Raw genomic sequence first — 48,061 nt, forward strand, 5'->3', positions numbered from 1 at the left:
GAAGGCGATCGCCTCGGGGATCCTGTCGCTGCTGGCGCTGGTGCTGCTGCCCGCGGTGGCGCTGGTGGTCGGCATCGTGTTCTACGGGGCAGGCGAGGCGGTCAGCCCGACCGGGGACGCGGTGCCCTTCGGCGATTCGCTGCTGGCGATGCTGTTCGCCGTGCTGTACCTGGCGATCCACCTGATGTGGGTGGCCGGGGTGGCGATGTTCCTGTCGGTGAGCACGGACGCGCCGCTGGGCGCGGTCGGCGGTGCGGTGCTGGTGGCGATCCTGTCGCAGATCCTCGACCAGATCACCGCGCTGGGCGACCTGCGGGACGTCCTGCCCACGCACTACGCCTTCGCGTGGTCGGACCTGATCTCCACCGACATCGACTGGACGGCGATGACCGAGGGCGCGTTCTCGGCGGTGTGCTACGCGGCGGTCTTCGGCCTGCTCACCGCGCGCCGCTTCGCCCGCAAGGATGTGACCTCCTGACGGGCGGGCAACCCGTGGAATGATCTCCGCCGTGGACGACGTCGACTACTACGAACTCCTCGGGGTTTCCCGGGACGCCTCCACGGCGGAGATCAAGTCGGCGTACCGGGCGCTGGCCAAGGTGCTGCACCCGGACGCGGGCGGCACGTCCGGCACGTTCCGGATGCTCACCACCGCGTACGAGACGCTGTCGCGGCCGGACCGGCGCGCCGCCTACGACTCGGCGGCGCCCGACCCGGCCCCGGTCCCCCGGCCCGCGCGCCGCCGGATGTTCCGCGACGAGCCCGCGTGGGTGCCGCCCGCGTGCCGGGTGTCGCCCGCGGCGCTGCCGTGGTGGCACCTGACCAAGCACCAGCCGCGCATCGGCTACGTGCGCACGCCCGGGCACGCGCCTGCGGCGTTGGCGGTCGCGGCGGTGTGCGTGCTGGCGGTGCCGCCGCTGGTGGTCCCGTTCCCGACGTTCTTGCTGGTGATCTGGCTGGCGCTGGCCGCTGCGGCGGTGGCGGCCGCCGTGCGCCTGGCGCGGGCCTACGCCGCTGCGGTGCGCGGGCACCGGGCCGCGCTGGCGGAGTTCGGCGAGCGCACGGTGTTCGGCGTGGCCGACCACGAGCCCGCGGGCGAGCGGCTGACCGCCGACCTGCTGCGCCGCTACCTCGCCCCGCTCCCCGGCGCCCGCGTCTTCCACGGCCTGTCCTGCCCCGACTCGGTGTTCGCCGACGTCGAGCACGCGGTGCTGTGCGGCAACCGGCTGGTGCTCATCGAGTCCAAGCTGTGGCTGCCGGGCCACTACGAGTTCGACGACGACGCGAACCTCTGGCGCAACGACCACCCGTTCCGCGGCGGCGAAACCACCCTCCCCGCCACCGTCGCCGCCTTCGCCGACCTCCTCCCCGGCGTCGAGATCCGCGGCGCCCTCATCATCTACCCCAACCGCCGCGGCCCCCTGACCACCGACGAAACCCCCGCCCTGGGCGTCGCCCCCGTCGACGCCGACACCTTCGTCCACACCTTCGGCGCCTGGCTGGCCGCCGACTGCGGCCACGTCGACCACCACACCCTCCGCACCCTCCGCGCCCGCGTGGTCACCACCTCCGACGCCGCCTGAGCCGGCTACCCTGGGACGCACGCCTTCCCAGGGGAGCGCCCATGTCCGACATCGGCAGGCGATTGCGCCGAATCCGGCACGCCCGCGGCAAGTCGCTGGCGGTGGTTGCGGGTTTGGCGGGCATCTCGCCGTCCTACCTGTCGCGCATCGAAACCGGCAGCCGCGCCATCGACCGCCGCTCCCTGATCACGGCCCTGGCAAACGCGCTGGAGGTCTCCCCCACCGACCTGCTCCACGAGCCAGACCCAGCCCAGTCGAACGTGGCGGTGGACGCGGTGCGGCGTGCGCTGCTGGTGGCGACGGCTGGTGCGGCGGGCGGTCCCCCGCTGCCGCTTCCCGTTCTGACGGCCCGGTTGTCGGCGTTGCTGGATGCCCAGCAGCAGTGCAGGCACGACGTGGTGGGCCGGGCGCTTCCCGGCCTGATCGTGGACGTGCACCGGACGCCTGAGGCTCTGCATCTGGTTCCGTTGCTGCACGTCCAAGGGACTCAGGCGTGGCTGCGCGACGTGGGCGCGCCGCTCGACCTCGGGTGGTTGGCAGCCACCACCGCCCAACGGGCAGCCGAGGAGGTGGACGACCCGACGACTTCGGGCCTGGCCGCGTTCGGCACCGCGCACGGCCTGCTGGCGGCCGGGTCGTACGACCTGGCGGCCGACGTCCTCCGAGCGGCGAATCGGCGCACGTCGACCCCGGAGTTGTTGCAGCTAACCGGAATGCTGACCCTCACCGACTCCCTCCTGGCCGCAGCCCGCGGCGATCGGAGCGGCAGCGCCGCAGCCCTCGACCACGCCACCGCCCTGGCCAACCGCATCGGCGAGGCCAACGCCCTCTGGTTCGGCTTCGGCCGCTCCAACATCGCCGTCTGGCGGATGGCCGTAGCCCTGGAATCCGGCGACCACGCGCGCGCCGCCACCATCTCAGCCGACGTCGACCCCGATGCCATCCCGTCTCCCCAACGCAAGGCGGCCTACTGGTCCGACCGCGCCCGCGCCCTCGCCCACCTCCGCGGCCACCTCCCCGCCGCCGTGACCGCCCTCCGCCGAGCCGAATCCATCAGCCCCACCCGAGTCCACCACCACCCCTTCACCCGAGCCCTCCTCACCGACCTCCTCTCCCGCCCCCTCCCCAACACCACCACCCAAGAACTCCACGCCCTAGCCCGCCGCGCAGGCTTGATCAGCACAAACCCAACCAGGTGACATTGCCACGGAGTCAAACCGCTGGTCCACGGCGCTCCCTACGGTCCCCGGCCATGACCACCACACGCAGGCGCCGGTCGCCGCGAGCACGGGATCGCATGATCGGAGCCCGGCTGCGGGCGTACCGCGGCCAGTTCACCTCGCTGTCCCTGGAACAGGCTGCCGACCTGGCGCAGATGTCCCTTGCGACGCTCAGCCGCACCGAGACGGGGCGCAGGCGCATCACCGTGGAGGACGTCGCCACGCTGCTTGCGGTGTACCGGGTGCCGCGAGAGCTGCGCGAGCAGCTGATCGACGTGGTGCGCACGGGTTTCCAGCCAGGGATCTGGCAGAGCGTGCCCGCGCCGGGCTGCCCGATCGACGCCGACGGCATCACCAGCCTGGAGGCGGGGGCGCACCGCTTGACCGACTGGTGCCCGAGCGCCATCCCACCGCTGTTGCAGACGCCGGATTACGCTGCCGCGCTCCTTCGGGCCGCCGGCGCGGCCGAGGACGAGATCGAGTGTCACGTCGAGCACCGGATTCGGCGGCAGGAGGTGCTCAGGACGACCGAGTACACCGCGTTCATCCACGCTCCGGCGCTCGCCACTGCCGGAGATGCGCAGCTCGCGCACCTGTTGGCTGTGGCCGAGCGGGGTGTCGGGGTCCGGTTCGTGCCTGCGACTGTGCTGGCCGCTGGGCACCCGTGGCTGCTGATGGAGTTCCCCGACGATCCGCCGATCGTCTACATCGGTCTTCGCAAGGTGGGGGTCTACCTGCACGAGCCGGAGGCTGACGACTACTACCGGCTGCGGGACTGGCTGGCGGGGACAGCGTGGTCGACGGGCGACACCTGTGGGCTGATCGCTCAGGCCAGGTCGGTTAGGCCGGCGGTGGTGGCGCGGGTGGACAGGGTTGTTCGGGCGGGTTCGGGGAGGGTGTTAATTGCGGAGGAGAGGCGGGAGAGGCCGGGGGTGTCGAGGTGGGAGAGCAGCTCGAAGATGTCGGTGGCCAACGGCTCTTCCGCATCCACCAGCGCTGACACGACATCGGCGAGTTTGGCGTCGGGGATCAGGGCGAAGATTTCGGGGAAGCGGGTGTCGTCGTCGCTGTAGATGGCGATGTGGAGCATGGCGGGGGCGGGGAGGTCGGCGATCAGGGCGCGCAGGGCCGGGGTCGGGAGGGTGCTGATGAAGCCGCCCATGGTCGGGTAGTCCGCGCGGCGGATGAGTTCGGCGGCGACGGCGCGCATGCGGGTGATGGGGAGGGCGGTGAGGATCGGGGCTATGCGGCGGGGATCGAGTTCGGCGGCGACGTCGGCGAGGAAGGTCGGGGTGACGCGGGTAGCGAGGTCGACGGCGCGGTCGGGTTCGAGGGCGGCGGCGACGCGGGCGGAGAGCAGGGGGCCGAAGGCGCGCTGGGCGATGGCGGCGGTGATCGCGGCCGGGACGAGCTTGCTGGCCGCGGCGATGCGGGCGAAGACGGCGGCGTTGGTGTCGAACAGCACGTCGGTCGCGCGTTCGCGGACCTGGCGGACGTCGGCGGCCGGGAGGTCGGCGAGGTAGGCGAAGCGGTCGGGGGACGTGCCCAGCAGCCGGGCCAGCTTGACGATCTCCGCGCGGGTGCCGCTCACAGGCCGAGCACCTTGCGCACGAGCGGGCGGATCAGCCGGGGCACCTGGCTCAGGGACTCCTCGGTCGCAGCCGCCAGGTGCTCGGTCTGGCGCACCCGGGCCGCGCGGAGGGCGGCGGCGAGGTCGGCGGCCGCGGCGGCGGGCAGCGCCTCCACCGACGCGGGCAGCCTGCCCCGGAACTGCCTGCGGAGCTCGTCCATCCGGCCACTGTACGACCACCACCGACGGGCCAGTCCGCACGATCACCCCCGCCCACAACCCGCAGCCGCTCCGACCGGCCGTCACCGTCGCTGACCACCGCCGGGACGGGTCAATCCGCACGATCACCCCCGCCCACAACCCGCAGCTACTCAGACCTACCGTCGCCGTCGCTGACCACCGCCGACGAGCCAATCCACACGACCACCCCCGCCCGCAACCCGCAGCTACTCCAACCTGCCGTCACGGCCACTGACCACCACCGACAGGCCGATCCACACGACCACCCCAGCCTGCAAACCCCGCAGCTATTCCGACCTGCCGTCACGGCCACTGACCACCACCGACTGGCCAATCCGCACGATCACCCCCGGCCCGCGACCCGCAGCTGCTCGGACCTGCCGTCACCGTCGCCGACCACCGCCGGACGGGTCAATCCACACGATCACCCCCGCCCGCAACCCGCAGCTACTCCGACCTGCCATCACGGCCACTGACCACCACCAACGAGTCAATCCGCACGATCACACCAGCCCGCAACGTGCTCCGACCTGCTGTCACGGCCACTTACTACCGCCGACGGGCCAGTCCACACGATCACCCGGCCTGCAACCCGGAGCTGCTCCGACCTGCCGTCACGTTCGGTGACCGCCACCGCGCGGCCTGCTCGTCGGAGATCACCGGGAAACCGGGCCAGCCAGTGAACTGCCTGCGGCCTGCGACCTCGTGAGCACGGTCCGAGACGGCCGGGGTAGACCAAGGGCCTTTGGTCCCTGTTGGCTACCGCTCCGTTTACATACCGTGCCGGGCACCTCGATCTGTACGGCCAGTGAACGCGAGTCGACCGCATGCACGTCTTCATCAGCTACGCCCGCCGGGACCAGTCGTCGATCACCCAGCTGCGCGCGGACTTCGAGCGGCTGGGGCACCCCGTGTGGTTCGACCGCGACCTCGACGGCGGTCAGGCCTGGTGGGACCAGGTGCTGCGCCGCGTGCGCGACTGCCGCGCCCTCGTGTTCGCCCTCTCCCCCGACTCCCTGCGCTCGGCGGCCTGCCTGGCCGAGCTGCGGTACGCGATCGCCCTGCGCAGGCCGGTGCTCGCCGTGCGCGTGCGCCCGGTCGACCGCGACGCGCTGCCCGCCGAGCTGCGGGGCGCCGAGGTCGTGGAGTACGTCGACCGCACCCCCGAGTCCGTGATCGCCCTGCTCAAGGCGTTCAACGCGCTGCCGATCGCCAAGCCGCCCTCGGGCAGGCTGCCCGCCCCGCCCGCCATCCCGACCAGCTACCTGCACGCCTACCTGGCCCGCATCGACGCCGAGCACCTCTCCCCCGTCGAGCAGGACGAGCTGTTCGAGCAGCTCAACGCGCGGCTGGCGTCCCCGGAGTTCCCCGCGGTGTGGGACCTGCTGGTGCGGCTGCGCGGCCGGGCCGAGCTGACCCCGCTGGTCTCGGCCAAGCTGGAGCGGGTGCTGGCCCCCGGCTGGCGGCCGGACCCGCGGGGCCGCTTCGACGCCCGGCACTGGGACGGGCAGGTCTGGACGACGCTGGTGCGCCAGGGCGACCGCGAGTTCAACGACCGCAACTCCCCGCCCGCGTCGTCGGCGCACCTGCCGACCGCGCTGGAGGACACCGGCACCGACGAGCTGCCGCTGGCCCACGGCAAGCACGCCGACCCCGAGCCCAAGCGCCGCCGCGGGCTGCCGCTGCTGGTCGCCGCGGGTGTGCTGCTGCTGGCGGGCGGGGTCACCGGTGGTGTTGTATTGGCGGGGGCGGGTCCTGACCAGGAGGCCGCCACCACCATCGCCAGGAACTTCGTGGACGCGGTCAACACCCGCGACGAAGCCGCGATGCAGCGGTTCGTGTGCCGCCGGGATGTCGGCGAGTACGCCCACCTGTACCGGGGGTTCCTCGAAACGGCCAACGTGACGCTGGAGAGCGTCGACGTGTCCGGGCCCGATCCCCGGTTCACCGTCCTCGCCGCGCGCACGACGGGCAACTCGTCGGTAAAGTTGAGCATCCCGCTCGCCGAGGAGGACGGCGAGTGGCGGGTGTGCGACATCAGCAGAGCGCTGTCGGGGCGCTGATCGCGGAGTAGCCATGCACGTGTTCGTCTGCCACGCGGCGCCGGATCGGGACGCCGCGGCCCGGTTGCGCGCCGACTTGGCGCAGGTCGGCAGGCAGGTGGCGCTGGACAGGGGCGAGCCGAACGGGCCGCAGTGGTGGGACACCGTGCTCGCGCGCATCCGCCGGTGCAGCGTCTTCGTGTTCCTCGTCTCACCGGACTCGGTGCGCTCGCCGGGCTGCATGGCCGAGCTGCGCTACGCCGCCGCGCTGGGCAAGCCGCTGGCCGTGGCCCGGCTGCGGCCCGCCGAGCTGCCCCCGGAGCTGGCCGACGCCGCGGTGATCGACCCCGGTGGCGGCACCACCGAGCGCATCCCCCGCCTGCGCGGGGCGCTGGACGCCTTCCCCGACCCCGGCCCGCTGCCCCAGCCGCTGCCGCCGGAGCCGCCGGTGCCGTACCTGGAGGTGTACCGGGCGCAGCTGGAGCAGCCCGAGCTCGACCAGCAGACCCAGCTGTCGATCATGACCGAGCTGCGCTCGCGGCTGCTCGACCCGGCCCAGCGCGCGGGCGCGTGGGCGCTGCTGGTGCGGCTGCGCCAGCGCCCGGACGCGGCCGCGCCGGTGGCGGCGACGCTGGAGAAGGTCCTGGCGCCGGGCTGGCAGCCGGACCCGGAGCGGCGGGTCGAGCGGCGCTACTGGGACGGGCAGGCGTGGACGACGCTGGTGCGCCACGAGGGCCACGAGTTCAACGAGCGCCGCATCCCGCCACCGGAGGCGACCTGGGCGGACGACCGCCCGGCGACGTCGGGCGCGCGGCCTGCCAGGGCACCCCGCAGGCCGGTGCGCAAGCTCAGCCGCGGCTGGCTGATCACCGCGGTGGCGGCGGCCGTGGTGGTCGCCGTCGGCGTGGCCATCACCGTCCTGCTCCCCCGCTTCACCGAGGCCGACGACGACCCGGTGAAGACGGCCCGCAGCTTCGTCGACGCGGTGAACCTCGGTGATGAGGCCCAGCTGCGCGACGTCGTCTGCACCCGCGCCCAGGACCGCGCGGCCGACCTGTTCCTCGACAAGGGCTTCCTCACCCTGGAACGGGTCACCGAATCCACCGACCCGAAGACCTTCACCGTCCTGGCCACCAACCCGGCGGGCGGGGACGCCGAACGCCGCACCTTCCCGATCATCCGCGAGTCGGGCGAATGGCGGGTCTGCACCTGACCCGCGAGCGGCGGGAGCGCAGGAAGACCTGCTTCCCACCTCCGCGTTCGGGCTTGCGGCTCCTCGCTACCTCGACCGGCGGGAGCGGAGGTAGTCGCCGACTACGGCTGGGCCCAGGCCGTCGAGGTCGGGGGTGACCACTCGGCCGGAGGCGCGGCGGGCTACCAGGTCCACGAAGGTGGCGAGGCGGGCGTCGTCGCCCAGTTTGAAGATGGAGAGGGTGGCGCCGAGGCGGGTGAGGCGGTCGACCTCGGAGAGGGTCTTGGCGATCGTTCGGGGGGTTGTGGGGTAGTTGAAGACCGCTTCGCCGTCGGGTTCGAGGTGGGCGGTGGGTTCGCCGTCGGTGACGACCAGGACGACCGGTTGGGCGTCGGGGTTGGCGCGCAGGTGGCGGCCTGCGAGCAGGAGGGCGTGGTGGAGGTTGGTGCCCTGCTCCCACACCCCCTCCAGCGCCGTCAGCGTCCCGATGTCGACCGTCGCGGCGTGCCTGCCGAAGGTGATCAGCTGGAGGTTGTCGCCGCGGAAGCGGGTCTGGACCAGGTGGTGCAGGGCCAGCGCGGTGCGCTTCATCGGCACCCAGCGGTTGTCCTGGACCATCGACCACGACGTGTCCACGCACAGCGCGACCGCGGCACGCGAACGCTGCTCGGTCTCCACAACCTCCACATCGGACACATCGATGCGCACCGGGCTCCCCCGCAGCACGGCGTTGCGGACCGTGCGGGGGACGTCCCAGGGCTCGGTGTCGCCGAACTGCCAGGGCCGGGACGCGCCGGTCGGCTCGCCTGCCGCGCCCGCCGTCCGGGTGTCGCGGGCGCCGCGGCGCGTGCGCAGCGCACCGACCACATCGGACAGCGCGGCCTCGCCCAGCCTGCGCAGCGCCTTCGGCGACAGGCGCAGCGTGCCGTCGGCCGCGCGCTCCAGCAGGCCCTGGGCGCGCAGCTCGCGCTCCAGCTCGGCCAGCCGCCGGGCGTCGACCACGGCGTCGTCGCCGAGCTGGCGGCCCAGCGCCTCCAGGTCGATGTCCTCCAGCCGGGCGCCGGGGTAGCTCTGGGCCAGCTGCTCGGCCAGCGCGTCGATCTCGGCGAGGTCGGCCAGCGCCTGCGCGCCGTCGCCGAGGCCCAGCGGGTCGCGGCCGCGGAAGCGGGCCGAGGAGGTCCAGTCCTCGCCGGGGCGCAGCGCGCGCAGGTTGGCGTCCAGCGTCGCCACCTGCTCGGCCAGCCGCGGGTCGCCGAACGCGCCGGAGAGCAGCTCCTGCAGCTCGGCGCGCTGCTGGGCGCTCATCGAGTTCATCATCCGCTGGGCGGCGGCCGCCCTGGCGGCCAGCGCGTCGACCAGCTCGTCCACCGTCCGCGGGTTCTCCGGGAAGAACTCGCCGTGGCGGCGCATGAACTCCGCGAAGCGCTCGTCGGTGTCGTCGCCGCGCAGATGGGCCAGCAGCAGCTCGTTGAGGTCGGCCATCATCGCCCGGATGCGGTCGACGTCCTGCGGCTGGACCTCGCTGAGCGCCTGCTTCATGCCCTGGAAGCGCGACTCCATCAGCTCCTGGCCGAGCCGGTCGCGGATGCTCTGGTAGTCGGCCCGGGCCTGCTCGGAGCGCCAGTCGTAGCCCGCGAGGTCGCGCACGGCGGCCGCGGTGCCCGGGGGCAGCGCGTCGAGCTGGGCCTCGCGGAAGCGGGCGTCGTCGGCGGGGTCGGGGAACAGCTCCCGGCGCTCGGCGGCCAGCGCGCGGTCCAGCAGCTCGCGGACCTCGCGCAGGGTGCCGTCGAGGTTGTTGCGGCGCTGGATGCGCGAGCGGCGCTCCCACAGCCGCCGGGTCAGCTCGTCCAGGCCTGCCCCGTCCACGCCGCGGCGCAGCAGCTCGTCGAGGGCCGAGCGCGGCGACGAGCCGTCCATGACGTCCGCGCCGAGCCGGTCCAGCGCGGCGCGCAGGTCGACCGGCGGGGCCAGCGGGTCCGGTCCGTCGTCCCAGGGCGCGTACCGGTACCGGGTCACGGCCCGTACACCGCCTCGGCGCCGTCGTCGGACTCCTTGGCGACCTTGCGCGTCAGGTAGAGGTACTCCAGCGCCAGCTCCACCGCGGCGGCGATGCGCCCGGGCGGGTCGGCCGGGGTGACCCCGACGCGGGCGGCGACCTCGTGCAGCACCGGCAGCTCGGGCAGGGCGGCCAGCACCTCGGTGGCCGGGACGCGCTCGCCGGTGGCGACGAGGTTGCCGTCGGCCACGGCGTCGGTCAGCGGGCGCAGGTCGAGCCCGGCGAGCCGGTCGCGGGCGGTCTCGGCCACGGCCCGGCGCAGCAGGTGGGTCAGGTGCTCGGTCTCGCGGCCCTCCTCCCCCGCCTCGAACTCCAGCTTGCCGCGCAGCACCGCGGGCACCGCGGCCAGGTCGATCGGGCGGGCCACCGCCGGGTCCTCGCCGGTCAGCGCGGCCCGGCGCAGCGCGGCGGCGGCCACCGTCTCGGCGGCGGCCACGGCGAAGCGGGCCGAGACCCCCGAGCGCTGGTCGACCGCGCTGGACTCGCGCAGGCCGCGGACGAACCGGGCCAGCGCCTCCAGCAGCGGGTCGCCCACCTCGGCGACCAGGTCCGCCTCCTGCCGGACGAGGTCGACCTCGGCGGCCAGCGAGCGCGGGTAGTGGGTGCGCACCTCGGCGCCGAAGCGGTCCTTGAGCGGGGTGATGATGCGCCCGCGGTTGGTGTAGTCCTCGGGGTTGGCGGTGGCGACCAGCAGCACGTCCAGCGGCAGCCGCAGGGTGTAGCCGCGGACCTGGATGTCGCGCTCCTCCATGACGTTGAGCAGCGCGACCTGGATGCGCTCGGCGAGGTCGGGCAGCTCGTTGATCGCCACGATGCCGCGGTGGGCGCGCGGCACCAGCCCGAAGTGGATCGTCTCGGGGTCGCCCAGGGTGCGCCCCTCGGCCACCCGGACGGGGTCGACGTCGCCGATCAGGTCACCGACGGAGGTGTCCGGGGTGGCCAGCTTCTCGGTGTAGCGCTCGTCGCGGTGGCGCCACTCGACGGGCAGGTCGTCGCCGAGCTCGGCGACCCGGGCGCGGGAGCCGGGGGTGATCGGGTCCAGCGGGTGCTCGCCCAGCTCCGAGCCCGCGATGACCGGCGTCCACTCGTCGAGCAGGCCGACCAGCGTGCGCAGCAGCCGGGTCTTGCCCTGGCCGCGCTCGCCGAGCAGCACGACGTCGTGCCCGGCCAGCAGCGCCCGCTCCAGCTGGGGCAGCACGGTCTGGCCGAAGCCGACGATGCCCGGCCAGGGGTCGCGGCCCGCCCGCAGGGCGGCCAGCAGGTTGTCGCGGATCTCGGCCTTGACGGACTTGGGCTGGTGCCCGTGGGCCCGCAGGTCACCGAGGGTGCGGGGCAGACGCGCGGTAGTCACCCGATCGACGGTACGCAGATTCGTGGGACAACGCGACGTCCAGCGCACTGGAGGTGTTGCTCCAGCTCCCGGTCCGGCTCGGGATAATCGCGGCCATGCGACTGCAATGGCGCCCGGAACCGGCCGACTGGGCCGACGCGGTCCGCACGATGGTCCCGTTCACCCGGTGGTCGCCCTGGTTCGCCGCCGCGCTGGCCGCGCTGTCGGTGGTGCTGATCGCCATCGGGCAGCCGCTGCCCGGGGTGTTCGGGCTGGTATGCGCGGCGCTCATCGCCGCCCTGCCGGGCGTCGGGGCGCGCATGGCGTTCAACCGCAACCCCATCGCGGGCCGCACGGTCACCGCCGAGGTCGACGGCGGGCGCATCCGCATGATGACCGTGGACGGCACGGCCCACAGCGACTTCGCCGTGGCCGAGCTGGCCGGATGGGCCGAGACCGAGCGCAACTTCGTGCTGCGCACCGCCGAGGGCGGCGTGCACCCGGTGCCGGGGCGGGCCTTCGGCAGCACCGCCGACATCGACGCCTTCCGCGACCTGTTGAACGCGGCGCTCGGGCGACCAGCGTAGGCTTTCCCACCGTGTCATCTCCGAGTGCGACATTCGCCGTCTGGGTCTCGGCGTGGCTGCCCGGGTCAGCGGCCTCCGACGACGTGCTCGACGCCCTGGGCCACTGGTCGGAACAGCACGACGTGGTCGCCGTCGACGAAACCACCGCGACCGAGCTGGACCTGCCCGCGCGCGGCCAGGCGGGCGCGCCCGTCGCGTCCCTGCTGACCGCCCTGCGCCGGATGAGCGCCACCAGCGCCCGGCTCGTCCTGCCGGTGCCCGGCGACGTGCGCGGCCTGGGCACCCGCAGCGAGTTCGCGGGCACCGCCCTGCACGCGGGCGAGGCCGTGGTCATCGACGGCACCGGCTACGGCCTGGTGCCCGAGCCGGTCGCCGACGGCGTGCTGCGCTGGACGGTGTTCCCCACCGGGGAGACCGCGGGCGTGGAGCACCAGCCGCTCGGCGAGGCCGAGCACGAGCTGACCGGCGCGATGCGGGTGGCCGCTGGCGTGCTGACCGAGCTGGGGGTGGCCAAGCACCGCGCGGGCGTCCGCGAGGAGATCACCGCCCGCATCGCCCACCGCGCCGCCGCGCCGTGGCCCGAGGGCACCCCGCCGCGGTCGCTGCGCGTGCTCCAGCGGGCCAACGAGGTGGCCACCATCCTCGACCTGGCCGCCGAGGACGCCCCCGGCAAGGCCCTCTCGGCGTCGGCGGCCCGCAAGCGCGCCGAGGCCCTGCGCCCGCTCAACGACGCGGTCCGGCTGGCCCGCCTGGCCGCGGTGCAGGAGGCCGTCCGCGTGTTCTCCGACCACGCGGACCAGTGCTGATCGCAGCCCGCTGGGCTGAGCCGATCGCCGCGGGGCGGGTCACCGTCCTGTTCCGCCGCTGGAAGGCCCCGCGCGTCGTCGCGGGGCGGGTGTACCGCACGACGGTGGGCCGCGTCGCGGTCGACGCCGTGGACGTGGTGCCGCGGATCACGGTCCGGGACGCCCGCGCGGCGGGCTACCGGACCCCCGAGGAGGCCGCCGCCGACCTGCGCGGCGACCCCTCCCTGCCGCTGCACCGCATCCGCATCCACCTGGTCACCGGGCCCGACCCGCGCGCCGAGCTGGCCGCGGCGACCGACCTCACCGACGACGAGCGCGCGGCGGTCACCGCCCGGCTCGACCGGCTGGACGCGGCCAGCGGCCACGGGCCGTGGACCCGGGCCACGCTGCGGCTGATCGCCGAGCGGCCCGCGGTCCGCGCCGCCGACCTCGCCGCCGCCGTCGGCCGCGAGACGCTGCCGTTCAAGGCCGACGTGCGCAAGCTCAAGAACCTCGGGCTCACCCTGTCCCTGGACGTGGGCTACCGGCTCTTACCGCGCGGCGAAAGCCTGCTCAAAACCCTTTAACCCGCAAGGCGGTCCGCTGTGGACCCCGAGCATGATCATCCACCGGATGGCCGATAAGGCCGTGCTATGGGTCATTGGGATGAGCCAGCGGCGCGCCGCTCCCTGATAGTGGTCACACTGAACCACACGCTGTTACCGGAGTCACACCATGACCGCTGAGCTCCTCGACCACCGGCCCGCGCTGCCGCGTCCGCCGGTGCTGGACGGCGCGCACCTGGGCGCGCTGCAGATGGTCGCCCGCGGGGAGATCGGCGGCTACGGCGTGACCGCGGTGCTGCGGCACCGCACCGACGACCTGTCGGCGCTGATGATCGGCGCGCTGTTCACCCTGCGGCGCGACGGCTTCATCGGGCTGTGCGGCAGCGTCGACCCGCACGACGGCTGGGTGACCGCGGAGCTGACCTCGGCGGGCAACCGGCTGCTGGAGATCTGGCTGCGCCGCGGCAGGCGCACGCCCGACGAGGTGGCCCGGCACCGGGACTGGTTCGTGCTGCTGCGCTGCGCGCACCGGGGCGAGCTGGGCCTGACCGAGAAGAACCAGATCACCGGGCGGGGGCTGCCGCCCGACACCGACCTGACCGCCCGCGCCCGCGAGCTCGTCAGCGCGGGTCACCTGGTGGTCGGCTCGCTGAAGCTGCGCGACTGCAGGCTGGTCACGCTCAGCGAGTCCGGACGGCAGCTGCACAACCGGCTCGACCTGTCCGAGCCGAGAGGGTGAGCGGGATGCCCTCGATCGTCCCCGAACCACGCGGAGAGGTTTGCTGGGGAACCAGCGCCGTGTACCGCGGCCGGGCACACCTGGTCCCAACTCACCGCGCAGCTGGGCTGTGCGGCATGCCGGTGGACGCGCGCTGCGGACAGCGCCCCGCCGAGCGAGTGGTGTGCCCCGAGTGCGCAATCGCGTACGTCGCGGCGGTGTTCCCCACGCAGGCGCCGGACCTACGGCACGAGGTCCGGTCGCACGCCTAACCGCCCCCTGGTGGCGGGGCGGTTCCCTGCACCGCCCCGCCACCCTCCCTCTCTCCAGACCAATCCCGGTAATACCGGTCGATTCCGGCGCGTCCGGGCTGCCCGGCCCCGCCAACCGGCCGCCGCCGTCCGGGTGACGGCGGTGTCCGCCGATGGGGTAGTCGATTGGGCCGCCGGCCCCGGACCGCTACCGGGACCTTCGGTCGTTGACACGGCGCGGGCACGGGCGATATCCACCTGAGGTGATCAACGGGAAGGGCACGCTCGCGGCCAGGATCGGCCGGAGCAGGCTGGCAGGGGCGGTGATGGGCCCGCGCGGCGGCGGGGTCGGCGCGGCGGAGCTGCGCGCGGCGGTCCAGGGCCGCACGGTGCTGGTCACCGGCGCGTCGTACGGGCTGGGCGCGGCGACGGCCCGGATGCTGATCGACGCAGGCGCGACCGTGCTGCTGACGGCGCGTACGGCGGACGCGCTCAGCGAGGTCGCGGACGGGCGGGCCCGCTGCTACCCCGCCGACCTGACCGACCCCGACGCGGTGGGGGCGCTGGCGGCGCGGGTGCTGGACGAGCACGGGCCGCCGGACATCGTGGTCAGCAACGCGGGCAAGTCCATCCGGCGCACGGTGGCCGCCAGCCGCTTCCACGACTTCCAGCGCACGATCGCGGTCAACTACCTGGGCCCGGTGCGCCTCCTGCTGGACCTGCTCCCGGCGATGCGGGCGCGCGGCAGCGGTCACCTGGTCAACGTCTCGACGATCGGCGTGCAACTGCCGCCGACGCCGCGCTGGGCGGCCTACCAGGCGTCCAAGGGCGCCTTCGACGCCTTCTTCCGCTGCACGGCGATGGAGGCCGCCGCGGACGGCATCACCGCGACGACGGTCTACATGGCACTGATCCGCACCCGGATGAGCGCCCCGACCGCCTCCCTGGCCAACGCGCCGGCGCAATCAGCCCAGGAAGCCGCCGCCGTCCTCGCCCGAGCCATCGCGCGCAGACCCGCCAAGATCAGCCCGTGGTGGGCCGACTTGATCGAGTTCAGCGCCGCCGTCTCCCGCCGCCCCTGGGAGGCCGCCGTCCGCTGGCGACCCCGAGGCTAGTGCGACCGGACTGACCACCCGGCGACGCGCAGTTGTCCTCGGGGTTGTTGGGGGTCAAGCCCGCCGTCGACGTCCGCGGCCAATGGCTCCACCGCCCAACGTCTTGATCCTCGCCTGGGGCTGCTAGGCGGAAGGAGCGGTTGCTGGGCCGCTGGCGTACGGGTGACCCGCCCCCCGGTGTCTAGGCTGCGGTCGTGTTCGAGTACCACGGGTGGATAGCGCTTCGTTCGACTGCTGAGGCTCTCGACCATGAGCCGCCCCTTCGGCTCGGTGAGATCCAGGCGCTGGTCGATGAACTCAGCGGCTACGCATTGATCGACCTTCGGGCCATGAACGGCACCTATTACATCCACCTCGGCGGTAGCCCGAACCACCGCGGGCGGTGGGGCGACCTGGTGGTCGGCCTCTTCACCGAGATCGGACGCCTTGCACCAGGTTCCTACGGGCTGCTGTACGTCCACGACGACGAACACCCGGAGCACAAGTCGAGCTTCCATGTCTTCCGACTGGTCCGGGGCGTGGTCACCGAGCACCCGGACCACCTCCTGTCCCCGGTCATCCCGACGCTGGAAGACATGGCTTGAGTCACCGCGACAGCCGCATTCGCCCATCGGCGGGGACGTACTCGGCATGAGTTGATGCGGATCGCCAGCCGGTCGAGCCCGGGCCGCCCGCTGGCCGGGTGTCCCGGTGGGCTGGCGCAAGATCTCCGGTGGTCGTCGACATCCGGGACCGGCGGGAGGCCGCGGAGCAGCGGATTCGCCTGCTTGGTGCCGTTGAGGTCGCCGGTTTCCGCGTACGCGGTCCGTGCCTGCTCCCAGCACTCGGCCGGCTTCGGTGAACCGCCCCGCCTGCCGCAGGGCGAGGTCGAGGTCCCCCATGCGGTGAGGGACGCGGGGCTAGGGCCTGCGGGCCGGTTCGCAGCAGGCGACTGCGCAGGGGGCGCCGTTGAGGGTGCAGCCTGCGGCCGGGAACGGGGAGAGCTTGCGGGGTTCGGCGCCGTCCAGGTGCTCGCGGACGAGGTCGACCACCAGGTCGGCGAAGCGGGGGTCGGCGCCGGGGGTGGCGGCGCGGGCGAAGGCCATGCCGAGGGACTCGGCCTTCTCGCGGGCCTCGGTGTCGAGGTCCCACACCACTTCGAGGTGGTCGCTGACGAAGCCGATCGGGCACAGGACGACCGAGCGGACGCCGTCGGCGTGGAGGGCTTCGAGGTGGTCGACGATGTCCGGCTCCAGCCAGGGCACCTGCGGCGGGCCCGAGCGGGACTGCCACACCACGTCGTACTCGGCCGCGCCGAGCGCCTCGGCAACCAGGCGCGACGCCTCGGCGATCTGGCGGGAGTAGCGGCGGCCGCCCTCCTCCGGGGGGCCGGAGGCCAGGTCGGCGGCCTCCGGGACCGAGTGCGCGGTGAACACCAGGCGGTACTGCTCGGGCGCGACCGCGCGCACGGCGTCGGCCGCGGCGGCGATGAACAGCGGGTGGTCGAAGAACTGGCGCAGCTTCAGCAGGTCAGGGGCGTCCGGGACGGCCGCGCGGGCCCGCGCGATGTCCTCGTCGTACTGCCTGCACGCCGAGTAGCCGCCGTAGGCGCTGGTCGGGAACACCAGGGCGCTGCGGACCCCGTCGGCGGCCATGCGCGCGACGGTGTCCTCGACCATCGGGTGCCAGTTGCGGTTGCCGAAGTACACCGGCAGGTCGATGCCCGCCGCCGCCAGCGCGGCCTCGACGGCGGCGATCGCGGCCCGGTTCAGGGCGTTGATCGGCGAGACGCCGCCGAAGTGCTGGTAGTGCGCCTCCACCTCGTCGAGGCGCTCCGGGGGCACGCCCCGGCCGCGGGTGACGTTCTCCAGGAACGGGCGGACGTCGGCGGGCGACTCCGGCCCGCCGAACGACAGCCACAGCAGCGCGTCGGCCATCACATGCCCAGGGCGTGGACACCGCCGTCGACCCACACCATCGACCCGGTGGTCGCGGGCAGCCAGTCCGACAGCAGGGCGCACACCGACTTGGCCACCGGCTCGGCGTCGGTGACGTCCCAGCCGAGCGGGGCGCGCTTGCCCCAGGCGTCCTCCAGCTCGCTGAAGCCGGGGATCGACTTGGCGGCCATGGTGCGCACCGGGCCTGCCGCGACCAGGTTGACCCGCACGCCCTGCGGGCCCAGCTCGCGGGCCAGGTAGCGGTTGGCGGACTCGAAGGCGGCCTTCGCCACGCCCATCCAGTTGTAGGCGGGCCAGGCGACCCGGGCGTCGAAGTCCAGGCCGACGATGGACGAGCCGGGGCCCAGCAGCGGCAGGGTGGCCGCGGCCAGCGCCTTGAGCGAGTACGCCGAGACCTCCAGCGCCACGGCCACGTCCGACCACGGCGCCTCCATGAACGGCGCGCCCAGGCAGGACTGCGGGGCGAAGCCGATCGCGTGCACCACGCCGTCGAGGCCGTCGACGTGCTCGCGCACCCGGTCGGCCAGGGTGTCCAGGTGCTCGGCGTTCTGCACGTCCAGCTCGATCACCGGCGCGGGCTGGGGCAGCCGCTTGGCGATGCGCTCGACCAGGCTGAGCCTGCCGTAGCCGGTCAGCACGACGGTCGCGCCCTGCTCCTGGGCGACGCGGGCCACGTGGAATCCGATGGACGAGTCGGTGATCACGCCGGTGATCAGCAGCCGCTTGCCCGCCAGCAGTCCGGTCATGGGGTGGTCGTTCTCCTTGGTTGTCAGTGGCCCATGCCGAGGCCGCCGTCGACGGGCAGCACGGCGCCGGTGATGTAGGCCGCGGCGTCGGAGGCCAGGAAGGTGACCGCGGCGGCGATCTCCTCGGTGGAGCCGTAGCGGCCCGCCGGGACGGAGGCGAGGATCTGCTTGCGGCGCTCCTCGGTCAGCTGCTCGGTCATGTCGGTGGCCACGAACCCGGGCGCGACGACGTTGGCGGTGATGTTGCGCGCACCCAGCTCGCGCGCGATGGAGCGGGCCATGCCGATCATCCCGGCCTTGCTGGCGGCGTAGTTGACCTGCCCCGGCGAGCCCATCATCCCCACGACGGAGGAGATGTAGACGATGCGGCCGAACCGCGCCTTGAGCATGTTGCGCGTCGCGCGCTTGGTCACCCGCCACGCGCCGGTGAGGTTGGCGTCGAGGACCCGGGTGAACTGCTCCTCGTCCATCCGCATGAGGAGGGTGTCGTCGGTGATGCCCGCGTTGGCGATCAGCACCTCGACGGGCCCGTGGGCATCCTCGACCTCGGCGAAGGCGGTGTCGACGGAGGCGGCGTCGGTCACGTCGCACCGCACCCCGAACAGCCCCTCGGGCGCGCCGGAACCGCGGTGCGTGACGGCCACCTTGTCCCCCTGCTCGGCGAAGGCGCGGGCGATCGCCAGCCCGATGCCCCGGTTGCCGCCGGTGACCAGTACCGACCGTCCCATCCGTCTCCCCATCCTGGCGCGTGCGCGAACGCCGTTGAGGCTATCCGCTGCCGCTGCGCCCCCGCTGACGGGCCTACCGCTCACACGTTCGGGAACGCGCCACCGACCTCGGCGAGGCAACTCCGCACCGCCGCACCCGGCTCGGGCCTCCAGCGATCCCGGCCGCGGTCTTGCTGTGCCCCGGGCGGGGCTCAGGGGAGGCGTTGGCCGACGAGGAGGGAGCCTGCGGCGGCTAGGACGGCTAGGAGGGTGCCGAGGATGAGCCAGGGTCTGCTGGCGTCGGTGAACTTGATCTCGTAGCCGATCTGCTCGCCGAGGGTGTCGTAGACGCTGCGGAGTTGTTCTGCGGTGGCGGCGGTGTAGAAGTCGCCGCCGGAGAGGCGGGCTATCTCGCGCATGGCGTCGTCGTCGACCTCGACCGATTGGACTCGGCCTTCGATCTCGACGGTGCCCTGCATGGTGCCGAAGGAGATCGTGGTGATCGGGATGCCCTTGTCCTTGGCCGTGCGGGCTGCGGTGAAGGAGCCGCGGGGGTCGTCCTCGAATTCGGTGGGGATCGTCTGCTTGCCGTCGGACATCAGGACGATGCGGGCCGGTGGGGGGCCGTCGGGGCCGCCGACGACCGAGGAGAAGCTCTCGATCGACTGGATCGCGGCGAAGATGGCCTCGCCGGTCGCCGTGGACTGGGCGAGCTTGAGGTTGTCGATGGAGTTGACCACCGCGGAGCGCTCGGTCGTCGGGGCGACCAGGACCGTGGCCGTGCCCGCGAAGCTGATCAGGCCCAGGTTCACCCCGGGTGTCAGCCCCTGCACGAACGTCCGCGCCGCCTCCTGGGCCGCCTTGAGCCGCGACGGCGGCACGTCGGTCGCCTCCATCGACAGCGAGACGTCGATCACCAGCACGACCGTCGCCCGGTTGCGCGGCACGCGCTGCTCGGCGGTCGGCCCGGCCATCGCGGTGGTCAGCAGCAGCAGCGCGATGACGAGGCCGACGGCGGGCAGGTGCCGCACCCAGCTCTGCCGCTTCGGCGCGACGCGCTCCAGCAGCTCCAGGTTGGTGAACCGCATGGTCCGCCGCCGCCGCGAGCGCTGCACCAGCACGTAGCCGACCACCAGCCCGGCGACGGCCAGCAGCAGCAGGAACCACCAGGGCGCGGTGAACCCGCTCAGGCTCAGCGTCATGCCACGCCCCCCGACCAGCGGCGCTTGCGGGCGACCACGAACCGCACGGTGTCGGCGATCCAGTCCGAATCGGTCCGCAAGGTCAGGTGGGCCGCGCCCGCGCGGCGCAGGCAGGCGGCCACAGTGGACCTGTGCTCGGCCGCGGCCGCGGCGAACTCCTTGCGCAGCAACGCCGTCGCGGTCACCTCGCGCTGGCGGCCGGTCTCCGGGTCGGCCAGCACGACGCGGCCGACGTCGGGCAGCTCGACGTCGCGCGGGTCGACGACCTCGACGGCGACCAGCTCGTGGCGCAGCGACAGCGCGCGCAGCGGCCGCTGCCACTCGGTGCCGCCGAGGAAGTCCGAGACCACCACGGCCAGGCCGCGCCGCCGGGGCGGGCGGCGCAGCGCGTCGATGGCGGCGGCGAGGTCGCCGCGGACGCCCTCGCGCGGGCTCGGCGTCTCGGCCACCCGGCGCACCAGCCCGCGGGCGTGGGCGAGGCCGCCGCGCGCGGGCACCCGGATGGTCTGCTCGCCGGTGGCGATGAGCGCGCCGACCCGGTTGCCGCCGCCGCGGGTGAGGTGGGTGATGGCGGCCACGGCGGCCACCGCCAGGTCGCGCTTCAGGCAGGCCGCCGTGCCGAAGTCCAGCGACGCGGACAGGTCGACCACCAGCCAGGTCTCCAGCTCGCGGTCGGCCACGGTCTCGCGGATGTGCGGGGTGGTCGTGCGGGCGGTGACCGCCCAGTCCATCCGGCGCACGTCGTCGCCGGGCTGGTACGGCCGGGCCTCGCCGGGCTCGGAGCCGGGGCCGGGCACCAGGCCCAGGTGGTTGCCCTGGAGCAGGCCGTCGAGCCTGCGCCGCACGTCGATCTCCAGCAGCCGCAGCCCGGCCTCCATCCGGTCGCCGCGCAGGATGGGCGGCGCCCAGCCGGGTCGATCGCCCCGGGTCACGGCCTGCCCGCTGGCACCTGCGGCCGGGCCGAGACCTGCGGCAGCGGGACGGTCTGCAGCACGCGGGTGACCATGTGGTCGACGGGGACGCCGTCGGCGAGGGCGTCGTAGCTGAGCACCAGGCGGTGGCGCAGCACGTCCGGCACCACGTCGACCACGTCCTGGGGCAGCACGTAGTCGCGGCCGCGGACCAAGGCCAGCGCCCGGGCGGCGGCGATGATGCCGAGGCTGGCGCGCGGGGAGGCGCCGTAGGCGATCCAGCCCGCCACGTCGGTCAGGCCGTGCTCGGCCGGGGTGCGGGTGGCCAGCACGAGCCGGACGGTGTAGTCGACCAGCGCGTGGTGGACGAACACCCGGGAGGCGACCTGCTGCAGCCGGACCAGCTCGGCGGGGCTGAGCACCTGGTCGGGCACCGGGGGCTCGACGCCCATCCGGTAGACGATCTCGCGCTCCTCCTCGACCGTCGGGTACTCGACGATGATCTTGAAGAGGAACCGGTCGCGCTGGGCCTCCGGCAGCGGGTAGACGCCCTCGTTCTCGATCGGGTTCTGGGTGGCCAGCACCAGGAACGGGTCGGGCATCGGGAAGGTCTGGCCGCCGATGGACACGTGCCGCTCGGCCATCACCTCCAGCATCGCCGACTGCACCTTCGCCGGGGCGCGGTTGATCTCGTCGGCGAGCACGAAGTTGGCCACGACCGGGCCGAGCTCGACGTCGAAGCGCTCGGTGCCCTGCCGGTAGATGCGGGTGCCGAGGATGTCGGCGGGGACGAGGTCGGGGGTGAACTGCACGCGGGAGAACGAGCCGCCGACGACCTTGGCGAAGGTCTCCACGGCCAGCGTCTTGGCCACCCCGGGCACGCCCTCCAGCAGCAGGTGGCCCTTGGCGAGCAGCCCGACGAGCATGCGCTCCACCAGCCGGTCCTGCCCGACGATGACGCGCTTGACCTCGAACACGGTGCGTTCGAGCACCTGGGCGTCGTTGGCGGGCGTGGTCGGCTCGGTCACCGGGCGGTCCTCCTGTGGCTGGATACGGCGAACAGCCAACCCCACCACCGGTGTGAGCCCTGTGAAACGCGCCGATCGGGCGACTACCGACCGGGTGGCCCGCATCCGATACCCGGGGTATGACCATCATGAACGCCCTGGCGCCCGGCTTCCCGGCCGACCTGGCCGAGCACGGCGGCGTGCCGGACCGGCACCTGGCGGTCGTGGCCTGCATGGACGCGCGCATGGACATCTACCGCATCCTGGGCCTGGAGGCGGGCGACGCGCACGTCATCCGCAACGCGGGCGGCGTGGTGACCGCCGACGTGATCCGCTCGCTGGTGATCAGCCAGCGGGTGCTGGAGACCAGGTACATCGTGCTGGTGCACCACACCCGCTGCGGGATGCTGCACTTCCCCGAGGCCCGGTTCCGCGCCGACCTGGCGCAGGAGGTGCGCATGCGTCCGGAGTGGTCGGCCGACGGCTTCGACGACGTGGACGCCGATGTGCGCGAATCGATCCGGCGGATCGAGGTCAACCCGTTCCTGCCGCACAAGGAGCACGTGCTCGGCTACGTGTACGACGTGGACACCGAGCAGCTGCGGCTGGTGGCGCGCTCGGCGCAGCACGCCCGGCTCTAGCGCCAGCGGTCGAGGTCGGCCGGGGTGTCCAGATCGGACGAGGCGCCCGCGGTGTCGGGGACGCGGACGGGGTCGAGCGGGCCGAGGATGGCGTAGAGGCCGCGGCCCGGTCTGGCGACGGCGGCGCGCAGCACGTCTGTCCGCCATGCGCTGAACAACCACTGGTCACGCCCCTCGGCGTCGACCAGCACCGCGCCGGTCGCGTCCACCGCCTCCCGCACCGCGCGCACCGCCGCGCCGTCAACGGCGGGCAGATCGGCGGCGAGCAGGACGACCACCTCGGCGGTCACGGCTGACAGGCCCGCGGCGAGCGCGGCGACCGGCCCGGCCCCGGGCTCGGTCTCCCGCGTCCAGACGACGGGCCGCGCGGTAGGCCGCTGCGGCCCGACCACCACAACGGGGTCAGCACCGTCGACAGCCGCGACGACCCGGTCGAGCAGCGTCATCCCGCCGACGACCAACGCAGGCTTGTCGACCCCGCCAAGCCTGCTCCCCCGCCCACCAGCGAGGACGATCGCCGCCCAGGTCACGGCCCGAGCCTAGCGCCGCAGCGTGGTCGAACACGCCCACCGGAACGGACGACGGTTGCGACTGTCGGGCGCGACCGCGATTGCCCACGTCACTGGCCTGCTGGACCCGCCGACTGTGGCCACACGCGGTCGCGCATCCGCAGTCCTTGATCTTTCCACATAGTGAGACCTAATATGTCCGCACATTTAGGAGGCGATCATGGCGGACTCGTGGCACCGGATCGTGGTGGTGGGTGGGGGGACTGCGGGGATTGCGGTCGCGGCGCGGCTGCGGCGGGTGGGGCAGGCGGATGTCGCGGTGGTCGAGCCTGCGGAGACGCACTACTACCAACCGCTGTGGACGTTGGTCGGAGGTGGGCTTGCGGCTGCTGCGGAGAGCGCCCGGCCGCAGGCGTCGGTCATGCCGCGTGGGGTGACGTGGGTGCGGCGGGCGGCGGTGGGGGTCGATCCGGAGGCGCGTGAGGTGCAGTTGGACGACGGGTCGGCGGTGGGGTACGAGTACCTGGTCGTGTGCCCGGGCATCCAGCTCGACTGGGGTCGGGTCGAGGGGTTGGAGCAGGCGTTGGGGCGCGGGGGCGCATCCAGCAACTACCGGTTCGACCTCGCGCCGTTGACGTGGGAGAACATTCGCTCCCTCCGGTCGGGCACGGCGGTGTTCACGATGCCGTCCGGTCCGATCAAGTGCGCCGGGGCCCCGCAGAAGATCGCCTACCTGGCCGCCGACCACTGGCGGGCCGAAGGGGTGCTCGACAAGATCGATGTCCACCTGGTGCTGCCGACGCCCGCGGTGTTCGGCATCCCGGAGTTCGCCCGCGTCCTGGAGGGCGTGGTGCGGCGCTACGGCATCACCCTGCACCTGGAGAGCGAGGTCGTCGGGGTCGACGCCGACGCGCGCGAGGTGCGGATCGCGAGCCGGGGTGGGCAGACCACGTTGGGCTACGACCTGCTGCACGCCGTCCCGCCGCAGAGCGCGCCGGACTGGGTGAAGCGGTCACCGCTGGCGGGTGACAGCGGCTATGTCGAGATCGACCGGCACACGCTGCGCCACGTCCGCCACCCCGAGGTCTTCGCCCTGGGCGACGCCGGGTCCAGCCCCAACTCCAAGACCGGGGCCGCGGTGCGCAAGCAGGCGCCGGTCGTGGTGGCCAACCTGCTCGACGCGATGGCGGGCCGCCCGCCGAGGGCGCGGTACGACGGGTACGCCTCCTGCCCGCTGACCACCTCCCGGCGCACGATGCTGCTCGCCGAGTTCGACTACTCGATGACCCCCACGCCCTCGATCCCGTTCATCGACACGATCAAGGAGCGACGGGACATGTGGTACCTCAAGCGGTACGGGCTGCCCGCGCTGTACTGGAACCTGATGCTGCGCGGGCTGGCCTGAGCCGTCCCGCAGGGCGGGATCGCTTGCGGGCCGGGGTGGCCGGTGCTCGACTGGCGGGGTGAGCGCGGACACCGCCGAGCCCGAGACGGCGCCGGAGACCCGGACCGACGAGCCGGAGTCGCTGCTGGCCCGGATCGCCCGGCTGATCAGGACCGCCAACGAGCACGGCGTGCCGTTCTAGGCGACGAGGTCCACCGCGGCGGCGAAGTCGTCGTCGACCAGCACCACGTCGCGGCCCGAGCGGGCCAGCAGGCTCGCGGCGATCCCGGCGCGCATGCCCGCCGCGCAGTGCACCCACACCGGGCCCGCGGGCACCTCATCGATGCGGTCGAGCAGCGAGTGCAGCGGGATGTGCGCTGAGCCGGGGATGTGCGCGGCGGCGCGTTCGTCGTCGCGGCGCACGTCCAGGATGTGCACGCTGCCGCGCACCCGGGCCAGCTCGGCGAAGGTCGCCGTCGGGTAGGCGGCGACGTCCTCGGCCAGCTCGCCGGGCTGCCCGACGGCCGCGCCCGCGAGCCGGTCGATGCCGATGCGCACGAGCTGGCGCTGGGCGGCGGCGACCTGCTCGGCGCTCTCGCCGATCAGCGTCAGCGGGGCGCCCCACGGGATCAGCCAGCCCAGGTAGGTGGAGAACTTGTCGCCGAGGGCGATGCTGATGGTCCCGCCGATGTGCTCGGCGGCGTAGGCGGTGCGGTCGCGCAGGTCGACCACCCACTCCCCCGCCTGGATGCGCTTGCGCAGCTCCTCGGGGTCGACCGGGCGCGGCGGTGACAGGTCGGGCGCACCCGGGCCTTGCCGGTTGAGCGCGCTCATGTGGGCGTAGTAGCTGGGGTAGGCGGTCAGGCCCGCGACCAGCTTGGCGACGAAGGCGTCCTCGTCCGGCTCGACCAGCGCGTCGTTGCGGCGGCGCTCGGCGCCGATGGTGCTCGACGCGCCGGTGGCCGCCGAGCCCGACGAGCAGAAGCTGCCGAAGCCGTGCGTGGGGTAGACCGGCACGTCGTCGCCCAGCTCCGCGGCCAGCTTGCGGGCCGAGCGGAACTGCGCCCTGGCCAGCTCCTCGGTGCGGTCCGGGTCGACCAGGTCGGTGCGCCCGACGCCGCCGTAGAGCAGCGAGCCGCCGGTGAAGACCGCGGTCTCCCCGCCTGCGGTGACGACGTAGGACAGGTGGTGGTCGGTGTGGCCGGGCGTGGCCACGACGCGCACGGTCAGCGAGCCCGCGGTGCGCACGTCGCCGTCGACCACCGGGTCGCGCTCGAAGGACACGTCGTCGCCCGCGGCCACGAGGTAGGCCGCGCCGGTGCGCTGGGCCAGGGCGTAGCCGCCGGTCACGTAGTCGTTGTGGACGTGGGTCTCCACGACCAGCGCGCACCGCAGCCCGTCGCGGGCCAGCAGCGCCTCCACCCGGTCGATGTCGCGCTGCGGGTCGACCACCACCGCGGCCTCGCCGTCGTGGGCGAGGTAGGAGCGGTCGCCCAGCTCGGTCGTCTCGATGACCTCGACGGTGAGGCCCATGGGTCACCTCCGCTTGCTTGGCGTTCCCTAATGACCGTACATTAGGTAGCACCGATCTCAAAGGATGAGAGCATGGGCGTGACACCGCTGCGGCGCGACTCGGGCGAGGCGCTGTGGGTCCAGCTGCTCGCCGACCTGCGCAGGCGGGTCGCGGCGGGCGAGTTCGCCGACGGCTTCCCCGGCGAGCTGCCGATCGCCGACCAGTACGGGGTGAGCAGGCACACCGTGCGGCAGGCGCTGGCGCGGCTGCGCGGCGAGGGCACGGTCACCGCGGCCCGCGGCCGGGCGCCCAAGGTGCTGCCCTCCCCCGGCATCGAGCAGTCCCTCGGGACGCTCTACAGCCTCTTCGCCGCCGTCGAGGCGACGGGCGTGCCGCAGCGCAGCGTCGTGCAGGCCCTGGACACCCGCGCCGACGGCGTGGTCGCCGCGCGCCTGGGGCTGGAGGAGTCCACGCCGCTGGTCTACCTGGAGCGGCTGCGGCTGGCGGGCGACGAGCCGCTGGCCGTCGACCGCGCGTGGCTGCCTGCCGACCTCGCCGAACCCCTGCTGGAGGTCGACTTCACCCGCACCGCGCTGTACGAGCAGTACGCCCGGCTGTGCGGCGTGCACCTCACCGGCGGCCAGGAGCGCATCCGCGCCGTGCTGCCCACCCCGGGCGAGCGCGCCCTGCTCGACCTCGCCCACGACGTGCCCGCGCTGGCCATCGACCGGCTCGGCCGCGCGGGCGACCGGCCGGTCGAGTGGCGGCACACCGTCGTCCGCGGCGACCTGTTCAGCCTCACCGCCGACCTGCCGACCGCGGGCCACCGCCTCGACACCCGGCTGCGCTGATGCTCCTCCTGGCGGCGCCGCTCGGCGCGGTGATCGGCATCGTCGTCGGGGCGCTCGGCGGCGGTGGCGGCGTCCTCGCCGTGCCCGCCCTGGTCTACCTGCTCGGGCAGAGCGGCCAGGACGCCACCACCGGCAGCGTGATCATCGTCGGGCTGACCGCGATCGCGGGCGCCGCGGCGCGGCCCCGGGACCTGGACTGGCCGACCGCGGCGGTGTTCGGCCTCGTCGGCGGGCCTGCGGCCGTGCTGGGCACGCTGCTCAACCGCCAGGTCGACCAGTCGGTGCTGCTGCTGGCGTTCGCCGTGCTCACGGTGCTGGCGGCGGGCGCGATGCTGGTCGACACCCGCCGCCCCGAACCCGAGGCGCGGGCGGCCGTGGCCGTGCGGACCCGGGTGGGGGCCAAGGCGGTGGCCGCCGCCGTGCCGATCGGCTTCCTGACCGGGTTCCTCGGCGTCGGCGGCGGCTTCCTCGTCGTCCCCGCCCTGGTCATCGCCCTGCGCATGCCCATGCCCCGGGCGATCGGCACCTCGCTGCTCATCATCGCGATCAACGCGGTGACCTCGTTCACCGCCCGCGTCGGCGACCTGCACGTCGACTGGGCGGTGATCGCGCCGTTCACCCTCGCCGCGGTCATCGCGGCGCTGGCGGGCAAGCGGCTCACCGACCGGCTGCCCAGCCGCGCACTCGCCATCGCCTTCGCCGCGATGCTGGTGCTGGTCGGCGTGTTCACCGGGATCCAGAGCATCCTCAGCCTCTAGTTCACGCACCCGGGGGACGGCGCGTCGGACCCGCCTGCCGGTGGGGTGACCGTCGTGCCCGGGACGGGCGCGCCGGTGAAGAAGTCCGCGGTGAAGGCGCGGACCTGGGCCGGGTCGACGCGCAGGACCGCGATGCCGCCCTCGTCGCCGTTGGGGTCGGCGATCGGGATGGTGGCGATCCGCACCGGGCCGGTGGCGTCGGCGGCCAGGGACACCGGGCTCCAGCCGGGGTCGGTGGTCACCACGTCGGCCACGAGGGCGGTCAGGTCGGCGCGCTTGGCCGGGTCGGTCAGGACGGTGGTGACCAGCTCGTCCACCAGGGCGCGGGCGAAGGCCTGCTGGCGCGCCACGCGGTCGAGGTCGCCGTTGGGGAGGCCGTGGCGCTGGCGGACGAAGGCCAGGGCCTCCGCGCCGGAGATGCGCTGCTCGCCCGCCGGGAAGCGGGCGCCGGAGAACTCGTCGGACACCGCGGCCCGCAGGCACACCTCCACCCCGCCCACGGCGTCGGCCAGGCGCTGGAAGCCCGCCATGTCGACCGCCGCGTAGTGGTCCACCTCCTGGCCGGTCAGCTCCTCCACCGCGCCCACGACGCCCTCGGGACCCGCTTGGGCGTAGGCGGAGTTGAGCTTGCCCATGCCGTGGCCGGGGATCGCCACCCAGGCGTCGCGGGGCAGGGAGAGCACGTTCACCCGGCCCGCGTCGACGCGCACCAGCATGACGGTGTCGGCGCGGTCGCCGTCGGAGCCGATCACGACCACGTTCTGCGGGGCGCCCGGCGTCGCCGGGACGACCGGGGCCGTGGTCGCGTCGCGGCCCGCGACCAGGGGGATCACCACGGCGGCCACGGCGGCGGCCACCCCGACCGCGACCAGCGCGGCCAGGCCGGTGCGGCGCTTGCGGCCCGCGCGCAGGCGCTCGACCACCACGGAGCCGGGCACGGCCCGGCCTGCTTCGGCCGCCAGCGCGGCGCGGATGTCGTCCTCGGTCACCGGACCACCTCTCGGGCGGGTTCGGCCACGCGCAGCGCGCGCAGGGCTCGGGAGATCTGGGAGCGGACGGTCACCTCGGCGCAGTCGAGCACGGCGGCGATCTCGGCGTCGGTGTAGTCCTCGTAGTAGCGCAGCACCAGGGCCGCGCGCTGCTTGCGGGGCAGCGTGGCGATGCGGGCGCGCATGGCGTCGCGCTCGGCGTGGGCGCCCGCCAGGTCGTCGACCGGCGGCGACAGCGCGGCCATCACCTCGGGGGCGGCGGCGATGTCGCGGGCGGCGCGGCGGCGGCGCCACGACAGGTACTCGTTGGTGACCATCCGCTTGACGTAGAGGTAGGGCACGTCGGTCGCGGCTATCCGCGCCCAGCGGTTCTGGGCGCGCAGCAGCACCTCCTGGACGATGTCCTGCGCCAGATGGCGGTCGCAGCACAAGGCGGTGGCGTAGCGCAGCAGCCGGTCGATGCGCTCCACCACGAAGTCGTCGAACCCATCGGGCACGGTCCCTCCCACGTGGCTGGTCCAATCGGGCGGGAAACGCGCCGAGGCGGCCCGGCTGTTGCACGGGTGGGCCAGGTCACCCCCAGTGGGGCGGGCGGCTCCGGCCAGCGGGCAGGCGGGTGCGGGCGTCGCCCCGGGCCGCGGTCAGCTGCGGCTGGGTGACGAACAGGGCCGCCGACAGGTCCGCCCCGCGCAGGTCGGCGCCGCGCAGGTCGGCTCCGGTGAGGTCGGCCTTGGCGAGGTCGACCCCGCGCAGGTCCGCGCCCAGCAGCAGCGCCCCGCGCAGGGACGCGCCCGCGAGCGGGCGGCGGCGCAGGTCGCGCCCGATGAGGTCGGCGCCGGAGAGGTCCGGGCCGGAGCGGGCCATCGAGCTGGCCCGGCGCAGCAGCGCGACCGCGGCGCCGCGGTGCCGGTCGACGTCGACGCCCGGGTCGTCGGCCGCTTTGTCCACTTCGTCCCGCATGCGGGCGAGATCGCCGTGCAGCGGGCGGGTTTCCGGCAGCGCGAGGGCTTCGGTCAGGTACCACAGGAGCTCGTGCAGGGCGCGGACCTTGGGGAAGGCGGCGAACATCGGGCCCGCGGCCGCGGGGTCGCGCCAGTCCGGGCCGGTCGAGACGCGCTGGCCCGCGCCGAAGCAGTCGTAGACCGCGCAGCCCGTGTAGCCGCTGCCGCGGAGGCGGTCATGGATGCCGCAGCGGAAGTCGGCGAGCAGGTTCGCGCACGGGGTGCCCGCCGGTTTGTCGGCGGCGAAGTCGGCGGACTTGGGGAACGGGAGCGCGACGCAGCACAGCCCGTAGCACCGGGCGCAGTCGCCGTGGAGTTCCCGCACGGGCCCCAGGCTAGCCCCTAGCCTGGCGGGCATGGACTTCAGCAACCGGACCGCCTGGTCGCGGATGCCCGGGATCAACCGGGTGAACAAGGAGCGGGCCCAGCTGGCGCACGAGCGCGGCTGGCGCTTCGCCGAGGAGGCCCCCGCCCTCCTCGACCGCTGGCCCGTCCTCCCCTTCACCCAGCGCGGCGACATGCGCATGGCCTACGGCGCCCTCAGCGGAGTCTGCGACGGCCTCCCCTTCACCGTGTTCGACTTCATCCGCCGCGACCGCGTCATCAACATGCAGGCGATGGGCATGACGCTCAACAAGCACCACGACTTCCGCACCGACTCGATCTGGGCGGCGACCCTGCCAGCGCCGATGCCGTTCTTCCAGATCACCTCCAAGAACGAGGTCTACGCCGACGTCGACCACCACCCCCACCCGACGACCGGCGACCGCAAGTTCGACCGCCGCCACCGGCTGGTGGACACCGACCCGCAGGTGGCCGCGCAGATCCTGACGCCGCCGCTGGTCGCCTTCCTCCGGGAGGCCGAGGTGGGCACGTGGTCGCTGGTGGGGAATGAGCTGGTGCACGCGGAGATGGTCGTGCTGGCGGGCACGACCCCTGCGAAGGTGCTGGCGACCCTGGCAAAGCTGGCCCACCTGGTGTTGTACCTGCCGAGGCACTTCGCGGCCCCGCAGCAGGCTCATCCGCAGCCGTACCCGCCGCAGGGGTACGCAGCGCCACAGGGGTACCCGGCGCCGCATCCCCAGCAGGGGTATCCGGCAGCGCATCCGCAGCAGGGATACCCGGGGCCGTACCCGCAGCAGCCGTATCCGTACCCCGGTCCGCCGCACCCGCAGCAGCACCCGCCCGCCCACCCGGCACCGCCGGGGCCGTTCCAGCAGCCGGGCTACTACTGATCCCTACAGCAGCGCGGCGAGACGGGTGAGGCCTTGGGTGATCTTGTCTTCGGACAAGCCCGAGAAGTTGAGGCGGGCGTGGTTGGGTTCGGGGGTGGTGGGGAAGAAGCTGGCCCCGGGGACGTAGGTGACGCGGGCGGTGGGGAGGGCCTTGTCGCGCATGAAGGCGGTGGTGTCGAAGCCCTCGGGGAAGGTGAGCCAGGTGAACAGGCCGCCGGTGGGGGTGGTGAAGCGGACGGTGTCGGGGAAGGTGTCGGCCAGCGTCTTGAGCATGAGGTCGCGCTTGCCGCGGTAGACGTCGCGGACTTCGGCGATGTGGGCGTCGATGTCGTGGCGGTCCAGGTAGCGGCTGGCGGCGGCCATGTTGAGGGTGCCGGACTGGGTGTCGGCGGCGAGCTTGAGCAGGGTCAGCTTGTCCAGCAGCTGCGGGGCGGCGACCGCCCAGCCCAGGCGCAGGCCGGGGGCGAGGATCTTGGAGAAGCTGCCCAGGTGCAGCACCCGGCCCTCGGTGTCCAGGCTCTTGAGCGTCGGCAGCGCCACGCCGTCGTAGCGCAGCGCCCGGTACGGCGTGTCCTCCACGACCAGCAGGTCGAAGCGGTTGGCCAGCTCGATCAGCCGCCGCCTGCGCTCCAGGCTCATCGTGACGCCCGTGGGGTTCTGGAAGTCCGGGACGGTGTAGAGCAGCTTGGCGCGCGGGGACCGGCGCAGCACGCGCTCCAGGTCGTCGGTGTCCATGCCGTCGTCGTCCATGCGGACCGGCGCATACGTCGGCTGGAAGGGGTTGAACGCGATCAGCGCGCCGAGGAAGGTCGGGTTCTCGGTGATGACGGTGTCGCCCGCGTCGAGCATCAGCTTGCCCACCAGGTCGAGCCCCTGCTGCGCGCCCTGGATGATCAGCACGTCGTCGGCGCCGCAGGCGATGCCGTCGCGGGCGAGCCGCGCGGCGACGTGCTCGCGCAGCGGGAGCAGGCCGTTGGACGGGCAGTACTGCAGCGCGGCGGGGTCCTCGGCGAGCAGGTCGGCGTAGACCGCGCGCAGCTCGGCCATCGGGAACAGCGCCGGGTCCGGGTAGCCGCCGCCGAAGGAGATGATCTCCGGGTCGGCCCCGTGGCGCAGCAGGTCGCGGATCGCCGACGGGCCCACCCGACTCATCCGGTCTGCGTACCGCACAACCCCTCCTCGCAACTGCCCGGTCAATCCCGCCTTGTGGCTTACGTTCGCCAGCCCTATAGTGCCGATCGACATGGCAAATGACAAGGAGATTCGCCTCGACGAGACGGACGTGGCGATCCTGCGGTACCTCGCCGACGACGCCCGGCTCTCCCAGCGCGCCATCGCCCGCGCCGTCGGCATGTCCCCGCCCGCGGTCGCCGACCGCATCGCCCGGCTGGAGTCCATCGGGGTGATCGAGGGCTACCGCGCGCGGATCAACTGCACCCTGCTGGGCCGCGCCCTCACCGTGGTCGTGGGCATCGCCTCCGAGCGCAGCGACAACCAACGCGAGCTGGCCCAGCAGGTGGTGGAGATCCCCGAGGTGGAGAGCGTCGACCTGGTGACCGGCGCGGTCGACCTGCAGGTGCGGCTGCGGGTGCGCGACCAGGCCCACTTCAACGAGGTCTACTTCGACCGCCTGCTCGCCCTGCCCGGCATCCGGCACACCGAGACCGCGCTGGTGCTCTACGCCTTCACCCCCGACAACTTCGCCGACCGCGTCCTGACCAGCCTCACCCCACCGGAGGAACCGTGACCGAGCACTTCAGCAGCGAGGCGAAGGGCACGCCGACCGCGCCCGGCCGCTTCGTGACCGTGGCCGACCTCGACCCGGTCGAGTTCGTCGAGGGCCTGGCCTTCCGCCCGGTGCTCGGGCAGAGCGCGATGGCCAACTTCGTCACCTTCGAGCCGAACACGACCGCGCCGCTGCACGTCCACGAGGAGGAGCAGATCACCATCGTGGTCGACGGCGAGTTCGAGTTCACCCTCGACGGCGAGACCCGCACCATGCGCGCGGGCGACGTCGCCGTGATCCCGCCGTGGGTGCCGCACGGCGCGCGCACCCTCGACACGACCTGCCAGCAGATCGACGTGTTCACCCCGCCGCGCACCTCCCTGCTCGACCACGCCCGCAAGCAGGCCGAGAGCTGACGATGCGCGCGATCCAGGTCAGCCGGTTCGGCGGGGAGGACGTGCTCGACCTCGCCGAACTCCCGGTGCCGGAACCGGCGGCCGGTCAGGTGCGCGTGCGCCTGCGCGCCGCCGGGGTGAACCCCGCCGACACCTACATCCGCACCGGCCAGTACGCCTTCTTCACCCCGCCGCTGCCCTACACCCCCGGCTTCGACGGCGCGGGCGTGGTCGACGCGGTGGGGCCGGGTGTGACGTCGCTGGCGGTGGGCGAGCGCGTGTTCGTCAGCGCGCTGGGCCGCTCCACCGGGACCTACGCCGAGCACGTGGTCGCCGACGAGCCGGACGTGCAGCCGCTGCCGGACTCGCTGTCCTTCGCCCAGGGCGCGGCCGTCGGCGTGCCGTGCGCGACGGCGTGGCGGGCGCTGTTCCAGCGGGCGGCGCTGCAACCCGGGGAGACCGTGCTCATCCACGGGGCCAGCGGCGGCGTCGGCATCCCGGCGACGCAGCTGGCCCGCGACGCCGGGGCCACCGTCATCGGCACCGCGGGCACCCGGGCGGGCGCGGACCTGGTGCTGGCCGCGGGCGCCCACCACGTCCTCGACCACACCTGCTCCGGCTACCTCGACCAGCTCGCCGCGCTCGCCCCGACGGTGGTCATCGAGATGCTCGCCGACGTGAACCTGGCCCACGACCTGGAGATCATCGGCCCGCGCGGGCGCATCGTCGTGGTGGGCAGCCGGGGCAGCCTGGACTTCACCCCGCGGCTGACGATGCGCAAGGAGGCCACGATCCTGGGCACCGCGCTGTGGAACGCCACGCCGGAGGAGTCCGCGGCGGCGCTGCGGGCGGTCGGCGCGAAGCTGCGCTCGGGCACCGTGCACCCCATCGTCGGCACCGAGCTGCCCCTCGACGCCGCCCAGGAGGCCCACCGGCGCATCCTGGCCCCGGGCTCACTGGGGAAGCTCGTGCTGACCATGTGACGGCCGCACCAGGCCGGTCTCGTAGGCCACGACGACGGCCTGGGCGCGGTCGCGCAGGTCCAGCTTGGCGAAGATGCGGGCCACGTGGGTCTTCACCGTCGCCTCGCTGAGGGTCAGCTCCTCGGCCAGCTCGGCGTTGGAGCGGCCGCGGCCCAGCAGCGCCAGCACCTCCCGCTCGCGCGGGGTCAGCACGCCCAGCTCGGCGGGCACGGCCGGGGCGTCGGCCGCGGCGAAGCGCTCGACGAGGCGGCGGGTGATCGACGGGGCCAGCAGCGCGTCCCCGGTGTTGACCAGCCGGACGGCGGCGACGAGGTGCTCGGGGGTGACGTCCTTGAGCAGGAAGCCGCTGGCGCCCGCGGCGAGGGCGGCGTAGACGTAGCGGTCGAGGTCGAAGGTGGTCAGCATGAGCACCCGGCAGCGCGGGGACTCGGCGAGCACGCGGCGGGTCGCGGCCAGGCCGTCGAGGTTGGGCATGCGGATGTCCATCAGGACCACGTCCGGGCGCTGCTCGCGGACCACCGACACCGCCTCGACGCCGTCGCCCGCCTCGCCCACCACGTCGATGCCGCCGGAGGTCAGGATCATCCGGAAGCCGGTGCGCACCAGCGCCTGGTCGTCGGCGATCACCACCCGGGTCACGGCCGCTCCAGCGGGATGCGCGCGCGGACCCGGAACCCGCCGCCGAGCCTGCGCCGGGCGTCGAGGTCGCCGCCGAAGACGCGCACCCGCTGGCGCAGGCCCAGCAGGCCGCGGCCCTCGTCGGATTCCGGCCGGGCCGCGCCGCCGCCGGTCAGCGCGCTCGGCCCGGTGTTGAGCACCTCGACCCGCAGCGAGCTGTCGGAGTAGCGCACCAGCACCTCGGCCCTGGTCGCGCCGTCGCCGTGCTTGAGGGCGTTGGTCAGCGCCTCCTGGATGATCCGGTAGGCGGTCAGGTCCACCCCGGAGGGCAGCGGGCGCGGCTCGCCGGACACCCGCACCTCCACCGGCAGCCCGGCGAAGGCGATCCGGTCGACCAGCGGGCCCAGGCCAGCCAGCCCCGGCTGCGGCGACAGGTCGGCGGGCTCGGAGCCGTCGGCGGGCGGGGCGAGCACGCCCAGCAGGTGGCGCAGCTCGGTCATGGTGTCGCGGCCCGCGGCCTCCACGGCCAGCAGCGCGGTCGCGGCCTGCTCCGGCTCGGCGGCCAGCACGCGGCGGGCCGCGCCCGCCTGCACGAGCATCACGCTGACGTTGTGGCTGACGATGTCGTGCAGCTCCCGGGCGATGCGCGCCCGCTCGGCGTCGACGGCCGCGCGCGCCGCGCTCTCCCGCTCGCGCTCCAGCAGCCAGCCGCGCTCCCCCATCGCGGCGGCGAAGGCGCGGCGCGCCTGCCCGAGCCGGACCGCCAGCACGGCGGCGACCAGCACGGCAGCGGCGGCCACGACCCACATGGGCACCACCCTGCCACGGCCGCGGCGGGCAGGCGTCACCCTGGGTCGTACATCCCGGGGATGACCCCTGCGCGGGGTTACCTCCGCCGACCGATGCCCCCGACCGGCCCGCCGAACCAGGATTGCCCACCGTGACCAGTGATGACAGCGCAGTCGTGGTGCTGACCGACGTGCGCAAGGAGTACAGCGACTCCGTCGCCTTGGACGGGGTCTCGCTGCAGATCCGCGCCGGGGAGGCGGTGGCGGTGATGGGGCCCTCCGGCAGCGGCAAGTCCACGCTGCTGAACATGGTGGCCGGGCTGGACCGGCCGACCTCGGGGTCGGTCGTGGTCAACGGCGAGGACCTGGGCCGGATGTCGGAGACCGGGCTGGCGCTGTACCGCCGACGCCGGATCGGGATGATCTTCCAGTTCTTCAACCTGCTCGACGACCTGCCCGCGCTGGACAACGTGGCCCTGGCCGCGCAGCTGACCGGCACCCCCGCGGCGCAGGCCCGCAGGCGGGCGCTGGAGCTGCTGGACGAGCTGGGCATCGCGGGCAGGCGCAACATCTACCCGGCCCAGCTCAGCGGCGGCGAGCGCCAGCGGGTGGCCGTCGCCCGGGCGCTGATGAACCGCCCGGCCCTGCTGCTGGCCGACGAGCCGACCGGGGCGCTGGACAGCCGCTCGGGCGAGCAGGTGATGGACCTGCTGCTCGACCTCAACCAGATCGGCCAGACCCTGCTGCTGGTCACCCACGACCGGTCGCTGGCCACCCGCTGCGCCACCCGCCTGGTCGAGGTCGTCGACGGGCGCATCGCCCGCGAGTCGACCCTGGAGCGCGCGCGATGAGCGCGGTGTGGCGGGTCGCCAGGGGGGCCGCCCGGCGGCGCCGGTTGCAGACCGCGGTGATCGGGGTGGTGGTGGGGGTCTCCACCGCGACCATCGTGCTCGCGCTGGCGCTGCTGGTGGCGGCCTCCGGGCCGTTCGACCGGGCGCACGCCCAGCAGGCGGGCGCCCACGTGGTGGCCGTGTACGACGCGGGCGCGAAGGACCGGCTGGCCGGGGACGCGGCGGGGGTGGCGGCGGCAGCCGGGCCGTTCGACCAGACCACCGTCAACGCCGCGCTCTTCGCTGGCCTGGTCCGGCCGCTGGCCGTGGTGGGCCGGGCCGACCCGGGCGGGCCGGTGGACCGGCTGACGGTGTGGGCGGGCCGGTGGGCGTCGGCCCCCGGGGAGATCGTGCTCAACCTGAACCCGGGGTCCGGCGGGCCCAGGCAGGTGGGCGACCGGCTGGACGTGCCGGGTCAGGCGGGCTTCCGCGTCGTCGGGTTCGCGTACTCGGTCAGCCGGTCGGCCGACGCCTGGGTCACGCCCGAGCAGTTGACCGCGCTGGGCCCGAACGCCGCGCAGATGCTCTACCGGTTCACCAGCGCGGGCACCGAGGCCGAGATCGATTCGGCCTTCGCCGCCGTGAGCGCCGGGCTGCCGGTGCTGGGCTCGCAGTCCTACCTGACGATCAAGCAGGAGGTCACGGCCGAGACGGGCATCTTCGTCCCGCTGCTGGTCGTCTTCGGCGTGCTCGGCGTCGCGGTCGCGGTGCTGATCGTCGCCAACGTGATCAGCGGCGCGGTCGTCGCCGGGTACCGGCACATCGGCGTGCTCAAGGCGCTGGGCTTCACCGCCAACCAGGTGCTGGCCGTCTACCTGCTCATGGTCGCCGTTCCGTCGATCGCCGGGTGCCTGCTCGGCGGGGTGCTGGGCAACGCCGCCGCGGTGCCGCTGCTGTCCGAGGCGTTCGAGGGCTTCGGCACCACCGAGATCGGTGTGCCGATCTGGGTGGACGTCGTGGCGGTGCTGGGCATGCCCGCCGTGGTCGTGGTGACGGCCCTGCTCTCAGCGCTGCGGGCGCGCTGGCTCTCCGCGGCCGAGGCGATCAGCGCGGGCAGCGCGCCGCGGGTCGGGCGGGCGCTGCGGGTGCAGCGGCTGCTCAGCGGCGCCCGGCTGCCGCGCTCGGTCAGCCTCGGCCTCGGCGTGCCGTTCACCCGCCCGGGGCGCACCGCGCTGACCCTGGCCGCCGTCATCCTGGGCGTGATGACCGTGACGCTGGCGGCGGGGGTGACCCGGTCCGTCGTCGCCTACCGGACGGCGGTCGAACCGCCGACGGAGAACCGGGTCGAGCTGCTGGCCGCGCCGCCGCCGCGGTCGCGGCCGGGCAGCGAGCAGGTCCAGGCGCACCTGTCCGACGCCGACGACGAGGCGGTGCTGCGCGCCCTGCCCGACACCGCGGCCCTGGCCGCGCAGGCGCGACTGCCGGTCGGGGTGGTCGGCGGGGACGGCGCGGAGATCATCCTCCACCGCGGCGACCAGGCGCTCGCGCCGGTCGTGCTGCGCGGGCACTGGCCCGCAGGCCCCGGGGAGGTCGCCGCGCCGTCGCGGTTCCTCAACCAGCGCGGGCTCGACCTCGGCGACACCATCACCGCGGAGGCGGAGGGCGTCCGGGCCCAGCTGCGGATCGTCGGCGTGGTGCTGACCAACCCGGCCGACGAGATCTTCGCCTCGTGGGCCGCGGTCGACCAGCTCACCCCGGGCATCCGCGCCCAGTCCTACCTGCTCGACCTGCGCCCGGGCGCGGACCGCCAGGCCGTGCTGGCCGCCGTGGCCGCAGCCGACCCCGGGCTGGTGGCGGTGCCCCCGGACGAGGGCGGCTCCGAGCAGGCGGTGGTGCTCATCGGCTTCGCCACCCTGATGACGCTGGTGCTGGCCGCCGTCTCCGCGCTCGGGGTGTTCAACACCGTCGTCCTCAACAGCCGCGAACGCCGCCGCGACCTGGGGATGCTCAAGTCGATCGGGATGACCCCGCGCCAGGTCACGGTCATGATGGTGACCTCGATGGGCGCCCTCGGCGCGGTCGGCGGGCTGATCGGGCTCCCGCTCGGCGTGCTGGCCCACGCCCTGGTCGGCCCGGCCATGATGCGCGCCGCCCAGGCCGACGTGCTCGACCTGGTCATGGACGTCTACCCGGCGCCGATGCTCGTCCTGCTCGCCGTGGCGGGCGTGGCCATCGCGGTGCTGGGGGCCTACCTCCCGGCCCGGGCCGCCGCGCGCACGACCATCGCGGCGGTCCTGCACAACGAGTAGCCGCAGAACGAGTAGCGCTACAGCAGCCGGACCGCGTACGGCTCGATGCCGCCCCAGCGGACCGGGGCCACGCGGACCCGGGAGCCGCTGTAGGGGGCCTCGACCATCTGCCCGTCGCCGAGGTAGAGGGCGACGTGGTGGATGCGGCCGCCGGTCGACCAGAAGAGCATGTCGCCCGCGCGCATGGCCGACAGGGCGACCTTGCGCCCGTAGGTCGCCTGGTAGCCGGAGTAGTGCGGCAGGGTGATCCCCACGCCCGCGAAGGCGTAGATCATCAGGCCGGAGCAGTCGAAGCCGACCTTGTTGTAGTCGCCGTGGGCGTCCGCGACACCGCCGTCGCGGATGCCCAGGGTCGGGCCGTAGGCGTTGCCGCCGCCCCAGGCGTAGGGCACGCCGAGCTGGGACAGGGCCCGGTCGATGACCACCTGCACCGACCGGCCCGACGGCTGGCCCGGCGACGGGCTCGGCGGCTGGTTGCCGGGCCTGCCGCTGGTCACGGCGGGCGCGGGCCGGGGGCGGTTCGCCGCGGCCTCCTCCCGCCGCTTGGCCGCCAGCCACTCGTCGTAGCGCTGCCGCTGGGCCTCCAGGCCGCCGACCTTGGCCTGGGCGGCCACCAGCTGGCGCTCGTAGTCGGCCCGGGCGGCCTCCAGCTCGGCGGTCTTGGCCGCGGCGTCGCGGCGGGCCTGCTGGGCGCCCGCCATCGCCGCGTCCGCCGCGGCCTTGGCCTGCTCGGCGTCGGCCTCGGCCTGCTCCGCGGCAGCGAGGGCGGCCCTGGCCAGGGAGTCCTTGTTGGCCTGGACGGTCTGCACCCGCTCCAGCTCGGCCAGCGCGTCCAGGGCGCTGCCGCCCACGGCGTTGAGCAGCTGGGCGCGGGCCAGCAGGTCCTCCGGGCTGGACGCGCCGATGTAGGCGGTGATCGAGCCGACCGTGCTGCCCTGCTTGTAGCTGCCCGCGGCGAAGTCGTCGAGCACCTGCCGGGCCTGCTCCACCGCCCGGGCCGCGCCCTGCGCCTCGCGGGCGGCGGCGTCGGCGTCGGCGCGGGCCCTGCGGGCGGCATCCTGGGCGGTCTGCAGGTCGACCAGGGCCTTGTTGGCGTCCTCCAGCTTCGCCTCGACCTCGGCCTGCAGGTCCATCAGCCGGGCCTCGGCCTGGGCGAGCTGGTTGGTCAGCCGCCCGACCTCACCGGCCTTGTCCCGCGCCGCCTGGCGGCTGGCGTCGATTTCGGACTGGCTCGGGTTGGGCGGCGGCGGTGGGACCGCGACCGCCGTGCCCGCGGTCACGACCACCAGCAGCAGCGCGACTACCACGCCCCGCACGACCCACCTCCCCGCTCCGCGTCCACTGGGGACTCACCGACTGTGCCACTTCGGACACATCCTGACCACTCGCAACAGTGGAAACAAGAGCCGCGCTCATCACTTCTCTCCCACGCACACCGGCAGTAGTCCCCCACCTCGGGCGCCCGCCACCGCCGATCACCCGAAAGTGCTAACGCGGGGCGGTCGGAGGTGGCACCATGTCGCGGTGCTCTCCCCCCGCGTCCTCGTCCCGGTCGGGATCGCCGGGCTGGTGACCGCCGTCGTCGGCATGTGCCTGCCCTGGCTGCGCTCCGGCGCGGTCCTGCGGGACAGCTTCGAGTTCGCAGGCGTGATCCAGACCCTGGGCTTCCTGCGCGGGCAGGCGCTGGAGCGGCTGCTGGTGCTGTGGTACCTGATGATCCCGGCGATGCTGCTCGGCGCGGCCTGCTACCTGCTGGCCCGTCGGGTGGCCGCAACGTTCCTGCTGCTCGTGGCGATAATCATCGGAACCATCGCGGGTGCGGCGCGCGTCGAAGCGGGCAGCGGCCAGGTCGGCATCGCCGAGGTGGGCCCGACGGTCACGGTGATCGGGGCCGCGCTGGTCATGGCAGCGGCGCTGGGCACGCTATTCGGCGGGCGCGGGCGCGCACGCGAGAACGCAGGAGGGGAACGGTGACGTATCCAGGGCAGGGCGGGCAGTGGCCGCCGAACGACCCGTACGGGCAGGGCCAGCCGCAGGGGGGCTACCCGCAGCAGGGGGGCTACCCGGCGCAGCAGCAGCCCGGCTACCCGCAGACGGGACCGCAGCCCCAGCAGGGGTACCCGCAGACCGGTCCGCAGCCCCAGCAGGGCTACCCGCAGACCGGCCCGCAGCCGACCCAGCAGTACGGCTACCAGCAGCAGTACGGCGGGGCGTACGGCTACCCCGAGCCGCCGAAGAAGTCGCGCAAGGGCCTGATCATCGGCGTGGTCGTCGCGGTGGTCCTCGCCGCGGCGGGCGTCGGCGGGGCGGTGTTCTTCCTCAACCGCGGCGGCAGCGTCGCCGCGGGCGCGGAGAGCCCCACCAGCGCGGCGACCAACCTGGTCACCGCCATCGGCCAGGGCGACGTCGCCGGGCTGCTGACCGGGCTGGCCCCGGCCGAGCGCGACCTGATGTCGGCGCTGAACTCCCAGACCACCGAGGAACTGGTGCGCCTGGAGGTCTACAAGCCCGGGGTCGACCCCAACAAGATGACCGGCTTCGAGCTCAAGGCCGAGAACCTCAAGTTCGACGACGCCGCCGCGGAGAAGGTCAACGACCGCATCACCATCACCAAGCTGATCGGCGGCACGGTCACCGTCACCTCGGACATGAGCCAGCTCCCCTACACCGAGGAGTTCATCGAGGCGGCCTTCCCACGCGGGATGAACGCCCGGCCGCAGACCGAGACGGTGGACATCGCCAAGGAGATCGCCGACAACGGCGGCGAGCCCATCCGCATCGCCACGGTCAACGTGGACGGCGAGTGGTACCCGTCGCTGTTCTACACCCTCGCCGACTACGCGCTGCTGGAGGCGAACCTGGAGTGGCCCGCGCAGGCCATCCCGGCCAACGGCGCCGACAGCCCGGGCGAGGCGGTGCGCCAGCTCGCCGACGCGGCCCTGGCCGCCGACCTCGAGCGGGTGATCGAGCTGCTGCCGCCGGACGAGATGGGCGTGCTGCACGACGTGGGCCCGGTGCTGGTGGAGCAGGCGGGCCAGCTCGACCCGGCCCCCGCGCGGATCATCAACCTGACGACCGAGACCGCCGACGTCGACGGCGGCACGAAGGTCCTGCTCAAGGAGCTTGAGGTCGAGACCGAGGGGCAGACCGTCAAGATCACCAAGGACGGCGAGTGCTACGCCGCCGAGGTCCAGGGCGAGCGCCAGCAGATCTGCGCCGACGACCTGGCCGCCGAGATCGGCGGCAGCGGCATGCCGCCCGCGGTCGAGAAGGCGCTGACCGGCCTGGTCAAGGGCATGATGGCCAACACCGGCGTGGTGACCGTCGAGGTCGACGGCAAGTGGTACGTCAGCCCGATCCGGTCGCTGACCGACGTCATGGTGACCGCCCTGCAGAGCCTGGAAGCCGAGGACGTGCGGGCGCTGCTGGAGATGGCGAACTAACCAACTGGCAGGCAGACGGCCCCCGGAGCACGGCTCCGGGGGCCGTCGCGCGTCGTGGATCACACCAGCGGGGCGGCGTGGCGTCTTGAAACCTAATACAGGACAAGCGTACTGTTTGGGCCAGCAGGGGGTTGCTGCGGGCCGCGGCCGGGTACGCGAGACTCACCCCCGTCGATCCGAACCGACATGCGCCGCCACTGGAGTTGGACGTGACTACACCGAGCAAGGACAGCTTCGGCGCCCGCGCCACGCTGAAGGTCGGGGACGCCTCGTACGAGGTCTTCCGGCTGGACGCGGTCAAGGGAGCCGAGCGCCTGCCGTACAGCCTGAAGATCCTGCTGGAGAACCTGCTGCGGACCGAGGACGGGGCGAACATCACCGCCGACCACGTGCGCGCGCTGGCCGAGTGGGACCCGGCCGCCGAGCCGTCGACGGAGATCCAGTTCACCCCCGGCCGGGTGGTCATGCAGGACTTCACCGGCGTGCCCTGCATCGTCGACCTGGCGACCATGCGCGAGGCGGTCACCCAGCTCGGCGGCGACCCCGCCCGGGTGAACCCGCTGGCCCCGGCCGAGCTGGTCATCGACCACTCGGTCATCGCCGACATCTTCGGCCGCCCGGACGCCTTCGAGCGCAACGTCGACCTGGAGTACGAGCGCAACAAGGAGCGCTACCAGTTCCTGCGCTGGGGCCAGACCGCCTTCGACGAGTTCAAGGTCGTCCCGCCGGGCACCGGCATCGTCCACCAGGTCAACATCGAGCACCTGGCGCGCGTGGTCATGGTCCGCAACGGCCAGGCCTACCCGGACACCCTGGTCGGCACCGACTCGCACACCACGATGGTCAACGGCCTGGGCGTGCTGGGCTGGGGCGTGGGCGGCATCGAGGCCGAGGCCGCCATGCTCGGCCAGCCGGTGTCCATGCTCATCCCGCGCGTGGTCGGCTTCAAGCTGCACGGCGAGCTGCCCCCGGGCGCCACCGCCACCGACCTGGTGCTGACGATCACCGAGATGCTGCGCAAGCAGGGCGTGGTCGGCAAGTTCGTGGAGTTCTACGGCTCCGGCGTCGGCGCGGTGCCGCTGGCCAACCGGGCCACCATCGGCAACATGTCCCCGGAGTTCGGCTCCACCGCGGCGATCTTCCCGATCGACGACGAGACCATCGAGTACCTGAAGTTCACCGGCCGCTCGGCCGAGCAGGTCGCGCTGGTCGAGGCGTACGCCAAGGAGCAGGGCCTCTGGCACGACCCGGCCGCCGAGCCGGTCTACTCCGAGACGCTGGAGCTGGACCTGGCCACCGTGGTGCCCTCCATCGCCGGGCCGAAGCGCCCGCAGGACCGCATCGAGCTGACCGACGCCAAGAAGGCCTTCCGCGCCGCGCTGGGCAGCTACGCCACCGCGGGCCCGGAGTCCGGTGTGGACGAGGCGGGCAAGGAGTCCTTCCCCGCCAGCGACTCCCCCGCGGTGTTCGACGGCGACGGCAGCGGCGGCGAGCCCTTCGACTACCACTCGGCCGCGCGCGGCGCGGCGGGCCGCGTCTCCAAGCCCACCAAGGTGACCGTCGACGGCGCGGAGTTCGAGCTGGACCACGGCGCGGTCGCCATCGCGGCGATCACCTCGTGCACCAACACCTCCAACCCGTCGGTGATGATCGGCGCGGCGCTGCTGGCCAAGAAGGCCGTCGAGCGCGGGCTTGAGCGCAAGCCGTGGGTGAAGACCACGCTGGCGCCGGGCTCGAAGGTCGTCATGGACTACTACGAGCGCGCGGGCCTGATGCCGTACCTGGAGAAGCTGGGCTTCCACCTGGTCGGCTACGGCTGCACCACGTGCATCGGCAACTCCGGCCCGCTGCAGGAGGAGATCTCCGCCGCCGTGCAGGAGTCCGACCTGGCGGTCGTGTCGGTGCTGTCGGGCAACCGCAACTTCGAGGGCCGGATCAACCCCGACGTCAAGATGAACTACCTGGCGTCCCCGCCGCTGGTGGTGGCCTACGCGCTGGCCGGGTCGATGGACATCGACATCACCACCGAGCCGCTGGGCACCGGCTCCGACGGGCAGCCGGTGCTGCTGTCGGACATCTGGCCGTCGCCGCAGGAGATCTCCGAGGTCATCGCCTCGGCGATGTCGGCGGAGGGCTTCGCCTCCAGCTACTCCGACGTGTTCGCAGGCGACGAGCGCTGGCAGTCGCTGCCGACGCCGACCGGCAACACCTTCGAGTGGGACCCGGAGTCGACCTACGTGCGCAAGCCCCCGTACTTCGAGGGCATGGGCATGGAGCCCGCCCCGGTCGCCGACATCTCCGGCGCCCGCGTGCTGGCCCTGCTGGGCGACTCGGTGACCACCGACCACATCTCCCCGGCCGGTGCGATCAAGCAGGACTCGCCCGCGGGCAAGTACCTGACCGAGCACGGCGTCGAGCGCAGGGACTTCAACTCCTACGGCTCCCGGCGCGGCAACCACGAGGTGATGATCCGCGGCACCTTCGCCAACATCCGCCTGCGCAACCTGCTCCTGGACGACGTGCAGGGCGGCTACACCCGCGACTTCACCGCGGGCGGCGAGCAGGCGTTCATCTACGACGCGGCCCAGAACTACGCGGCGGCGGGCATCCCGCTGGTCGTGCTCGCTGGCAAGGAGTACGGCTCCGGCTCCTCGCGCGACTGGGCGGCCAAGGGCACCTCGCTGCTGGGCGTGCGCGCGGTCATCGCCGAGTCCTTCGAGCGCATCCACCGCTCGAACCTGATCGGCATGGGCGTGCTCCCCCTCCAGTTCCCGGAGGGCCAGACCGCCGAGTCCCTGGGCCTCGACGGCACCGAGACCTACGACATCGCGGGCATCACCGCCCTCAACGACGGCACGACCCCCCGCACCGTCAAGGTCACGGCCACCAAGTCCGACGGCGCCAAGACCGACTTCGACGCCGTGGTCCGCATCGACACCCCGGGCGAGGCCGACTACTACCGCAACGGCGGCATCATGCAGTACGTCCTGCGGAAGATGGTCAGCAACTAACCGCACGTGCACGACGGGGCCGCTCCCTGCCGGGGGCGGCCCCGCTCGTTTCCCGGCTCAGTCTTCCGCCGCCCTCTCCCCGATGGCGAGCCGCAGGCCCGGAGCGCGGTGATCGCGGAAGTCGTCGTAGATGGCCAGCGCCTTCGCCCAGCAGGCGCGGGCGCGGTTCGGATCACCGTTGCGGCGGTGGGCCCAGCCGAGGGTTTCGAGGGTCGCGGCGACGTCCGGGAGGTACACGTAGTCGCGGGGGATGGCGAGCGCCTCTTCGCACACCGCGATGGCACGGGAGTGGTCGCCGAGGGCCAGCCACACGGTGGCCAGCTGGTTGAGCGTGAAGACCTCCCCCTCGCTGTCGCCCGCGTCCCGCCGCAGGACCAGGCTCCGCCGGGCGTGCTCCAAGGCGTTGCGGTGCTCGCCGAGGCCCGCGTACGCGCTGCTGAGGTTGCAGTGCACGAAGGCCCGCTGCCGTCCGCCGTCGGTTCCCCGGCTCAGGGCGACCGCGGGGAGGAGGATGCGCAGGGCTTCCCGGTGCCGGCCTCGCCGCAGGCACGCCATCCCGATGTCGTTGCGCGCGTAGGCTTCGAGGTAGGGATCGCCCAGCTCCCGGGCGGCGGTCAACGCGGTGCGCAGCTCGCCCACAGCGTCCTCCCACTCCCCCACCTGCAGGCGCGCCCAGCCCGAGCGGTTCAGGAACCAGGCTCGGCTGGCCCGGTCACCGATCCGTTCGGCAGCGGTGATTCCCAGGGAGAGGGCCTCGAACAGCTCATCCCAGAAGGCGTGGTGGTAGAGGTAGGTCTCGACAGCGTGAACCAGGGACACCGCGGAAGCGCATCGGTCGCTCTCACTGGCGTGGCGGAGGGCGGCGAGCACGTTCAGCCGCTCCCCGGCCAACCAGGACAGCGCCTCGACCCGACCCCGCACGGGGATCACCGCCGTCGGTGGGCGGTCGAGGTCGTGGAATCGGTGCACGTAGGCGGGGTACAGCTCGTGGTCCGCTGTTGCCGCCATGTAGGCGTACCAGCGCAGCACCGCGCGCACTCCCTGATCGCGGACGTGCGCCGAGTCGTCCTGGTTCACGCGCTCGACCGCGTATGCGCGGAGCAGGTCGTGGAAGCGGTAGCGGCCGTCGCCCTCCGCCTCAAGCAGGTTCACCTCGACGAGTTCGTCGAGCAGGTTGCGTGCGCGGAGGATCGGTGAGCAGCTGACCGCGGCGGCCGCATGCGGGCCGAACGTCCCGCCGGGGTGCAGGCCGAGCCTGCGGAACAGGGCCGCCTGCTCCTCGGTGAGCTTCCGGTACGACCAGCCGAACACCGCGCGCACCGCAGAGGCTTCGTCGCTCGACGCGCTCAGCGCCGCAAGGCGGTCGCCCTCCATCTCCCCGACCACTGCCGCGACGCTCGTCCCAGGCCGCATCGCGATCCGGCTGCCCGCGATGCGCAGCGCCAAGGGCAGCGAACCGCACTGCCGGGCGAGGGCCCGAACCGCGGCCTCCTCGGTCGCCGCCCGGTGGGGACCGATGGCCGTGCCGAGGAGGTGCACGGCATCCTCCGGCGGCAGCGGACGCAGGGTCAGCCTGCGAGCGCGTTCGCCGACCACCAACCCCGTCAGGCTGTCGCGGCTCGTCACCAGCACCGCGGAGGCCGAGCCGCCGGGCAGCAGCGGCCGCACCTGCTCCGCCGAGTTGGCGTTGTCCAGCACGACCAGCATCTGGCGGTCCGCCATCAGCGACCGGTACAGCGCCGCCCGGGCGCCCGCGTCGACGGGGATCCGCTCCGGGCGCACCCCGAGCGAGCGGATGAAGCCGTCGAGGACCTCGTTCGGCGTCGCCTGCTTGCCCGGTCCGTAACCGCGCAGGTCGGCGTAGAAGGTGCCGTCGGCGTAGCGGTCCTGCACCTGGTGCGCCCAGAACAGCGCCAACGCGGTCTTCCCGACCCCGGGCAGCCCGTCAACGGCGGTGACCACCACCGTCCGGCTCGCTGAGCGCACCATCCCGTCCAGCGCCGCCAGCTGGTCGTGCCTGCCCACGAAGTCCGGTGCGGCCATCGGCAGCTGCCGCGGCACCGGCAGCGGGTCGTTGGCCAGGGTGAGGTTGTGGATCACACCTGCCTGCACGACGGGCCCACCGGCGGAGCCGGCCACCTCGTTGCGGACCTGCGGTTCCGGCATGCCCGCCAGTGTGCCCGACCCGGCCGGTGCGGCGGCAGACTTCGCTACCAGGCTTCGGACACGTAGGTGTCGAAGTCCTTGGGGGCGCGGCCGGTGACGCGGTGGACGGTGTCGGTGGGGATGCCGTCGCCTTGGGATTGGAGGGCGGTGAAGGCGGTGATCTCCTGGTCGAGTTGGGCGGGGGTGAAGCCGAAGGGGGTCATGGCAGCGCGGTAGGCCTCGGGGGTGCCGTCGAAGGTGATGGGGCGGTTGATGGCCTTGCTGATCTTGGCTACGGCTTCGGCGAAGGTGAGGGCGGTGGGGCCGGTGAGGTCGTAGGTGTGGCCGCCGTGGCCGGGGTCGGTGAGGGTGGTGGCGGCGACGGCGGCGATGTCTGCGGCGTCGATGAAGGGGAAGGCGGTGTCGCCGACCGGGACGGCGAGGGCGCCCGCGTCGACGGCGGGGCGGAAGACGCCCTCGTCGAAGTTCTGGGCGAACCAGTCCGGGCGGAGGATGGTCCACTCGGCACCGGAGTCGCGCACCAGGCGTTCGGCCGTGATGAGGCGCTGGTCGTCCATGACCTCGATACCCCGGCTCGACAGCAGGACGATCCGCCGAACACCCTGCTCAACCGCCTGGCGGACGAACGCCGGGTCGACGGGGAGTTCGTGCGGGGCCATCAGGTACATCCCGGACACCCCGGCCAGCACGGGCTCCCACGTGCCCGGCTCGGCCCAGTCGAAGCGCGGCTCGCCGGAACGGGAGGCGGGACGCACGGGCACACCCCGCGCCCGCAGTTCAGCCACGACGCGACGGCCGGTTGAGCCGGTGGCGCCGAGGACGAGGATGTCATTCTTCGCCATGCGCGCAGCAAAGCACGAACCACCGACAACGCGGCCCGCGCTGGGTGGGGTCGGCATGTTGGGTGGAGCGGCTGCGCTGGACGGCCGTCGCCGTCGGGGAGGGGTGGGGGTGGGGTGGGCGGCGGGCGCTCTGGTTCGGCGGATGCCTGCACGTCATCGCCCGCGCCGACGGCCCGGACGGGCGGCTGCCGCGCAGGGCGGGCGGGGGTCGCGGACGGTCGCCACCCCCAACGCCGAGGGCCGGGCGGACACCTGCCGCGCAGGGGGCGGCTGTCGTCGACGGCGGTCACCCGCGCCTCGGGCC

The 48,061-nt window shown here is 73.6% G+C and carries 47 protein-coding genes (1 of these 47 cut by a window edge); 27 read left to right on the top strand and 20 right to left on the bottom strand.

Annotated elements, in window-relative coordinates; genetic code table 11:
- The 4 genes in view from ACWEPX_RS11525 to ACWEPX_RS11540 are tightly spaced (at most 53 nt apart) and all read left to right on the top strand, a layout consistent with a single transcriptional unit that may run on beyond the window.
- Positions 1-478, top strand: the 3' portion of a protein-coding gene (locus ACWEPX_RS11525) for an ABC transporter permease (protein WP_451897208.1). Its footprint begins 404 nt before the window's first position; only the last 478 of its 882 coding nucleotides appear in the window; the start codon falls outside the window, past its left edge; its stop codon occupies positions 476-478.
- Between the two features lie 31 nt (positions 479-509).
- The gene (locus ACWEPX_RS11530) at positions 510-1,583 is read left to right on the top strand and encodes a J domain-containing protein (RefSeq protein ID WP_451897040.1); all 1,074 of its coding nucleotides are present in this window, start codon (positions 510-512) and stop codon (positions 1,581-1,583) included.
- A gap of 41 nt (positions 1,584-1,624) precedes the next feature.
- Positions 1,625-2,782, top strand: coding sequence for a helix-turn-helix domain-containing protein (locus ACWEPX_RS11535; protein WP_451897041.1), 1,158 nt, complete (start codon positions 1,625-1,627; stop codon positions 2,780-2,782).
- Positions 2,783-2,835: 53 nt separating this feature from the next.
- Entirely contained in the window at positions 2,836-3,876 is a 1,041-nt protein-coding gene (locus tag ACWEPX_RS11540) for a helix-turn-helix domain-containing protein (protein WP_451897042.1), read from the top strand.
- Between the two features lie 514 nt (positions 3,877-4,390).
- On the opposite strand, the gene ACWEPX_RS11545 is transcribed toward ACWEPX_RS11540, so the two are convergent.
- Positions 4,391-4,594: a hypothetical protein gene (locus ACWEPX_RS11545; protein ID WP_451897043.1), complete on the bottom strand. Its 204-nt coding sequence runs from the start codon at positions 4,592-4,594 to the stop codon at positions 4,391-4,393.
- A gap of 846 nt (positions 4,595-5,440) precedes the next feature.
- On the opposite strand from ACWEPX_RS11545, the gene ACWEPX_RS11550 reads away from it, so the two are divergent.
- Positions 5,441-6,676 carry a toll/interleukin-1 receptor domain-containing protein gene (locus ACWEPX_RS11550; RefSeq protein ID WP_451897044.1) on the top strand — a complete coding sequence of 412 codons (1,236 nt, stop codon included), beginning with the start codon at positions 5,441-5,443 and terminating at the stop codon, positions 6,674-6,676.
- Between the two features lie 13 nt (positions 6,677-6,689).
- Entirely contained in the window at positions 6,690-7,868 is a 1,179-nt protein-coding gene (locus tag ACWEPX_RS11555) for an Rv0361 family membrane protein (protein WP_451897045.1), read from the top strand.
- 66 nt (positions 7,869-7,934) lie between these two features.
- Here ACWEPX_RS11555 and ACWEPX_RS11560 read toward each other — a convergent pair whose 3' ends face one another.
- Both ACWEPX_RS11560 and ACWEPX_RS11565 read right to left on the bottom strand, forming a co-directional pair.
- Complete coding sequence (locus ACWEPX_RS11560; RefSeq protein ID WP_451897046.1) at positions 7,935-9,863, bottom strand: VWA domain-containing protein; 1,929 nt, start codon at positions 9,861-9,863, stop codon at positions 7,935-7,937.
- Positions 9,860-11,254, bottom strand: a complete 1,395-nt coding sequence (locus tag ACWEPX_RS11565; RefSeq protein WP_451897047.1) for an ATP-binding protein — start codon at positions 11,252-11,254, stop codon at positions 9,860-9,862. The genes ACWEPX_RS11560 and ACWEPX_RS11565 overlap by 4 nt, the downstream gene beginning before the upstream one ends.
- Positions 11,255-11,349: 95 nt before the next feature.
- Between ACWEPX_RS11565 and ACWEPX_RS11570 the strand changes: the two genes are divergently transcribed.
- The 6 genes from ACWEPX_RS11570 to ACWEPX_RS11595 all read left to right on the top strand — a co-directional run bounded on the left by ACWEPX_RS11570 (position 11,350) and on the right by ACWEPX_RS11595 (position 15,839).
- Positions 11,350-11,820, top strand: coding sequence for a YcxB family protein (locus tag ACWEPX_RS11570; protein WP_451897048.1), 471 nt, complete (start codon positions 11,350-11,352; stop codon positions 11,818-11,820).
- A gap of 11 nt (positions 11,821-11,831) precedes the next feature.
- Positions 11,832-12,626: a hypothetical protein gene (locus ACWEPX_RS11575; protein WP_451897049.1), complete on the top strand. Its 795-nt coding sequence runs from the start codon at positions 11,832-11,834 to the stop codon at positions 12,624-12,626.
- Positions 12,620-13,192: a hypothetical protein gene (locus tag ACWEPX_RS11580; protein ID WP_451897050.1), complete on the top strand. Its 573-nt coding sequence runs from the start codon at positions 12,620-12,622 to the stop codon at positions 13,190-13,192. Before ACWEPX_RS11575 ends, ACWEPX_RS11580 begins: the two co-directional genes overlap by 7 nt.
- 148 nt (positions 13,193-13,340) lie before the next feature.
- Positions 13,341-13,910, top strand: a complete 570-nt coding sequence (locus ACWEPX_RS11585) for a hypothetical protein (protein WP_451897051.1) — start codon at positions 13,341-13,343, stop codon at positions 13,908-13,910.
- Positions 13,911-14,403: 493 nt separating this feature from the next.
- The gene (locus ACWEPX_RS11590) at positions 14,404-15,255 is read left to right on the top strand and encodes an SDR family NAD(P)-dependent oxidoreductase (protein WP_451897052.1); all 852 of its coding nucleotides are present in this window, start codon (positions 14,404-14,406) and stop codon (positions 15,253-15,255) included.
- A 194-nt stretch (positions 15,256-15,449) separates the two neighbouring features.
- Positions 15,450-15,839 (top strand): Imm7 family immunity protein, encoded by a 390-nt coding sequence (locus ACWEPX_RS11595; protein ID WP_451897053.1) that lies wholly within the window; start codon positions 15,450-15,452, stop codon positions 15,837-15,839.
- Between the two features lie 315 nt (positions 15,840-16,154).
- On the opposite strand, the gene ACWEPX_RS11600 is transcribed toward ACWEPX_RS11595, so the two are convergent.
- From ACWEPX_RS11600 to ACWEPX_RS11625, 6 genes are all read right to left on the bottom strand, one after another.
- A complete protein-coding gene (locus ACWEPX_RS11600) occupies positions 16,155-17,174 on the bottom strand; it encodes a ferrochelatase (protein ID WP_451897054.1) in 1,020 nt (339 codons plus the stop codon).
- The gene (gene fabI, locus ACWEPX_RS11605; protein WP_451897055.1) at positions 17,171-17,938 is read right to left on the bottom strand and encodes an enoyl-ACP reductase FabI; all 768 of its coding nucleotides are present in this window, start codon (positions 17,936-17,938) and stop codon (positions 17,171-17,173) included. The genes ACWEPX_RS11600 and fabI overlap by 4 nt, the downstream gene beginning before the upstream one ends.
- 23 nt (positions 17,939-17,961) lie before the next feature.
- Complete coding sequence (fabG, locus tag ACWEPX_RS11610) at positions 17,962-18,666, bottom strand: 3-oxoacyl-[acyl-carrier-protein] reductase (RefSeq protein ID WP_451897056.1); 705 nt, start codon at positions 18,664-18,666, stop codon at positions 17,962-17,964.
- A 191-nt stretch (positions 18,667-18,857) separates the two neighbouring features.
- Entirely contained in the window at positions 18,858-19,841 is a 984-nt protein-coding gene (locus ACWEPX_RS11615) for a VWA domain-containing protein (RefSeq protein WP_451897209.1), read from the bottom strand.
- A 2-nt stretch (positions 19,842-19,843) separates the two neighbouring features.
- Entirely contained in the window at positions 19,844-20,725 is an 882-nt protein-coding gene (locus ACWEPX_RS11620; RefSeq protein ID WP_451897210.1) for a DUF58 domain-containing protein, read from the bottom strand.
- 50 nt (positions 20,726-20,775) lie between these two features.
- Positions 20,776-21,786 carry an AAA family ATPase gene (locus ACWEPX_RS11625; protein ID WP_451897057.1) on the bottom strand — a complete coding sequence of 337 codons (1,011 nt, stop codon included), beginning with the start codon at positions 21,784-21,786 and terminating at the stop codon, positions 20,776-20,778.
- A gap of 119 nt (positions 21,787-21,905) precedes the next feature.
- On the opposite strand from ACWEPX_RS11625, the gene ACWEPX_RS11630 reads away from it, so the two are divergent.
- On the top strand, positions 21,906-22,406 hold the full coding sequence (locus ACWEPX_RS11630; protein WP_451897058.1) for a beta-class carbonic anhydrase: 501 nt from the start codon (positions 21,906-21,908) through the stop codon (positions 22,404-22,406).
- Here the strand turns inward: ACWEPX_RS11630 and mobA are convergent.
- Entirely contained in the window at positions 22,403-22,936 is a 534-nt protein-coding gene (mobA, locus tag ACWEPX_RS11635; RefSeq protein ID WP_451897059.1) for a molybdenum cofactor guanylyltransferase, read from the bottom strand. The two genes, ACWEPX_RS11630 and mobA, sit on opposite strands and share 4 nt — an antisense overlap.
- A gap of 199 nt (positions 22,937-23,135) precedes the next feature.
- Between mobA and ACWEPX_RS11640 the strand changes: the two genes are divergently transcribed.
- Positions 23,136-24,320, top strand: coding sequence for an FAD-dependent oxidoreductase (locus ACWEPX_RS11640; RefSeq protein WP_451897060.1), 1,185 nt, complete (start codon positions 23,136-23,138; stop codon positions 24,318-24,320).
- A gap of 58 nt (positions 24,321-24,378) precedes the next feature.
- Positions 24,379-24,501 (top strand): hypothetical protein, encoded by a 123-nt coding sequence (locus tag ACWEPX_RS11645; protein WP_451897061.1) that lies wholly within the window; start codon positions 24,379-24,381, stop codon positions 24,499-24,501.
- On the opposite strand, the gene ACWEPX_RS11650 is transcribed toward ACWEPX_RS11645, so the two are convergent.
- Positions 24,498-25,832, bottom strand: a complete 1,335-nt coding sequence (locus tag ACWEPX_RS11650; protein WP_451897062.1) for an MBL fold metallo-hydrolase — start codon at positions 25,830-25,832, stop codon at positions 24,498-24,500. The two genes, ACWEPX_RS11645 and ACWEPX_RS11650, sit on opposite strands and share 4 nt — an antisense overlap.
- A 72-nt stretch (positions 25,833-25,904) precedes the next feature.
- Between ACWEPX_RS11650 and ACWEPX_RS11655 the strand changes: the two genes are divergently transcribed.
- Positions 25,905-26,663 (top strand): GntR family transcriptional regulator, encoded by a 759-nt coding sequence (locus tag ACWEPX_RS11655; protein WP_451897063.1) that lies wholly within the window; start codon positions 25,905-25,907, stop codon positions 26,661-26,663.
- Complete coding sequence (locus ACWEPX_RS11660) at positions 26,663-27,421, top strand: sulfite exporter TauE/SafE family protein (RefSeq protein ID WP_451897064.1); 759 nt, start codon at positions 26,663-26,665, stop codon at positions 27,419-27,421. The genes ACWEPX_RS11655 and ACWEPX_RS11660 overlap by 1 nt, the downstream gene beginning before the upstream one ends.
- On the opposite strand, the gene ACWEPX_RS11665 is transcribed toward ACWEPX_RS11660, so the two are convergent.
- From ACWEPX_RS11665 to ACWEPX_RS11675, 3 genes are all read right to left on the bottom strand, one after another.
- On the bottom strand, positions 27,418-28,410 hold the full coding sequence (locus ACWEPX_RS11665; RefSeq protein ID WP_451897065.1) for an LCP family protein: 993 nt from the start codon (positions 28,408-28,410) through the stop codon (positions 27,418-27,420). The two genes, ACWEPX_RS11660 and ACWEPX_RS11665, sit on opposite strands and share 4 nt — an antisense overlap.
- On the bottom strand, positions 28,407-28,907 hold the full coding sequence (locus tag ACWEPX_RS11670) for an RNA polymerase sigma factor (protein WP_451897066.1): 501 nt from the start codon (positions 28,905-28,907) through the stop codon (positions 28,407-28,409). Before ACWEPX_RS11670 ends, ACWEPX_RS11665 begins: the two co-directional genes overlap by 4 nt.
- 76 nt (positions 28,908-28,983) lie before the next feature.
- On the bottom strand, positions 28,984-29,769 hold the full coding sequence (locus ACWEPX_RS11675; protein ID WP_451897067.1) for a pentapeptide repeat-containing protein: 786 nt from the start codon (positions 29,767-29,769) through the stop codon (positions 28,984-28,986).
- Here ACWEPX_RS11675 and ACWEPX_RS11680 point away from each other — a divergent pair.
- On the top strand, positions 29,768-30,646 hold the full coding sequence (locus ACWEPX_RS11680; protein WP_451897068.1) for a hypothetical protein: 879 nt from the start codon (positions 29,768-29,770) through the stop codon (positions 30,644-30,646). The genes ACWEPX_RS11675 and ACWEPX_RS11680 overlap by 2 nt on opposite strands.
- A gap of 3 nt (positions 30,647-30,649) precedes the next feature.
- Here ACWEPX_RS11680 and ACWEPX_RS11685 read toward each other — a convergent pair whose 3' ends face one another.
- Positions 30,650-31,798, bottom strand: coding sequence for an aminotransferase-like domain-containing protein (locus ACWEPX_RS11685; RefSeq protein WP_451897069.1), 1,149 nt, complete (start codon positions 31,796-31,798; stop codon positions 30,650-30,652).
- Positions 31,799-31,889: 91 nt separating this feature from the next.
- Here ACWEPX_RS11685 and ACWEPX_RS11690 point away from each other — a divergent pair, with 91 nt between their 5' ends.
- From ACWEPX_RS11690 to ACWEPX_RS11700, 3 genes are read left to right on the top strand one after another with little or no spacing between them, the layout of a single operon-like run.
- Complete coding sequence (locus ACWEPX_RS11690; protein ID WP_451897070.1) at positions 31,890-32,393, top strand: Lrp/AsnC family transcriptional regulator; 504 nt, start codon at positions 31,890-31,892, stop codon at positions 32,391-32,393.
- A complete protein-coding gene (locus ACWEPX_RS11695) occupies positions 32,390-32,788 on the top strand; it encodes a cupin domain-containing protein (protein ID WP_451897071.1) in 399 nt (132 codons plus the stop codon). The genes ACWEPX_RS11690 and ACWEPX_RS11695 overlap by 4 nt, the downstream gene beginning before the upstream one ends.
- A gap of 2 nt (positions 32,789-32,790) precedes the next feature.
- On the top strand, positions 32,791-33,750 hold the full coding sequence (locus tag ACWEPX_RS11700) for an NADPH:quinone reductase (protein WP_451897072.1): 960 nt from the start codon (positions 32,791-32,793) through the stop codon (positions 33,748-33,750).
- On the opposite strand, the gene ACWEPX_RS11705 is transcribed toward ACWEPX_RS11700, so the two are convergent.
- A complete protein-coding gene (locus ACWEPX_RS11705; RefSeq protein WP_451897073.1) occupies positions 33,721-34,389 on the bottom strand; it encodes a response regulator transcription factor in 669 nt (222 codons plus the stop codon). The two genes, ACWEPX_RS11700 and ACWEPX_RS11705, sit on opposite strands and share 30 nt — an antisense overlap.
- Positions 34,386-35,177 carry a sensor histidine kinase gene (locus tag ACWEPX_RS11710; RefSeq protein WP_451897074.1) on the bottom strand — a complete coding sequence of 264 codons (792 nt, stop codon included), beginning with the start codon at positions 35,175-35,177 and terminating at the stop codon, positions 34,386-34,388. The genes ACWEPX_RS11705 and ACWEPX_RS11710 overlap by 4 nt, the downstream gene beginning before the upstream one ends.
- 131 nt (positions 35,178-35,308) lie before the next feature.
- On the opposite strand from ACWEPX_RS11710, the gene ACWEPX_RS11715 reads away from it, so the two are divergent.
- Entirely contained in the window at positions 35,309-36,007 is a 699-nt protein-coding gene (locus ACWEPX_RS11715; RefSeq protein ID WP_451897075.1) for an ABC transporter ATP-binding protein, read from the top strand.
- Positions 36,004-38,295 carry an ABC transporter permease gene (locus ACWEPX_RS11720; protein WP_451897076.1) on the top strand — a complete coding sequence of 764 codons (2,292 nt, stop codon included), beginning with the start codon at positions 36,004-36,006 and terminating at the stop codon, positions 38,293-38,295. The genes ACWEPX_RS11715 and ACWEPX_RS11720 overlap by 4 nt, the downstream gene beginning before the upstream one ends.
- 17 nt (positions 38,296-38,312) lie before the next feature.
- On the opposite strand, the gene ACWEPX_RS11725 is transcribed toward ACWEPX_RS11720, so the two are convergent.
- On the bottom strand, positions 38,313-39,611 hold the full coding sequence (locus ACWEPX_RS11725) for an NlpC/P60 family protein (RefSeq protein WP_451897077.1): 1,299 nt from the start codon (positions 39,609-39,611) through the stop codon (positions 38,313-38,315).
- 208 nt (positions 39,612-39,819) lie between these two features.
- On the opposite strand from ACWEPX_RS11725, the gene ACWEPX_RS11730 reads away from it, so the two are divergent.
- The 3 genes from ACWEPX_RS11730 to ACWEPX_RS11740 all read left to right on the top strand — a co-directional run bounded on the left by ACWEPX_RS11730 (position 39,820) and on the right by ACWEPX_RS11740 (position 44,749).
- Complete coding sequence (locus tag ACWEPX_RS11730) at positions 39,820-40,269, top strand: hypothetical protein (protein WP_451897078.1); 450 nt, start codon at positions 39,820-39,822, stop codon at positions 40,267-40,269.
- Positions 40,266-41,738 carry a flagellar basal body protein FliL gene (locus ACWEPX_RS11735; RefSeq protein ID WP_451897079.1) on the top strand — a complete coding sequence of 491 codons (1,473 nt, stop codon included), beginning with the start codon at positions 40,266-40,268 and terminating at the stop codon, positions 41,736-41,738. The genes ACWEPX_RS11730 and ACWEPX_RS11735 overlap by 4 nt, the downstream gene beginning before the upstream one ends.
- A 209-nt stretch (positions 41,739-41,947) precedes the next feature.
- A complete protein-coding gene (locus ACWEPX_RS11740; RefSeq protein ID WP_451897080.1) occupies positions 41,948-44,749 on the top strand; it encodes an aconitate hydratase in 2,802 nt (933 codons plus the stop codon).
- Positions 44,750-44,806: 57 nt separating this feature from the next.
- On the opposite strand, the gene ACWEPX_RS11745 is transcribed toward ACWEPX_RS11740, so the two are convergent.
- Positions 44,807-46,915, bottom strand: coding sequence for an ATP-binding protein (locus tag ACWEPX_RS11745; protein WP_451897081.1), 2,109 nt, complete (start codon positions 46,913-46,915; stop codon positions 44,807-44,809).
- 44 nt (positions 46,916-46,959) lie between these two features.
- Entirely contained in the window at positions 46,960-47,757 is a 798-nt protein-coding gene (locus ACWEPX_RS11750; RefSeq protein WP_451897082.1) for an SDR family oxidoreductase, read from the bottom strand.
- 62 nt (positions 47,758-47,819) lie between these two features.
- Here ACWEPX_RS11750 and ACWEPX_RS11755 point away from each other — a divergent pair.
- A partial coding sequence (locus ACWEPX_RS11755) for a hypothetical protein (protein ID WP_451897083.1) occupies positions 47,820-48,061 on the top strand: 242 nt, incomplete at its 3' end.

The sequence above is a fragment of the Actinokineospora sp. NPDC004072 genome (genome assembly GCF_053604195.1).

Bases quoted from the DNA above. Each gene is read 5' to 3' on its own strand.
- ACWEPX_RS11685 (WP_451897069.1), bottom strand. From the start codon at position 31,798: ATGAGTCGGGTGGGCCCGTCGGCGATCCGCGACCTGCTGCGCCACGGG.
- ACWEPX_RS11750 (WP_451897082.1), bottom strand. From the start codon at position 47,757: ATGGCGAAGAATGACATCCTCGTCCTCGGCGCCACCGGCTCAACCGGC.
- ACWEPX_RS11680 (WP_451897068.1), top strand. From the start codon at position 29,768: ATGGACTTCAGCAACCGGACCGCCTGGTCGCGGATGCCCGGGATCAAC.
- ACWEPX_RS11620 (WP_451897210.1), bottom strand. From the start codon at position 20,725: ATGGAGGCCGGGCTGCGGCTGCTGGAGATCGACGTGCGGCGCAGGCTC.
- ACWEPX_RS11540 (WP_451897042.1), top strand. From the start codon at position 2,836: ATGACCACCACACGCAGGCGCCGGTCGCCGCGAGCACGGGATCGCATG.
- fabG (WP_451897056.1), bottom strand. From the start codon at position 18,666: ATGGGACGGTCGGTACTGGTCACCGGCGGCAACCGGGGCATCGGGCTG.
- ACWEPX_RS11690 (WP_451897070.1), top strand. From the start codon at position 31,890: ATGGCAAATGACAAGGAGATTCGCCTCGACGAGACGGACGTGGCGATC.
- ACWEPX_RS11720 (WP_451897076.1), top strand. From the start codon at position 36,004: ATGAGCGCGGTGTGGCGGGTCGCCAGGGGGGCCGCCCGGCGGCGCCGG.
- ACWEPX_RS11650 (WP_451897062.1), bottom strand. From the start codon at position 25,832: ATGGGCCTCACCGTCGAGGTCATCGAGACGACCGAGCTGGGCGACCGC.
- ACWEPX_RS11585 (WP_451897051.1), top strand. From the start codon at position 13,341: ATGACCGCTGAGCTCCTCGACCACCGGCCCGCGCTGCCGCGTCCGCCG.
- ACWEPX_RS11675 (WP_451897067.1), bottom strand. From the start codon at position 29,769: ATGCCCGCCAGGCTAGGGGCTAGCCTGGGGCCCGTGCGGGAACTCCAC.
- ACWEPX_RS11640 (WP_451897060.1), top strand. From the start codon at position 23,136: ATGGCGGACTCGTGGCACCGGATCGTGGTGGTGGGTGGGGGGACTGCG.
- fabI (WP_451897055.1), bottom strand. From the start codon at position 17,938: ATGACCGGACTGCTGGCGGGCAAGCGGCTGCTGATCACCGGCGTGATC.
- ACWEPX_RS11535 (WP_451897041.1), top strand. From the start codon at position 1,625: ATGTCCGACATCGGCAGGCGATTGCGCCGAATCCGGCACGCCCGCGGC.
- ACWEPX_RS11555 (WP_451897045.1), top strand. From the start codon at position 6,690: ATGCACGTGTTCGTCTGCCACGCGGCGCCGGATCGGGACGCCGCGGCC.
- ACWEPX_RS11630 (WP_451897058.1), top strand. From the start codon at position 21,906: ATGACCATCATGAACGCCCTGGCGCCCGGCTTCCCGGCCGACCTGGCC.
- ACWEPX_RS11745 (WP_451897081.1), bottom strand. From the start codon at position 46,915: ATGCCGGAACCGCAGGTCCGCAACGAGGTGGCCGGCTCCGCCGGTGGG.
- ACWEPX_RS11570 (WP_451897048.1), top strand. From the start codon at position 11,350: ATGCGACTGCAATGGCGCCCGGAACCGGCCGACTGGGCCGACGCGGTC.
- ACWEPX_RS11655 (WP_451897063.1), top strand. From the start codon at position 25,905: ATGGGCGTGACACCGCTGCGGCGCGACTCGGGCGAGGCGCTGTGGGTC.
- ACWEPX_RS11550 (WP_451897044.1), top strand. From the start codon at position 5,441: ATGCACGTCTTCATCAGCTACGCCCGCCGGGACCAGTCGTCGATCACC.
- ACWEPX_RS11545 (WP_451897043.1), bottom strand. From the start codon at position 4,594: ATGGACGAGCTCCGCAGGCAGTTCCGGGGCAGGCTGCCCGCGTCGGTG.
- ACWEPX_RS11700 (WP_451897072.1), top strand. From the start codon at position 32,791: ATGCGCGCGATCCAGGTCAGCCGGTTCGGCGGGGAGGACGTGCTCGAC.
- ACWEPX_RS11710 (WP_451897074.1), bottom strand. From the start codon at position 35,177: ATGTGGGTCGTGGCCGCCGCTGCCGTGCTGGTCGCCGCCGTGCTGGCG.
- ACWEPX_RS11660 (WP_451897064.1), top strand. From the start codon at position 26,663: ATGCTCCTCCTGGCGGCGCCGCTCGGCGCGGTGATCGGCATCGTCGTC.